This window comes from Phycisphaerales bacterium AB-hyl4, from assembly GCA_041821185.1.
GTDB lineage: Bacteria > Planctomycetota > Phycisphaerae > Phycisphaerales > Phycisphaeraceae > Natronomicrosphaera > Natronomicrosphaera hydrolytica.
The window spans coordinates 460,329-515,402 of record JBGUBD010000001.1; the positions used below are offsets into that span (position 1 = coordinate 460,329).

A 55,074-nucleotide genomic window follows, 5' to 3' on the forward strand; every position below is an offset into this window, starting at 1 on the left:
CGACATCATACACCGTTACGCGTAGGACGACGCTTGCACTTCGCCGCGGGCACGGCGGGCGGCGGCGCGCTCCTTGCCGAGCTTTTTCACAATGCCGCTGCTGCGCAGTTCCTCCAGCGGATCGACCGGCAGGCCGTTCGCCTTCCGCCACTTCGCCAGCGCGGGCGTCACGTCCGCCTCGTACGCCTGCTTCAAACATCGCTCGGCCGCGACAATGTCACCCGCGGCCTGCGCCTTGGCCAGCGCCTTGCGATCCACAATCTGCGCCTTGGCGAACAGCGACTGCGCCTCCATCACCGTTTGCACCATCGCTTCGAGCTTCGGCTTGAGGTTGTGCGACTGATCCACCATATACGCCACATCGGGCAGCTTCTTCAGATCACGTTCAAACGCGTATTGCGCGATCTGGTCGAAGATGCGGAACATCGCGTACGGGTCGATGCTGCCGAGCGTCAGGTCGTCGTCCGCGTACTTGCGGTCGTTGAAGTGGAAGCCGCCGAGCATCCCTTCGTCCAGCAGGAACGCGACGATGTGCTCGATGTTCGCGCCGGGCAGGTGGTGGCCGGTGTCGACGAGCACCTTGGCCTTCGTGCCCGCATGCCGGGCGAACGCCGCGGCCATGCCCCAGTCGGCGATGTCCGTGTGATAAAACGCCGGCTCGAACGGCTTGTACTCAATCAGCAGCGTGCTGCCTCGCCACTGCTTGGCCATGCGGTCGTGAATTTTCTTCAGCGCCCCTTGCAGATCGCGCTTGCGGCGGTAGATCGAGTCCTGCCCCGGGTAGTTCGTGCCGTCGGCGAGCCACATCGTCATCAGCTTCGAGCCCACTGCCTTGCCGATGTCGATCGAGTCGTAGCTGTGCTTGATCGCCGCATCGCGGGCGGCCTTGTCCGGCGAGCAGAACGAGCCGAGTTTGTACGCCTGGTCCTGGAAAACGTTGGGGTTGATCGAGCCAACCTTGACGCCGTGCTTCTTCGCGAGCCTGGCGACCTTTTTCGGATCTTCACCGGGCTCGAAGTCCCAGAGCACATGCACCGCCACCGTCGGGCACGCCCCGGTAAGCTGATGTACCAGCCCGGCGTCGTGAAACTTCTCTTCCACGGTCGACGCGGCGGCGTCCTGGAAGAATTTGCCAAAGCGCGTGCCTGTGTCGGCGAAGCCCCACGAGGGGAGTTCGATGGCGAACTGGTCCAGGGCCGAGCGGATCTGTCGGATGTCTTTGTTGTTCATGCCTAGAGTGTACAACAGATTTTCCGTATGTTGTGGGCACGATACGGACACACGATGCACTCAAAGGAGACTGACCATGAGCGACCTCAACGGCAAGCGCATTCTCATTTTCGTCGGAGACGATTACGAAGACCTCGAACTGCAATATCCCAAATATCGCCTGCTCGAAGCGGGCGCGGAAGTCGTCGTCGCGGGCGTGGAGGCAGGCAAAGTCCACCAGGGCAAACACGGCTACCCGCAGAAGGCCACCGCGGCTGTCCGCGATCTCAGCGCCAGCGATTTTCACGGCCTGGTCATCCCCGGCGGCTGGATGCCCGACAAGCTCCGCCGATACGACGAGGTGAAGGACATCACACGCGAGATACACGAAGCCGGCAAGTGCGTCGCATCGATCTGCCACGGTCCGTGGATCGACATCTCGTCGGGCATTGTTGAAGGAGCGACCTACACGAGCACACCCGCGTTGACGGATGATCTGCGCAACGCCGGCGCGAAGTGGGTAGACCAGGAAGTGTGCGTGGATGGCAACCACGTGACCAGCCGTCGGCCGGACGACCTGCCGGCGTTCTGCCGAGCGATGCTTGAGGTGATGGGGGCGTGAGATTTAATTGCTGATTTCTAATTGCTGATTGCAGATTGCTGATTGCTGACGGGTGGGGACCCCCGGAATTCGCTGCGCTATATCCGTGGGCTTTAATGGGGGCTCTGTATTCCAATCAGCAATCAGCGATTAGAAATCAGCGATAAAAAAACCCCCGGGCGGACCGCTCGTCACCCAAGAACCGAGCGGTCGCCACGGGGGTTGCTCTCTCTCCACCTCCTGCGATCTCCACCTCCTTTGATCGCTTTGCCTGCCGCAGTGCGCTTAAGCGGCGCGGGCCTGCGGGTTGATCTCGTCCTCAGCAAGGCTGGTGAGCTTCTTGTCGGTTTCGCCTTCTTCATCGAGCGTCTGCTGAAGCAACTGGGCGCAATCCTGTCGGCCGAGGTGCTTCGCGAGCGTGCGCAGCGTGCCGTAGCTGGCAATCTCGTAGTGCTCGACGCGCTGAGCGGCGGCGATCATCGCGGCGTCTCGCACCTTCTCGTCACCCTTGGCGGAGATCATCTCGTCGCCCTCGGCGATCAGGCCCTTCATGGCCTGGCAGGTTTCGCGCTTCGGCTCAAGCTCACACTGGCGGAAGACCTGCTCAAGTCGGCTGATGTGGCCTTCGGTTTGCCGCTGATGTTCCTCAAACGCCTGCTTCAGGCCGGGCGACGTCGATGCCTCGGCCATCTTGTGCAACGCGGGCACGAGCCGGGTCTCGGCGTCGTAAATGTCCTGAAGCTGCTGCACAAACAAGTCATCCATCGATCGAAATTCACTGCTGAGTAATCCCATGGCGAGGCTCCTTTTGACGGCGGGTCTGTAAAGGCTGCAACGGGCAGGCTGCGGGTTGCAATTTCGGTCACGCGATCCGGAGGGCAGCCCTGGCGAGGCCTGAAAAAACAAGCGGACCGGGTCGGCCCCGGAACACGACCCGGTCCGCATGAGGATTGGTTACAAAGCGCGTGCCAGGCTAAAGCGGGCCGTGTGAAATCGGTTTGCCAGCCCAAGGCTAGATGATGGCGGCGGATGAACGTGTCGTTGGGGGGCGGTTCATGGTAAAACGTGCAGCTTGAGGTAACGAATTCCCACACCGACCAGGACATGATCACATGATCACGCCAACGGACGCCGGCATGGAACAACTTCATTCGCTGATTCGCGATGTGGCTGATTGGCCCAAGCCGGGCATCGTGTTCAAGGACATCACCCCCCTGCTGGCCGACCCGCGCGGGCTGGCGCTGGCGGTGGAGATGATGGCCAACCCGTTTCGCGGGCAGGGCATCGAGCTGGTGGTCGGCGCGGAGTCGCGGGGGTTCATCTTCGGCACGGCGATCGCGCAGGCGCTCTCGGCCGGCTTCGTGCCAATCCGCAAGCCCAACAAGCTGCCGCGCGAAACGCACCAGCTCACCTACGACCTTGAGTACGGGCAGGACACACTCGAGATCCACGCCGACGCCATCGCCAAGGGCCAACGCGTCCTCATGGTCGACGACCTGCTGGCCACCGGTGGTACGATGAAGGCCTGCTGCGACCTGATCGACCGGCTCGGCGGCGAGATCGCCGGCGTGACCGTGCTGATCGAGCTGGACTTTCTTAAGGGTCGGCAGAAGCTCAAGCCTTACGACTCGGTGCATGCGGTGTTGACGTATTGAATTTCGGATTTGGAATTTCGGATTTCGAATTTGTTGGCTTCGGTAACAGCGTGAATACGTAGAGACGCCATGACGCGGTCGAATCGAAATCCGAAATCCGAAATCCGAAATTCCGATTTCTCAACCTACTGGGAGCGGACGCACTGGCCGTTGCAGTCGCTCTATTTTCTGCTGCCGTTGATCATCGTGTATGAACTGGGCGTGGTGCTGCTGGCGGGGGAATATGACATCACGGCCAGGCGGCTGCTGCGCACGGGCTTTGAGTGGTTCGGTGTGACGGGCTACTACCTGCCGGGCCTGCTGGTGGTGGTGTTTCTCCTAAGTGCGCATTTCGTTCGGCGGGACCCGTGGGAACCCGAGCCGAAGCTGTGGGGCATGATGTGGGTTGAGTCGCTGGCGCTGGCGGTGCCGCTGTTCGTGTTCACGCTGGTACTGTTTCGCGAACCGGTGGCGCAGTGGATGCTCTCGGCGGTCGAGCCGGGGGCGCTTACAGCCAAAGACGGCGTGCTGGTTATTCCCGACTGGTCAACGGGCGTGGTGTTTTCGATCGGCGCGGGAATTTATGAAGAGTTGCTGTTTCGCCTGATCGCCATTGCGCTGCTGCACCTGCTGCTGGTGGACCTGCTCGGGCTGCCGGAGCATATCGGCGCGGTAGCGGCGGTGGTGATCTCGGCGGTGGCGTTTGCGCTGTACCACTTCCCCGAGCCGAACCCATGGCATTGGGAAGCGTTCGTGGCAGGCTTCGATACGGGGCGGTTCATCTTCTACACGGTAGCGGGCGTTTATCTTGCAGCGGTGTACGTGCTGCGCGGGTTCGGCATTGTCGCAGCCACGCATGCGATGTACGACGTGTTCGTCGTGACGGCACTGTTCATGGTGCACGAAACGGTGTGAGATCGACCAACATTTCCCTTGAAACGAGCGGACAACGCGGGCATGCTGGAGGGTGAAATAAGCGGGGGAGTCCCCCCGGAGTCCCCCGGCCCCCCACGGATTCGCTGCGCTACATCCGTGGGCTTTGTGGTTGGATGTTGAAAGGCGTGGGTATGTCGTTGCGTGAAGAAGAAGAGGTTGTGGCGGGCCCGTCGGCGGTGGAGGAATTTGACGCGTCGACGCAGGCGTCGTCGTTCGGGCCGACACATCCGCTGTACCAGGTGGGGTCGACGGTGGCGTCGACATCGGTGTGTTCTATCGCGGTGGTGCAGTTGCTGCTGGCGATGCTGGCGGTGGTGCTGCTGGGGCCGTTGGTGGTGGGGATTTACAACCGGCTGGAGGAGCCGTTGCCCCGGCTGACGACGTGGGTGCTGGCCATGCCGCCGACGGTGGTGTTCGTGCTGCTGGTGTTGCTGATGGTGGGGCTGGTGGCGAAAGAGTGCCTGATGCGGAACAAGGTGTTGACGCTGGCGATCAACGCTGGGTTCGTGCTGGTGTCGCTGATCTGGATGCCGCTGCTGGTGCGGGCGTTGTATACGCCGTTAGTGGACCTGGCACAGATGATTGAGTGAATGAGGCGTTCGCGTTCCTAATCCTACTCCAAGTTCCTATTCCTGATCGCAAAGCGGAGAGGGGAATTGGATTAGGATTAAGAGTAGGAGAGGGGCACGCTCCGCGGTGCTTCGCGGCTAACTTGGGGCGGATGGGGGCGGGGAACAGCGAATCACGCGGCGGTCGGTGACGATGGTGTTGACGCGGCGGTCGGTGGGTTCGGTGGGGATGTGGGGGACGATCTGCATTTCGAAGGCCAACGCGATGATGACACCGGTGTGGTGCTGGGCGAGGTAGCGGTCGTAGTAGCCGCCGCCCATGCCCATGCGTTCGCCGTGCTCGGTGAGCGCCACCGCCGGGGTGAGGCAGACGTCGGGTGTGTCGGTGAAGGGGCTCGGGTGAGCGGGCGCGGGAATGCCGTAGCGGCCGGGGGTGAGGTGGTCGAGGCTGGTGATGTGGTGGGCTTCGAGTCGGCCCGGGCCGGCGATGAAGGGGACGGCGACAGTGATATCGCGCTCCAGCAGCGCTGCGAGCAGCGGGCGGGTGTCGACCTCGCGTTCGATGGAAACGTAGACGAATGCGGAGCGTGCCTCTTCAAGTTCGGGCAGGTCGAGGGCGCGGGCGGTGATGGCCTGCGACCATGTCGCGACATCGTCGGCGGACAGTACGGCCCGCTTCGCGAGCATCGTTCGCCGGAGCACGGCCTTGGCTTGGGTGGTGGCGTCGGCGGTCATGGGGCGAATTGTATCGCGATGGTGATGATCGCACGCCACCATAACGCCCAGGCATGGCCATGCCTGGGCGTTATGGTGGCGTGCACTTAATACATTCGGCGAAGCTCGGCGTCGGGGTAGTAGTGGCGGACGATGTCGCGGCCGGTGTAGCCGCGGCTGGCCATGCCTTGAGCGCCCCATTGACACATGCCCGCCCCGTGGCCGAAGCCGCGACCGTCGGTGAAGGTGATCTGGCTGCCCTGCATGCGAACTTCGACGTGGCTGGAGAGCAGTTGCTGCTCGCGCGGCACGGGGCCGCGGTCGGGGTGAGCGAAGTTGCAGGCAAAGCGAAAGTGCTCGGCCGCGAGGGGGTACGTTCGGCCGATGCGGTCGGTCACCTCGAAACGTGCCGGTCGGCCGGCGATGCTGCGATGGCTTAGCCGAACGCTGCGCAGGCCGTCGAGCGAAGCGACGGCGTTGCGATTGGCTCGGCCCCAGGCGGCGATGCGGTCGGCCAGTTCGTCGGCGTTGCGATGTACCGGTCCCCAGCGGTGGTTCGGGCTTGGGCGACAGTGGTCGCACGTTACGCCGCCGCGCAGCGGGGTGATGCCCACCGCTTGCTGGAAGTGGGGAAAGGCGCTGGTGGCGGTTTGTGTGAGGCCGCCGCAGGCGCTGGAGTAGAAGCCGGGGACGACAGCGCCCTGATGGGTGAGGACCATGCCGCGGGTCATGCGTGTGGCGTCGATGGCGCGGGGGTTGGTGCCCGTGCCGCCATAGACCTGACTGGCGGTGGTGGCTTGGATATCGTAATGCCGGTCGGCGTTGACGCGCCGCTCGAACAGGGCGTACGACCGGGCGGCGATGGCCTGGGCGACAAACGCTTCGAGTTGCCAGTTGGGGAACAGCTCGCGTTCGAGCACGCCGGGCAGGTAGGCTTCCATGGGCACATGGTTGACGACATCGAACATGCCGGTCGGCTGCCCGTCGCTGCCCGCGAGCGCGACGAGGGCGAACGTGCCGGGGTAGCGATGCTCGCCGAGGCGGATATCCGTGCCGTAGCCGGTGCTCAGGTGAAACGCGCCGGCACGCCAGGCGAGGCTGCGGCCGCTGCCATCTTGAAAACGAAAGCGCTGGCCATCGTGGGCCACGGTGACCGGCGAGGTGAAACGGCGTGCCGCGGCGGGGTCGGGCTCGCCGGTGCTCATCAGCGGGGCGATCGTGATCGTCCGCACGCTGTCGAACTCAGCTCGCTCGGCCTGCACCTTCACGCGCACGCGCATGGTCGGCTCGGCCTGAACGTCGCCGGTCCGCGGCAAGCGCGACACCACAGGCTCCGACGGCAACACCAGCCCCCCCACGCCCGGCCGCGCGGTGGACGACGTCCGCGACCGCTCGCCGGCCGACTCCTGCGCCGGCGGCTGACAGCCCACCAGCACCAACAACCCCAGCACCGCCAGCATCCCCATGTACGACAATCGCATCCGGCAACCTCCCTGTTACGGATCAGAGCCGCAGTATAACCGGGGCGACGCGGTTCCGGGGTCGGGCAACGGGGTTCGGAAATGGGGGATCACCCACAGATTCGCCGTGCAACATCGGTGAGCCCTCTCGTTTTACGCGAGAGCTCGCGCAGCGGACGGTTGACACACGAATCGCATTCACTCAATGCGGACCTCAAGGTCGCCATCGCCTGGTCCGGCGTTTTGCACGACGGGGTCACCCAACTCGGCACGGATCACCAGGTCCGCGCCGCCGCCGTTGCCCGAATGAGGCAGGGGAATGTCTTCCAGTTCGAAGGGGATGCGCAGCGTTCGATTTTCCGATCGGAACGTCAGCATGATCTTGCCATCCTCGGGTAGTTCGAGTTGGTAGAACTGCTGATGCCGATCGCCGTGTCGGCCCGTGCCGCGCGATTGGGCGTGAACCTCCTGATCATCCGTTCGGAAGAAGCGAACGTCCGTCAGCAGCGAAGCCAGTTCGGCGTTCATCTGGAGGCGAGAGCGGTTGTTGTTCTGCTCAAAGCTGAACTGCAACTCGCTGCCGGGGAAGTTGGCGATGTGTACGCGCTTGCCGAGCACCTCTTTGATGGGGCTAAGCACAGCGTGACGCGGCTCGCCCATGGGGATGCTCACTTCAATCGAGCCGACGACTCGGCGGATACGGTTGGCGGGCTGTTTGGGCGGCGTGACTTGGATGTTGACACTGAAGCGAGGCGACTGATGGCCGTGCTGATGGTGATGGATGATCTGTTCACCGGTCATGCGATGCTGGTGGTTCAGCTCTTCGCCGGTGTCGGTGACCATGCTGTCGATGGTGAGGTTGCGATACGAACGCGGGATGAACGCCGGGTCATAAAAGACGTTGAGGTTCAGCCCCATGTTATTTTGTTCATTGCGGACGTTGCCGTCGTCGTCGAAGTGCACGTGGCTGTTGATGTTGAAAGAGTTGGGCGACACGCGGAAGTAGTCGAGCAACTCGTCATCAGACATTTCGTTTTCGTTCTCGGCTTTGCCCGCGTCGGCGTCCTGCGGCGCGTCGTCTGGCGATGTGGACGCCGCCGCGGGTGGCAGTTCGGTTTCAACGTCGTCCGCGAGGGCGGGCGTGATGAAGGATGTGGGAATCGCGAATGCGATCGCCATGCCCCAGCCGACCAGCCGTGCGGTGTGGTGGTGTTGACGCCGTGCGTTCATGTGCTCGCCCCTTCTGAAAAGCAGATTGTGATGTCGAATGGTGTTGGAATTGCCCCGTTCATGCGCCCGCGGGGGCGCTTGGCTCATACAGTAGCGTGACGGGTGGACAAGGGCCACTCGTTTCCCTTTTTGTCCATCGTGGGAATGCGTTCATGGCCGCCCTCGGCGGCCGCGGCGGCATCAGCCTGCCGTCGGCGAATCAAGCAAAGCGTTGACCTTCGCGGCGCAGATAAAGTCGTTTTCACTCAGGCCGCCGATGGCGTGCGTGGTGTATCGCAAGCGGATCTGACGATAGTTGAGCTCGATGATCGGGTGGTGATCCTCCCGGTGAGCGATCCACGCCACCGCGTTGACGAACGCCAAGGCTTCGTGAAAGTCGGAAAGTTTGAAGGTGCGTTCGATGGCCGTGTCATGATCCATCGGCTTCCACCCCGGCGTGTGGGGGAGATAGTCAGCGATCTGACGATCATCCATCGGCGGCGTACCACCCTCGCAGGGGGCACACCGGCGATCTTTCATCGCAAACGTTTCGGGGTTGCCTGGCTTCATGGTTTCACCTTGCACGATTTTTGCCGACCAGCGGTCTTACTTCAAGGTTTTTCCCGGCAGATTGGCGGAGCATGTGCGCAGCGCGTAAAAACAGGGTTTAAGGCCCCCTCCGAGCCTCAAACCCTGCCGTTACTTCGCCAGGATGGTACCGGCGGCATGTTTACGAACGGTTAGCGTGCGAATCAGACGCTCGCCCGCCGACGCCGGAGCAGCATGGCCGCACCGCCAAGTCCGACCAGCGCGAGGCTGGCGGGCTCGGGGATGACGGCCAAGGCAAGGTTTTCCGCCAGTTCGTACTGCTCATGGTCGAGCCCCTTGTGGAAGAGGATGCCCTGGAGGTTGGAGGCTTCATACCCGTCGGCGTCCATTCGGATGCCGATGAGATAGGCGCCGTCAGCCGGTTCGCCGTCATCGCCGATCAGTTGCCAGAGGCGGTGGGAATGAATATTCCCGTTGCTGTCGGTACTGACAAGGTTGGAGAAGGTCTGAGAGCCGGACTGGCCAGTGATGTCAAGGTTGTTGCCACCGTGGCTGAGTCGGATGGCGGTATCGCCGGTCATCGGGGTGAATCCTGAGCTTGCGCCGTCCCAATAGTAGAGGGGCGTTTCAGCGATCAGGTCGAAGTTCACGTTCGCATGCGCCGAGCCGAGGTGTGCATCGAAACCGGGCCATGTGTTTCCGTCATGGTTGGTTTCCCATGAACCGCCGGCGTTGATGAATCCGAAGTGTTCATGGTCGTGGAGAATGGCCGGGCCGTGCAGTTCGAGCACGTTGCCATCTTCGACTTCAATCTCAATTTCCGTGCCTTCGTGACTGTAGGCGGGGCTGGCGAATGCAAGGGCAGCCATGGTGAGGCCGGGCACGAACCAAAACTTGTTCTGCGAAACCGTCTTCATGGTTGAGATCCTTTAATCTGTTGGTAATGATTGTGAAACATTGGTTCACGCCGTCGCCACGCTATCGGGCGAGGGCGGGATTGAAGTTATTGCGTCCGGCGCTTGGATAGACCTGATCAATTTGCCGGACTTCAACGTGGCCGTCGAGGAAGCCATAGGGGCTTCGCGCGTCGGGTTGCTCCTCACCGCCACCGTAGGCATTGGTCTGCATCTGCTGGGCAGCGCGCCACGCGATCGTTTGGGCTGTGGGGTTGCCCTGTCCCCAGTCGTACGCGTGAACGTGGTCCGATGTTGCGAACGACATTGTGTATGCCATGATCAGAAACTGCACGGTCGCCGAAGGCTGAGGCACGCCTTCAAGTTGGCGGACGGTATGGCCCTGCTCGCCTTCAGACGTCAGGAAATCGTTGACGCCATAGCTGCTGCGACGCCAGCGATTGTTGAGTTGCTCCCCGCCTGGCCAGTGCGGACTGTCATCCACGGGTGAACGGACGATCAGATCCGTCCCGTAGTAGTACTCCAGGGTGTTGACCCAGGCGATCTGCTCATCATACGCCGCACCGCCATGTGGCAGCCCGACATCGATGAACTGGCCCTTATTGTCTGTCATGTACATCCAGTGTGCCGTGGTGAGGTTTCGAACCTGTGTCAGACATTGCGTTTGTCGGGCCGCCTGCCGCGCCGCGCCCAGCGCCGGCAGCAGGATGCCGATGAGAATGGCGATGATGCTGATCACCACCAGAAGCTCAATCAACGTAAAACCAGTACGGCGAGCAGACATAACAAACCTCAATGCCTTAGGGCATGACAACATCTGGCGTGACGGGGAAAGACGCGCCAGCGACCCGGGGCTTTGCCAAATTGGCTCAGCCCTCGGCTTGCGGTGCAAGCGCACTATCTTCATGGAAAATCAGACCACGGCGCGGCGAAGAGTCAGCCGACGTGGGGCGGAGGACGGGCGGACCAGGCGGTGAGGTCGGCCTGGCGGAGGGGGTGGGTCTGCGGTGTCGCAATCGTGGGGCCGACCAACTCGGTGAGGCGGTGGTCGGCCGAGGTGTGGCGGGTAAGGTTGAGCGTCTGCGAGCCGGCAATCAGGTCGCAAGTCGGGCAGTCGTGGTCGGTGTCGGTCGGTGCGTCGTCGGACGTTGGACTGTGATGCGCGTCGCCGTCGTGGCAAGCCGAGTCGGGCGGGTGATGGTGATCGATGGCAGCGTGGGTGACGGACCAGAGGCCGCTGGCCGTGCCGACGATAGCGAACAAGGCCAGCACCGCAGCAAGGGCGAAGGCCCGTGCCGGTTGCGGTCGGCGTGTCTGGTTGTTCGCTTTGCCCTGCCTCACGTTTGCTTCCGTTAATCCGTTGGCCGCTGCTTATGCGTTGGCCCTAGTCGTTGCACTGCCGACACAGGCCGTAGAGCACGACCTCGTGATTCTCCAGTTTGAAGCCGTCCGGTGTCAATGCCCCCAGGTTCCCGGGGCAGCCGTCAACTTCGAACACCCCGCCACAGGTTCGACAGGCGAAGTGGTGGTGGTGCTGCTTACCCGCCGGCTCGTATCGGGTTGGCGATCCGGGCAGATCAACCGGCTGAAGCCAGCCTTCGTCGACACCGGCTCGGACGGTGCGATAAACCGTTGCCATACCTAGGCCTGGGACGGCATGCAACGCACGCTCCAATATTTCCTGGGGCCCCAACGGCCGATCTGCTTGCTGTATTGCTTCGCGGATCGCTTCTCGCTGCGGCGTTCGTCTTTCCATGAAGTTTCCTGCGTGCCGCCGAACCGAGCCCACCATGGGCTTGAGAATCAATTATCACCGATTTCTAATTTACGCTGAGGCCGTGTTTGTGTCAATGGTTGTCCGACCGTTTTGTCTGGCTTGAACGCAAGAGCGGGCAGCGTTGTCGAGGGGAGCGGCGGGAGTGTCGCAGACGGCTTGACGGGCTTGCGTTGCTCGGTTTCCCGACTTCGCTTGTTTTCCCAGATTCATGCCTAAGATTTGTCGCACCTGCGAACGACGGTTGCGTAATGGAATGCGGGAGACATCTCGATTGCTGATCAGGAGGGAGTTTTGTGATGCACAAGCCAGTGTTTGATGTAGCTGCACGGTCGGCAGCGCTGCCGGTTCACGCCTCGACCGAGCCAACGGCGCATCCCCCGGCCGAAGCGGACGAATCGAAGCCGCTCGGCGAACGGATGCTGATGCGGTACAAGGCGGTGCGCAAATTCACCCGACGACTCTGTCGACCGCTGGCGCTGGAAGACTACGTGGTTCAGTCGATGGCGGACGTCAGCCCGACGAAGTGGCATTTGGCGCACACAAGTTGGTTTTACGAGCGGTTCATCCTTCAGGAGTTCGTGCCCGGCTACGAACCGGTGAACGAGGCGTACTACTTCCTGTTCAACAGCTATTACAACGGCGCGGGGCCGCAGCACTGTCGGCCAAGTCGGGGGTTGATCTCTCGGCCGACGGTGGAGCAGGTGTACGACTACCGCCGATCGATCAACCGTCGCATGGGTGAATTGCTGCTGAATGCGGACGACGCGACGCTCGACCAAATTGCGCCGCGACTGACGCTGGGGTTGCATCACGAGCAGCAGCATCAGGAGTTGTTGCTGACGGATATCAAACATGTGTTCTCTTCAAGCCCGCTGCTGCCGGCTTATCACGCGTTTGACGATGAGCCCGCCGGCAACGGGCCGGGCGATGTCGACGAGCCGGGCTGGGTGGGGTTCGACGCGGGGGTGTATGAGGTCGGCGTGCCTGCCGACGACGAGTCGTTTCATTTTGATAACGAAACGCCGCGACATAAGCGTTACGTTGCGGCGTTCGAACTGGCGGATCGGCCGGTGACGAACGGCGACTATCTCGCGTTCATTGAAGACGGCGGCTACCGTCGGGCGGAGCTGTGGCTGAGCCTGGGCTGGTCGACGTTGCAGGCGGATGATTGGCAGATGCCGCTGTACTGGTTTCGCGATGGGGCGCAGGGCGGAGCGTGGATGCAGTTCACGCTGGCCGGAGCGAAGCCGTTGGTGTTGGACGAGCCGGTGTGTCATGTGAGCTACTTTGAAGCGGACGCGTACGCGCGTTGGGCCGGGGCACGTCTGCCGGACGAGGCGGAGTGGGAGCTGGCCTGTCGCGACCAGCCGATGCAGGGAAACTTTGCCGACAGCGCAGCCGGTGTGGGTCGGATTCATCCGTTGCCGTTGTCCGTGGCGATTGACGGAGAGGTCGGCCGAGTGCGGCGGTGCTTTGGCGATGTGTGGGAATGGACGCGCAGCAGCTATTCGGCTTACCCCGGCTACCGGCCCTGGCCGGGCACGTTGGGCGAGTACAACGGCAAGTTCATGTGTAACCAGTACGTCTTGCGCGGTGGCTCGTGTGGAAGCTCACAAAGTCATGTGCGTGCAACCTACCGCAACTTTTTCGCCCCGGAAGCCCGGTGGCAGTTCACCGGCCTGCGGCTGGCGCGGGATGCGTGAACGCCGACACTTAAGCGCCTACGATCACCCATGCCTCAACTTCCCCTGCTTGATCTCGAACCGCAGGCCGACGACGTGGTTGGTGAATGCACCGCTGCGATGCGTGCTTCGCCGCGACAGTTGCCCTGTAAATTCTTTTACGACCGACGCGGCTCGCAACTGTTCGACCGCATCTGCGAATTGCCTGAGTACTACCCCACGCGCACCGAACTGGCGATCCTTCACGAGCACGCGCCGGCGATGGCGGCGCGGCTGGGCCCGCGCTGCCTGCTGATCGAACTGGGTAGTGGCAGCAGTGTGAAAGTTCGCAAGTTGCTCGACGAGTTGGTCGACCCGGTCGGCTACATGCCGATCGACATCTCGCGCGAGCATTTGCTCGATGCGGCGGGCCAGATTGCCGACGCGTATCCGGAGCTGGACGTCCAGCCGATCTGCGCGGACTACGCCCAGCCGATGACGTTGCCCGAGCCGACGCAGCCGCCACAGCGACGGGTGGCGTACTTTCCCGGCTCAACCATAGGGAATCTGCATCCGGATGAAGCGAGGCGATTTCTTGCACGCGTTGCAGGCATGGTGCAGCAAGGCGGCGGCTTGTTGATCGGCGTGGATCTGCGAAAAGAGCCCGCCGTGCTGGAAGCAGCGTACAACGACGCGGCGGGTGTGACGGCGGCGTTCAATCTCAACCTGCTGCATCGCATCAATCGCGAGGTAGGTGCGGGCATTGATGTGGATGCGTTCGAACATCAAGCTGTGTGGAACGGCGAAGCGAGCCGGGTGGAGATGCACCTTGTCGCGCGAAGCGATCAGCATGTCGCGTTGAACGGTGATACGTTTCACATCACGGTCGGCGAATCGATCCGCACAGAGTGTTCATACAAGCACACGCTGGCGAGCTTCGCGTCGCTTGCGAGTGAAGCGTTCGAGGTGGTCGACGTGTGGACCGATGCGCGGCAATGGTTCAGCGTGCAGTACCTCGAAGCGAAGTGAGAGATGAGGGGGAGGTTTCTCGTTTATGGTTTGTGGTTTATCGTTTGTGGTTGTCGGACTGAACCCTCGGTGAGTTCAGTCGCGGCCGCTGAGGAGGAAGTATTCCATCAATTCGTGGCCGTGGGGGATGTGCAGGTCGGCTTCGTTGGCGTGGGCCTCGGTGAAGGGGCGCTGAACGAGGCTTCGCACGCGTTTGCCTGCCATGAGAAACGGCACGGGCGTCGGATCATGCTTCCGGGTTTCGACGCGGGTGTAGTGGTCCGGCAGCAGGAGCAGGCGCCAGTCATTGTCGTAACGGCTGGCCAGCGCGTCGTGGATTGGGCCGACGACGTGTTCGTCGATGGCTTCGATGGCGGCGACCTTGGTGGCGGCATCAGCAGCGTGAGCGGCTTCATCGGGCGCTTCGACGTGAACACATAACAGGTCGTAAGCGTCAAGCGCGTCGACGGCGTGCCGGCCGGTCGCGGGGTAGTCGTTGTCGTGGTAGCTGGTCTGGCCGGGCACGTCGAGGCGGTCCCAGCCGATGAAGTGGGAGATGCCGGCGAGCAGGTCGACCGCGGTGATCATCGCGCCGCGGAGCTTGAAGCGGTCGGCGAAGCTGGGCATGACGGGGACCTGGCCCTGGCCCCAAGGCCAGAAGTGCGTCGCAGGCAGTTCGCCGATCTCCTGCCGAGTGAGGTTGATCTCATGTTCGCGGAGGAAGACGTTGCTCTCGGCGATGAACTGTTGAAGCAAGCCGGCAAACTCGCCGCCGACGGGCAGATGTTTTCGCATCGGCTCGCCGGGGATGTCGTGCGGCGGGATGGTTTCCAACTCGGCCCAGTCGCGGCCGGGGCTTTCATCGCTGGCGTTGCGGTTGGTGGTATCGACGAGGATGTTGCGGTAGCTCACGCCGGGGTACAGCAGCATGCCCGGCGGCAGGCCGACATGCGCGGCGAACTCGCGGATGAGCGTTTCGCCCTCGCGTGAGCTGATGTGGCCGGCCGAGTGATCCTGCATGTTGCCGTCAAGGACGGTGACGAGGTTGACGCGAAAGATCCAGTCGCGGGCGTCGAGTTCGATGCCCAGCGCCGCGGCTTCGAGCGGCGCCCGGCCGCGATGGTAGCGCACCGGGTCGTAGCCAAGCAGACTCATCGAGCAGACGTCGCTGCCGCAGGGCATGCCTTCGGGCGTGGTGACGACCGTGCCCTGGCGTCCAATTTCAGCGAGCTTGTCGATGTTGGGCGTGCGTGCGGCCTGCAAAGGGGTTTGGCCGTCGAGCTCATCGAGCGGATAGTCGGCTGCGCCGTCGGGGATGATGATGACGTATTTCATGGGCATCGAATATTTCAGATTGATGATTGAAAGGCGATGCCAAGGCAATCTTCAATGACTAAAACTGCACGGGCAAGCCTTCCGCTCGCCATTTTTCGATCAGCAGACGAAGCTCGTCCGAGGTGGTCTGGATGCGCTCCGCTGCGTCGTTGAGGTTTTCGTAAAGCTCGGGATCTTTTATCAGTCGGCCGACCGTGCCTTCGCCTTCGCGGGCGTCGTCGACCAGCCGATGCATTGAGCCCACCGCCCCGGCAAGGTCGTCCGCCAGCGCGACATAACGTCGACGCAGCAGCACGACATTTTCCTCGATCGACTCGCCGAGTTTCTCCACCGTCTGCTCGGCCCGTTCCGCGATCACGCGACTGCTGGTGAGCGTCTGGCGGAGATTGTCGTACATCTCGTCGTCGTTCACGTAACGATTGATGCCGCTGACCATCTCCTCCAACTCCGCCAGGCGGCGGTCCAGTCGGCTGATGACCGTGGTGACGTTGGCTTCCTGCTGCTCGGCGTCGACGTCGTCGGCGTTGCGCGGCTCGAGCAGCATGTTCACGTGCTGGCCGACGCGTTGCCATTCCGTGCTCAGCGTTTCGAAGTGTTCGAGCACGCCGTCGAACTGGTCGAGGCGTTCGTCGAACACGGCTTGCAACTCCTGGGCCAGCGCGGTGGCGATGGTGGGCACTTCGCCTCGGATACGGGCCGACCCGTCGCGCGGCAGGTAGTCCTCGGGCGGCTCGTCGCGCGGCGAGCGCATGGCGATCATCGGGCTGCCCGCCAGCAACGGCGTTTCGATATTCACCTGCGCATTGGTAGGGATCTGAATGTTGTCTCGCACCTTCACCATGACTTCCACGCCCGTGCCCGGCGGATGGCGAAAGCGGACGGTTTCGACCTGCCCGATCTCAATGCCGTGCAACTGCACTCGGCTGCCGGGGTTCACGCCGCCGGCCTCGGGCAACTCGATGGTGACCGGGTAGGTGCGGTTGAACATATTCGCCACATCGCCGAACAGCAGCATCATCACCAGCACGCCGACGAGCCCGATGGCGGCGGTGAGACCCACAGCGAGGTTGCGTTTGCGGTCATCCATTTCGGAATCCGGTTTCTGGTTTGTGGCTTCTCGTTTCTGGTTTGGCGTGACGGTCCGTTGCCGTCAACCAGAAACCAGAAACGAAAAACCAGAAACCTATGGCTTTTCGTCGATCTGCTCGAAGCCGCGGCGGATGGCGTCGAGGTCTTCTTTGTCGGCCTGGCCTTTGACGAAACGCTGAACCAGGTCGCTTTCGTGGTTGTGGAAGGTCTGCGGATCGCCGTCGCAGACGATTCGACCATCGTAAAGTAACACCAGACGATCGGCAATTTTGTTCGCGCTGACCATGTCATGCGTCACCACGATGCTCGTGATGCCCAGGCGACGATTCAACGCGATGATCAACTCGTTGATCACGTCCGAACGGATCGGATCCAGCCCCGTGGTCGGCTCATCGTAGAGGATCAGCGACGGGTTCAGCACAATCGCCCGGGCCAGCGCGACCCGCTTCCGCTGGCCGCCGGAGAGGTCGGCAGGCATTTTCTTCTGAATGTTGGGCAGGCCGACCATTTCAAGCACCTGCTCGACGCGCTCGTCTCGCTCGGCTTCGGTCTGCCTGGTGTGCTCGACGAGGGGGAAGGCGACGTTTTCGCCGACGTTCATCGAGTCGAACAGCGCGCCCATCTGGAAGAGGAAGCCGATGTGCTTGCGGATCTCCACCAGTTCAGCCGGGCTCATGCGGTCGACGCGCTGCTCGTCGAAGTAGACTTCGCCGGCGTCGGGCCGCAGCAGGCCGACGATGTGCTTCAGCAGCACGCTTTTGCCCGTTCCGGAGGGGCCGAGGATGACGGTGGTCTTGCCACGCTCGAAGCGGAGGCTCACATCGCGCAACACGTGCAGCGAGCCGAACGACTTGGAGACGTTGTCCAGTCGGACCAGCCCGTCGGGTTGTTCGCTTTGTTGTTCGTTCACAGGGGCGGGGCCGAGTGTTACTCGGCTTTGAAAAACTCACGCACAGCGGCGACGACCTCGTCCTGTTGGGCGTTGGTCATTTCAGGGTAGATCGGAAGGCTGAGCACCTCTTCGCAGGCCGCTTCCGCAGCAGGCAGGTTGCCGGGGCGGTAGTTCAGATCGGTGTAGCACGGCTGCAGGTGCACGGGCTCGGGATAGTAGACCCGCGTACCGATGCCGCAGGCGTCCAGGTGATGGCGTACCGCTTCGCGCTGGCCGCCGCGGACGCGTACGGTGTACTGGTTGTACGCGTGGAAGCGAACGTCGGGCTCGAAGGGGGTGGTCATCGCCAGGTCTTCGAACTTGCGGCCGTAGCGGTCGGCGATCTCGCGACGTCGTTCGACCCAGCCGTTGAGGTGCTTGAGCTTGATGCTGAGCACGGCGGCCTGGATCGCGTCGAGGCGGAAGTTGCCACCGATCAGGGGGAAATGGTAGCCCCGGTCTGAGCCATGCACGCGAAGCATGCGGATTTTATCCGCCAGCTTGGCGTCGTTGGTCACCACCGCGCCGCCGTCGCCGAGGGCGGGCACGCTCTTGGTGGGATAGAAGCTGAAGCAGCCGACGTCGCCGATGCTGCCGACGGGCTTGTCGTCGTAGCGTGCGCCGAGGGCTTGCGCGGCGTCTTCGATGACGGCGAGGTTGTTGGCTTTGGCGAGGTCGTTGATCGGCCCCATGTTGGCGGGCAGGCCGAACAGGTGCACGGGGATGATGGCCTTGGTCTGCCGGGTCAGGGCGCCCTCAATCTGCTCGACGTCGAGGTTGTAGGTGCGCGGCACGATGTCGACGAACACAGGCTTCGCGCCGACGCGGCTGATGCAGCCCGCGGTGGCGAAAAAGGTGAACGGCGTGGTGATCACCTCATCGCCAGGCCCGATGTCCAGCGCCATCAACGCCACCAGCAGCGCGTCCGTGCCGGAACTGACGCCGATGGCGTGCTCGACCTGGCAGTACTCCGCCAGCTCTCGCTCGAATTTCTCGACATAAGGCCCAAGGATGAACTGGCCCGAAGCTAAGACCTCCGCAAACGCCGCTTCGAGCGGTTCACGGAGCAATTCATGTTGGTCAGCAAGATCGATCAGCGGTACGGCCATGGCTTGCCCGAATCCTTTCGCGCGTGGCAGTGGAAAACGCACGTCAGCATACATGCGATCGACAAGCCTCGCCAAGGCGGGGCCACCGCCCGGCATGCCAACACCGGCAGACGCATCATGTATGGCAACGCGAGTTTCGTATTTGACACATTTAGCGGCGGTGCTTGCACCGCCTTTTCCGCCCTGGGCCCGCCGCAATGACCGAACGCGCGGGCCGAGGCCCGCGTCTAAATGTTAATCCGCCTTGTCGTATCAGGCACAGGCGTCGCCTTGCCAGATAAGGCAAGGCGATAGACAACGTTGGCTGACTCGGAGCACCGAGCCGCCAATCTGGCGTTGATGGAAAACAGAAAGCCGACCGGCTTTACAGCGTCGCGCTGGTGTAAGGCAGCAGCGACATGTAACGCGCCCGCTTGATCGCCTGGGACACCAGTCGCTGCTCGCGAGCGGTCAGGCCGGTCTTCTTACGGCTTTGAATCTTGCCGTTGGGCGTCAGGAATCGGCGAAGGTCGTCGGCCTGGCGATAGTCAACGTACACCTTGCCGGTGCTGCTGACGCGGGCCGCCTTGCCACGGGCCGCGGGAGAGAACTTCTTGAATTCAGCCATGATGCGAAACTCCGTCTCGGGTTAATAGCCCCAGTCGTCAGCCGCCGGGGCGACGGCAAATCGTGAGCCACATACTTTACCGCCCCAACCGGTCCCTGCCAAGTCAGGGGTCAGACAGCCAGACGAATCGGCGAATCACCCAAGCCGAGGGCTGAGGAGCCGCGGCGACGAAGCCCCGGATCGTGGCCGACGCAAACTTTGAATGTCATCGGCAACCTTCAGCGTCGACGATCCGGCCCTTCGTCGCTACCGCTCCCCAGGGCTCGGCTTGCCCAATCAGAAACGAGAAACCACAAACCAGTACCCCCCACCCCCCTACCGCAATGCCGTCGGCGGCCCGTCCACCTCGCTCACCTGCCATTGCACCCCGGCCGCCCCCGCCGCGATGATCCGCTCCCGGTACACCGGCAGGTACGGCCGTTCCGTCTGCGTATGCCCCGCCAGCACCACCGACACCCCCGATGCGACTGCCGACAGCACATCGTGATGCCGCATCTCACCGGTGAAAAACACGTCCACGTCCCCCGCCTCCGCCAGCAGCGAGCCGCCCGCGCCAGCACACAGCCCCACCCGCTGCACCTCGTCCGCCCCGTCCGCCGTCGCCACCTCCAGATGCTTCACGCCCAGGTGCTTCTTCAGCCGACTCACCAGCGTCGCCAGCTTCACCGGCCGACGCAGCGTCACCACCCGCCCCTGCCCGGCGGTGGCGGCGCTCACCTGCTCCGGTGCGTGCAACGGGAAGATGTAAAACGCAGGCTCTTCATAAGGATGTTCCGTCCGCACGACATGCACCGCGTCGGCCAATCGGTCGGCGGGCACGATCATCTCCAGCCGAACCTCCGGCACGCGCTCCAGACGATTGGCGAGCCCCACCGTCGGGTGCGTGGTTTCGTCGCCGAGGAACGTGCCCTCGCCCATCAGGTTGAACGAGCACTGGCTGTAGTGGCCGATTACCCCCGCGCCGGCGTCGGACAGCTTGGCTCGGAACCGGTCGACGTCTTCCTTAGGCGTGAAAACCACAAGCTCGAAAATACGATTGTCCGCACCACTCGCTGGCACCTCGGCTACACGGATCGGCCGAGCGTCGCCTTCGCCCACCCCGCTCGCCAGCCAGTCGTTCACGCCGCCCTCGGCCGCATCCAGCGCCGTGTGCGGACTGTAAATCGCCATCCCCGTGCGAGCCGCCCGCAGCACAATCCGCTGCTTCACCTCCGCCTCCGTCAGCGCTGCCAGCGGCTTGAAGATCGGCGGGTGGTACGCCACCACCAGATCCGCCTTCCGCCTGATCGCCTCCGCGAGCACCGGCTCGGTCAGGTCAATGCACAGCAGCCCCCGCTTTACCCGCTGGTCGGCCTCGCCCAGTTGCAGCCCCACCGCGTCCCAAGGCTCGGCCAATCGCTCCGGCGCCAACGTTCGCAATACGTCCAGAACCTGTGTCAATTTCATAGGTTCGAAGCATATCGGACCTTGCCGGATTATGCAGCCTTCCCGACCGCTCAGCCGATACGGATCGATGAAACACATCGCGCTGCCGCGCGAGCCCCAGCCAGGGAGGTTTAAAGAACGATGACTCGACCCACACTTGCCCTCACGCACGACGATCTGCCCACCCCGCGCACCCTCACGCCCCGCCAGCAGCTCGAAGCCGTTCGGCGGGCACAGTCTCGCGTTGAACAGCGCGTCAAGCTCGGCGTCCAACTGTTCCGCTCCGCCGAGGCACATCTTACCGAGCAGCATGACCTGCTCGCCCAGGCCAAGCAGGAGCAGGCCAATCTCCGCGAACAGCTCGAAATCGACGTCGCTCGCAGCCTTCGCGCCTACGGCCAAAGGACGCAACACATGGACGACCGCCTCACCGACGCCATCGACAAACTCGAAGAACGCCTCGACGTCCTCCAGAATCGCTGGCAGGAAACCGAGCAGCGCCTCGAACAGATGGTCCGCCGATCCGAAACGCTGCTCCACCAAAGCCGATCCATGCTCGAAACCGGCCAGGCCCGCCGCCCCAGCGTACGAACGTAATCGCAAATTTCGTCGCCATCTTGTTTCAACAAACTCCCCCTTGCCCCCACCACCTGTGCCGCGCTAACCTGCCAGACCAGGGCTGACAGTGGGCGATATCAATCGCTAATGGTGGGAAAACAAGCATATGGCCAGACCGCTACGTATCTGCGTGCTGGGGAATTTCTCCGGCCGAAACGCTGGTGATATCGCCATCCTCAAGGGACTGATTCACGACATCGAAGCGCGGTTCGACAACCCGTACTTCCTTGTCCCCACCATCAATCCCCGTTTCATCCGCGAACACATCAACCGCCACGGCAATGTCCAGCCTGTCTCCCTCCTGCCATGGGCGATGAGCGCGAAAATCTTCGGCTTGCCACTGCTCCACGCCACACTGACCAGCGATGTGATCCTCATCACCGACAACATTCTCTTCGACCGCCGCCTCTGGAATCCGCTTTACAACTACCTCGGCACCCTCTCGCTCATCCTGCCGATCGCCGCCCGACGCGGCACGCCCGTCGTGCTCTACAACGCCAGCCTCGGCCCCGTGACCACCACCATGGGCCGACGTTGCCTCCATCGATTGATGCAGGCCTGCTCGCTCGTCATCCTCCGCGACCAGCCCTCCCAGCAACTGCTCGAACGCCTCGACATCCCCCACCCCGCGCCGCACTTCGCCGCCGACTGCGCACTGGGCACGATGGCTGTAGACGAGTCGGCCGTCGACCGCATTGCCGAGCGTGAGAACCTCTTCCAAAACCCCAACGGCACGGTCGGCTTCAACGTCAACACCTACCTCGACGTCTTCCTCAACAAAGTCGGCCGACACCGTAACACCCACGGCCTGCTCGACGAACTCGCCCGCGCGATTGATCGGCTCATCGAGCAGCTCGACGTCGACATCCTTTTCGTCATCACCCAGGTCATGGACCTCAAAGTCGCCCAGCCGCTTAAACGCCGCATCAAACAGCAGCATCGCGTCAAGCTCATCTCAAATCAACGCTACCACGACCAGCAGATCGCCGGCGTGCTCCGCCGCTGTGAGCTGCTCGTGGGCATGCGGACCCACGCGCTCATTCTCGCCGCCAGCGTCGGCACGCCCGTCGTCGGCATCGTCAGCTATCCCAAAACCACCGGCTTCATGCTCTCCATCGAGCAGGGCCACCACCTCATCCACTTCGATACGCTCGATGAAGACAACCTCGTCCGCCACGTCGCCGACGCGTACGCCACCCGCCACGAAACCCGCCTTCAACTGAAACCCATCATCGAACGCGAAAAGGCCCGCGCCGCCCAAGGCGCCGATCTGCTGCACGATTTTCTCTTTCGCCGACCCGACACCCCGCCCGAACACCCGCCCAGCATGAGCACGCCCCCCCATGAGCGACACCCCCTCCCCAAACCCGACTGACGCGAACCGCGCCCCCGACGCGCCATCTTCACCCGAAGCCCACGGCGTCACGCCGTGGGCGTCCCCCGAACCTGAAACCGACCGACCGTTCACCCGCTCCCACGCCGCCGCCACCGACGCACGCCAATCCGCCGCCACCCGATACCGCCAGCTCGTCACTGGCGGCGGTTGGCCCACGTTCATCAAATACGAACTGCTCACCACCTGCCTCGGCGACCTGCCCGGCGCGGCCGGCCTCGCCCTCCGCGCCAAAGCCTACCGACACCTGCTCGCCGATCTCGGTCCCGGCAGCGTCATCGGCCGCGACGTCACCCTCCGACGACCCGATCGCATCCGCATCGGCCGAAACTGCATCATCGAAGACCACGTCGTCCTCGACGCAAAAGGCGATCAAGGCGACGGCATCATCATCCGAGACAACGTCTTCCTCGGCCGCGGCACGATCCTCTCCCTCCGCGGCGGCACGATCGACATCGGCCCCGGCACGTGTATCTCCAGCAACTGCCGCATGGGCACGCTGGGCACGATCCGCATCGGCGAAAAAGCACTCGTCGCCGCCTACACCTACCTCGCCGGCGCAGGCCACCGGACCGACAACCCCGACATCACCATCGCCGACGCACCCATCGACGACCGCGGCGGCATCACCGTCGGCGACGGCGCCTGGCTCGGCGCATACACCATGCTCATGGATGGCATCACCGTCGGCGAGCACGCCGTCGTCGGCGCACACAGCGTCGTCCGCGACAACATCCCCCCCTACGCCGTCGCCGCCGGCGCTCCCGCCCAGTTCAAAAAAGATCGTCGCGCCCAACCACCATCCCAGTAACCCCCGACGCCCACGACGCCCACGGATTCAATCCGTGGGCGTCTGCTAAACACCCCCGCGCGCCCGCTCCACCGCACCCCTTGCATCATCAATTAACTCCCGCATCGTCGCCGGCATCGCATGCCCTTCCCACCGCTGCTCCAGCGCTTCGCCATGCCGTTGCACCAGCACGCCAGCGCGGTCCACCCCCAGCGCCCGCTCATCAGCCGGGAGCTCATCCACGTTCTGCAACGCGAACCATACCGCCTGCAGCATGATCACATCCCCGACCGACGCACGCATCAGCCGACCTTCGCCCGCATCAGGCAACCCCACCGCCTGCCGCGCGAACGCCACCCAATGCCCCAACAACGTCGTCCACGTCAACCGATCCGGATACAACGGCTCCACCGATTGTTCATCACGTTCACTCATCCCCCTCACTCTACACCAATCCCCCCCACCATCCATAAAGCCCATGCCATCAATAAAGCCCACGGATGGCCATCCGTGGGCTCCCCCCGCTAAACTCCTCATATGTCCATCCTCACCCACGGCTCAGACCTCACCCTCAGCCCCGCGATCGGCCCGCTTGTACGCCCGCGCAACATCACGGTCCGCGCCACACTCGATCAGCTCGCCCGCCTCAACTGCCACAGCATCCAGCTCGACGCCACCCTCCCCGGCCTGCGCCCGCGCGAGCTGAGCGTCCGCGCCCGGCGTGACCTGCTCGCCATGCTCAACCGCCGCAACGTCCGACCCGCGGGCCTCGACCTGTTCATCCCGCGCAAGCACTACACCGACCCCGACCACGTCGATCGCGCCATGGCCGCCACCACCGCCGCCATCGAGCTCGCCCACCACCTCGGCCGACTGCCTGTCAGCCTTGCACTGCCCGTCAAACGCCTGCCCGACGAGCTGCGCAGCGCCCTCGTCGAAGCCGCCGACGGCCACGGCGTCCGCCTCGCCATCCACGCCGAAGACCAACTCGACCACCTCGAAACCTGGCTCAACGACGTCGACCTGCCCGCGCTCGGCGCTGCCATCGACCCCGCCGCCCTGCTCGCTCGCGGCCATGACCCCGCCGCTATCGCTCAACGTCTTGGCAAGTACCTCGCCGTCGCCCGCCTGAGCGACATCGACCGCAGCGCCGCCGACGATGATGACGACGCCGGCGAAGCCGTCCGCTGTCCCGTCGGCTCGGGCGAACTCGACCTCATCCCCTACCGTGTCAGCCTCGACCTCGCCGTCAACCGCGTGGGCCCCGTCGTGCTCGACCCGCGCGGCTTGCCCAATCCTTACGCCGCCTTCGCCGCCGCCCGCCATGCATGGGAGAACGCCGCCTTCACCGCATAATCCCCCCGCCCCAACCGGCCCGTTTTAGCCGCGAAGCGCAGCGGAGCGCCCCATGCCCCGACGTCACACCTTCATCCCCCTCACCCGCAAGCGCCGCGTCGCCGAGCACATGGCCATGGTCGTGCTCGCCCTTCAGGCCACACTGCTGCTCACATTCCAGGTCACCCCCAGCCGACTCCCGCCGAGGCTGACGTTGCTCGAACTGCTCTGGGCATTGCCGCAGCGCCCCACCTTCTACCCGTTCATCGCCGTCTTCCTCGCCGGCCCGCCGCTCACCGTCCTCGCCTGCCGCGTCCCCGGCAAGCATCGCACATGGCTCATCGTCGGCTGGATCATCTTCCTCTCGCTCCTGCTCACCTTCTTCGGCGACCGCGTCTCCCTCATGCTCCGCATCCTCGAATGGCAGTTCCACCAATCCCGCTAACCCCCCAAACGTCTCTCCCCCCGAAGCCCACGGAGTCTCACCCTGGGCCCGCCTCAAAAACAAAAAAAATCGCCCCCACCAGGAACCGCCCTCCTTCCCAAACGTCTGACCCCATGACGACGACGACCGTCGCTCACGGAGAACCCACCATGCCCCACGCCCGCCCGCTCTATCAAGCCACGCTCGCCCTGCTCGCGCTCGCCTTCTTGGCCGCGCCCATGGTCGAGGCCCGCATCCGCCTGATCACTCTCCCCCCGCGCGAACGTGTCGAGATTCAGCTCGACCACGACAACGCCACCCTCGTCGAAGAAGAGCGCATCGTGCCGCTGATCGAAGGCGTCAACCAGATCGACTTCGCATGGGCTGGCACGCGCATCGACCCCGGCACGATTGTCTTCCGCGTGCTCGGCCCAGCCGATGGCGATGACCTTGATGCCACCGTCCTCTCCGTCAGCTACCCGCCGGGCGAAAACGCGCTTGTCTGGCATGTCGCCGCCACCGCCGCCGGCTCCGTCCGCGTCCGCATCAGCTATCTGCTCGGCCGACTCGATCGCAGCTTCAACTACCGCGCCGTCGCCGAGCACGACGAGCAATCGCTCACCCTGGCCCAATACGTCCGCGTGCAGAACCTCGCCGGCGAAACGTTCGGCGACAGCGAAATCCACGTCGGCGTCGGCGACACGTTCACCCGACCCATCGGCCTCAACGAAACACGCGAGATGCTCATCGAACGCTACGTCAACGTCCCCGTCCGCAAAACCTACACCGCCGACCTCGCAACCTTCGGCTACCTCCACGAACAACGCCAGCAACTCCGCGTCCCCATGCACTACATCCTCACCAACAACGCCGACCACAACCTCGGCCGCGAACCACTCCCGCCCGGCAAGGTCCGCATCTTCCAGAAAGACCGACCCGACGCCGACGCCACCACCGCATTCCTCGGCGAAGACTGGGGCGAGTTCACACCCATCGACGATGAGATGGCCCTCTACCTCGGCGTCGCGCAAGACGTCGCTGTCCGACGCAACATCATCAAGCGCGAACGCGAACAGGTCACCGGCAACCTCAGCCACTTCCAGGTCGTCGTGCGATACGAAATCGAAAACTTCAAAGACGAGCCCGTCACCCTTCGCGTCGCGGAAGACATCGAAAAGCTCGCACAGGAAGTCGGCCTGAACAGCAGTCAGCCGCGCGAATGGGTTATCGACGCCGCCACAACCTTCGATGACGAACCCCTCGCCGACGAATCATCACACGAGCGCGTGATGTTCGAAGCCGAGTTGTCCGCCCGCGCGGGCGACCAGGCGGAAAAGGTCGTGCACGAACTGCACCTGACCTTCCGCAATGAATGGGAACTGCCCGTCCGCCCCCTGCCTCGCCGTTAACCCGACCAACCGTTTCGCGGCCGCCCCAACGGGGCGCCAAAGAAAGGCTCCGCCATGCGATACCTCATGCTTGCCATCATGCTCACCGCCGCCGTCGCCGGGCCCGCCCAGCCGACCGCCGCGCAGAACATCGACCTCTCCACCGTGCCCGGCCGCGACACGGTGCAACTGACCATCTACAACGCGGAAGACCTCACGCTTGTGCGCGAGACCCGCCACCTCACGTTCAAGCCCGGCGCGAACGTATTGCAGTTTTCGTGGGCGAACACGTTGATTGATCCGACGTCGGTGGAGATTCGTTTTCTCGATCGGCCGGACGAGCTCACCGTACTCGACACGCGCTTCCCGCACGATCGACCGGAAGTGCTCTACTGGAACGTGCAAAGTGAGTTCGCCGGCGAAGCACGCGTCGAAATCACCTACTTCACCAGCGGCATCACTTGGCAGGCCGACTACACCGCCATCGCCAGCGAAGACGACGCCGCCGCTCACCTTGAAGGCTACGTCACCGTCACCAACAACTCCGGCGAAGACTACGAAAACGCGCAGATCCGCCTCGTCGTCGGCGAAATCAACCTCGTCGAACAGATCGACGAACTGGCCCGACGCGGCGTGATCCGTAAAGAAGACCGTGACACGCCCGACGTCCGCCGACGTGTTGTCACCGATATGGTCGGCCGCGCCGAAGCCATGATGGAATCCGCCCCCGCCCCGCGGCAGATCGTCAAGGAAGGCCTCAGCGAATACTTCATCTTCACCATTGAAGGCCGTGAAACCGTGCCCCATCAATGGTCCAAACGCCTCCGCAGCTTCGACGCGACCGACGTCTCTCTGCGCACCGTCTACCGCTACCGTCCGCAAGAGTATGGCGACAAGCTCGTCCGCCTCTACCTGTTCCGTAATGACGCCGACGCCGGCCTCGGCAACGCGCCGCTGCCCGACGGCACGGTCCGCCTCTTCCGACGAAAGGCCGAGTCGAGCCTCAGCTACCTCACCCAACAGGACATTCGCTACATCCCCATCGGCGACGAAATCGAACTCGTGCTCGGCGAAGATCCCGAAGTCGTCTTCGAGCTCGTCAAGCAGCGCGTCTTCCGCAGCAACATCTGGCTTCAGGTGCACGGCCTCGACGTGCTCCGCCGTGCCGACGAGCCGGGCCTGGAGATCGACCCACGCAGCCACGTCGTCGGCTGGGACACGCACGCCCTCTACGAGCAACGCATCCGCAATTACACCGACCGCCCGATCGAAGTCGAAGTCCGCCGATCGTTCCCCGGCGATGTCGTGTTCCGCAGCGAACTCAACGCCAGCCGACACGACGTTCGCACCGTGCAGTACACCACCACGGTCGAGCCGGGCGAGACCGCGAGCCTGCCTTACGAGGTTGTGACAAAAGAAGGCCGAAACGCAGAGCAGCAGCGCGTCGCAATCGAAGAAATCGAACCGGCACAAGCCCCATAAAGCCCACGGCCTATTAAAGCCCACGGATGGCCATCCGTGGGCTTTGCTACCACCCCCAAACCACCCCTCACCCTCGCCTCACAATGCCGCAAGCCGCTTCGCCCGGTCCGTGGCGACCAGGGCATTGATCAGCCCGTCCAGTTCGCCCGCCATGATCGAGCCGAGGTTGAACGACTCGCCCAGCCGATGGTCGACAACCATATTGTCCTTGTAGCGATAGGTCCGCACGCGCTCGCTTCGCCCGCCCGAGCCGATCATGCTCGACCGCTGCTCGGCCCGCTCGCTGTCAGCCTGCCTTTGAAAATGGTCGTACACCCGGGCACGCAGAATCTGCCACGCACGCTCGCGGTTCTGCCGCTGGCTCTTCGTCTCCTGCATGCGGACCTCAATGCCCGTCGGCTTGTGAATCATGTGCACCGCGGTCGCGACCTTGTTCACGTTCTGCCCGCCGGGGCCTTGCGCCGTCGTGACATGTGTTTCGATATCGCTGTCAGGGATGTCGATCGCCAGCTTCTCCGGCTCAGGCAGCACCGCCACCGTCGCGGTCGAGGTGTGAATCCGCCCCTGCGTTTCCGTCGCCGGCACGCGCTTGACGCAGTGGACCCCGCCTTCATAGCCGAGCCCCTGCCACACGCCCAGCCCGCGCACGTTCGCCACCGCATGACGGACCCCGCCCTGATCGCCTGCCGACGCGCTGATCACCTCAAACGTCCACCCCTTCGTCCCGGCGAACGTCTGGTACATCTGCAACAGGTCGCCCGCCCACAGCGCCGCCTCGGCCCCGCCCGTACCGGCCCGCAGTTCCAGTATCACCGCGCCCACTGCCCGGTCGTCCGCCGTGACCAACTCGTTCGCCACCGCTTCCAGCAACGACTCTGTCTGCTCGCGCAACCCCGGCAGTTCGCTCGCCGCCAGTTCCGCAAGCTCCGCGTCCTCACGCTCGGCGACGATCTGCTCGTGCTCGGCGATCTGTTCGCGCAATGCTTTCCACTGTCGATACCGATCGACCAGTTCCGCGATCGCCGACCGCCGAACGCTCAACTCGCGCAGCTTGTCAGCGTCGCTCACGACCGCCGGGTCGACAAGCTTCGCCTCAAGCTCATCAAACTGCGCATCGAGCGCGTCGAGCTTGCTCACCAGGTTGGCATGCGGTTCGGTCATCACGATTTCCAACTTCCCTCAGGGTTTCCAACTCTCCAAAGGCTTCCCACTCCCCAAAGGCAGAGCAGCTTAAGCTGCTCTGCCCGACACAACGAAAGTTTTCCCCTGGCCCCCACACGCCCGGCCCTGCGCACGCCCGGCCCCGCGCACGAAAAAGCCGCAGCGCTCAATGCACTGCGGCTCGTGTGGTTTTCTCGAAGCTACTTGCGCTTGGCGAAGTAGTTGCCAGCGAACTTGCGCTGGAACTTCTCGACCCGGCCGGCGGTGTCGAGGAACTTCTGCTTGCCCGTGTAGTACGGATGCGACTCGCTGGAAATATCCACCTTCACCAGCGGATATTCGTTACCGTCCTCCCACTTGATCGTCTCCTTCGAGTCGACCGTCGAGCGGGTGAGGAACTTGTAATCAGCCGAGACGTCCTGAAAAACGACCGGGCGATATTTCGGGTGAATATCTTTCTTCATCACAGCCACCTTGCGTGCGGGGCGGTTAAGGGGGTTCTTGGCCTCAAAAGCGAGTCGCGTATCATACGATCTTTTCAACTTGCGAGCAACACCACCATGGACGTCTTTCTCAACGGCAAATTTCTCCCTCCCGACCAGGCCCGTCTGCCGGTCGATGATGCGGGCTTCCAGCACGCGGTCGGCCTGTTCGAGACCATGGCGGTCTACCACGGCAACGTCTTCCGCCTCGACAGCCACCTCGCCCGCCTCGCGGACTCCGCCAAACAGCTGGGCCTGACGCCAAAGCTTAACACCGACCCGCTGGCCGAGGCAGTGCGTAACACCATTAAACACAACAAGATCGACCGCGCCCGCCTCCGCCTCACCCTCACCGCCGGCTCGCTCTCGTTGCTCAAGCCCACCGACCAGGCGCCCACGCCTACGCTGCTGATCGTCCCCAGCGAGCCGACCGTCTACGCCCCGGAGTATTTCGATAAGGGGGTGATGGCTCTGGTCGCCCCGCCCGCCGCGAACCCCTTCGACCAGCTCGCCGGCCACAAGACGCTCTCCTACTGGGCACGCCTGCGCACCCTCCGCCAGGCCGCGAGCGCCGGCGCGGGTGAAGCCATCTGGCTCAGCGTCTCCAACCATCTGGCCAGCGGAGCGGTGTCCAACATCTTCCTGGTCAAGAACGACGCCCTGCTGACCCCCTTCGCCCGCGGCGAGGAGGCCAAGGGCGCCCTGCCCGCCCCCGTGCTGCCCGGCATCACCCGGGCCGCTGTGCTGGAACTGGCGGAGGAGATGAACATTCCCGCTCACAAGCAGATGCTTTCGGTCAACGACCTGCTCGAAGCCGACGAGGTGTTCCTCACGAATTCAAGTTGGCATGTGCTGCCCGTGACACAGGTAGAAAAGAAAACCGTCAGCGACGGCAAGGTCGGCCCCGTCACCCAAAAACTCCGCGAAGCGCTGCTGGCCAAGATCGAAGAAGAAACCATCGACTGACGTTTAGCCCTCGCGCCCACGCGAGGACGCGCTCCGGCGTAGGCGCCGGGACTAAACGCGCTGCCTTGCGAACGCGCCACGGCATGAAACCCGATACCATGCCCGCACCATGATCGACCTTAAAGACCTACGCACGAACCCGGACAAGTATCGACGAGGCGCGGCGAACAAGCAGGTGAACGTCGGCATCGACGCGCTGCTCTCGCTCGACGCCGACCTGCGCCAGGCCATGACCCGGCAGCAGGAGCTGACCGCCGAGAAGAACCAGATCGGCAAGCAGATCGGCCAGATTGCGGGCAAGCTCAAAAAGGCTGGCGACAATGAACGAGCCGATTTGCAGCAGCAGATGAAGCAGCTTCAGCAACGGCCCGCCGCGATCAAGGAAGAAGAAGCGAAGCTCGCCGAGCAGGTGCATCAGCTTGAACAGCAGCGCGATGCGCTCTGGCTGCAAGTGCCCCAGCCCGCCGACGAAGACGTGCCCGTCGGTACGTCGGCCGACGACAACGTCGAGTTGCGTACGTGGAAGTCCGACTGGTTCGACCCCGCGAAGTCGTTCGCCGACAACAAGGGTTTCGAGCCGAAGTCGCACACCGAGTTAGGCGAAGCGCTCGGCCTGTTCGACTTTGAGCGGGGCGTGAAGATGGCGGGCAGCCGAAGCTACGTGCTCACCGGCGACGGCATGCGCCTGCACAACGCGGTGCTCCAGTTCGCCTTCAACTTCATGGTGCAGGACCACGGCTTCACACCCATGAGCGTGCCCGTGCTCGTCCGCGACCAGGTCATGGTCGGCACGGGCTTTTTCCCCGGCGGAAAAGATCAAGCCTACGAAGTGAAAGAGACTGAAAGAGGCGGCGGCTATGACCTCTACCTCACCGGCACGGGCGAAGTCGGCTTGATGGGCTATCACGCTGACGAAATACTCGACGCCGACTCGCTGCCGCGCTGCTACACGACGGTGAGCACCTGCTTCCGCCGCGAAGCCGGGGCCGCGGGCAAAGACACTGCCGGGCTGTATCGCATCCACCAGTTCGACAAGGTTGAGCAGGTTGTCATCTGCCAGGCCGACGAGCAGACGTCTCGCGACTGGCACAAGAAAATGATCGGCTACGTCGAAGCCTTGCTGCAAGCCCTCGAACTGCCCTACCGCCTGCTCCAATGCTGCACGGGCGACCTGGGCCCGAAAAACGCCGACATGATCGACCTCGAAACGTGGATGCCCTCGCGCGAAAGCTATGGCGAAACACACTCGGCCTCCCGCCTCTACGACTACCAATGCCGCCGACTGAACATGCGCTACAAAGACCCCGAGTCGGGCAAAAACGTGTTCTGCCACAGCCTGAACAACACGGTCGCCGCGAGCCCGCGCATTTTGATTCCAATCCTCGAGCTTTATCAGAACGAGGACGGCAGCATCACCGTGCCAACGGCGCTACGCCCGTACATGGGCGGCGCGGAACGCATCGGCGGTTGACTGGATTAGACAATACAAGCCACGAAGACACGAAGGACACGAAGAAAACACGAAGAGAAACAAGAAGAGGAAGTATTTTCTCTTTTCTTCCTGCCTTCCTTCGTGTCCTTCGTGTCTTCGTGGCTAATTCCACTCCTGAAAATCTCGCGACGCTCTACGACTTCGGCGGATCGGAACTATCCTCGTCGCGGACGTCAATCAGGCTTGCTTCGGGGAAGATTTCTAGCGCCTGGCGGACCAATGGCAAGCCCATCGCTTCGCGACGATCGGACGCAGCGCCCGAGGTTGGTGATGGGGACGCGGCCGTATCCTCACCGCCGCTGGCGGGCGTTTCGCGGTCGAGCGTGACGCGGACGCGTCGGCCGGTGACGTCCTGCAACACCTTGCCGATCTGGGCGAGGCGTGGTTCGGTGGCGAATCCATACACTTCACGATGGCCGGGCACGATGCGGAGCGTGGCACGCTCGGCGTCGAGGCGGTCGAGTTGAACGAATCGCAGCCAGGCCCATGACGGCTTCTGCAGCGCGCGGTCGAGCACTGCCGACCAGACGGCGGCCGGATCGTCGGGGTTGTCGATGGGCGAGGGTAATGAAGCCGAGCCTTGAGTCGCAACGCGACGAAGGGCCGGATCGTCGGCTGAAGGAGGCGGCGAAGTCGCTGGTGGAGCATCCGGCCCTTCGTCGCGTTGCGACTCAGCCCTCGGCTTGGGGGGTGATACCTGACTGTTGACACTGCCCCCCGGGCCAGTCAGCGCCGCGCGGGTGTCAACGGCTTTTTTTTTTCCGCGCCATCCCCGCCGGCCAGCAGCGCCGCCACGTCCGCCATCTTCTCCGCCAGCGCGAGGCGGACGATCACGGCGTCCAGCAGCGCTCGCGGGTTCGGGCTCGACTTGGCCTGCCGCTGCACGTTGTCGCACACAGCGATCATGTACGTCAGCCCGGCCGGGTCGAACTGCTTCGCCTGCACGCCGGCCTGCTGCTTCGCATCTTCGGAAAGCTCGACGAGGTCGCTGGCCTCGCCACACGCGGCGATGAGCATGAGCTGCCGTAGCCGTTCGATGAGCACGTCGATGAGTTGGTCCTGGCTGATGCCGTGGGCGAGCAGTGAGGCGGCCTTTTCGAGCGCCACCTTCACATCGCCGGCGGCGAAGGCGTCGACCAGCTCGATCACCATCTGCTGCGGCGGCAGGCCGAGCATCTGCTCAAGCGTCTGCGGCGTCAACGGCGACTCGCCCGTGGCGATCAGGCGGTCCAGCAGCGAGAGGGCGTCGCGCATCGAGCCGTTGCCCAGCCGAGCGATCTGCCAGACGACCTGTTCGTCGGCCTCGATGCTTTCATTTTTCAGCACGGCGGCGAGATGGTCGGCGATCCGCTGCGTCGGAATGTTGCGAAAATCGAACCGCTGACAGCGCGACTGAATCGTCGCGGGCACCTTGTGCGACTCGGTGGTACAGAGGATGAACTTCACATGCGACGGCGGCTCTTCCATGGTCTTGAGCAGGGCGTTGAACGCCGCGCCCGAGAGCATGTGCACCTCGTCGATGATGTAGACCTTGTAGCGTGCGTTGTCGGTCGGCGAGAGGCCGGCGTTGGCGATGAGCTGGCGGGCCTGGTCGACGCTGTTGTTCGAGGCACCGTCGATTTCGATGACGTTCAGGTCGTCGCCGCGCATGATGGCGTCGGCCATGCGCTGCTGAACGTCGCCGGCGGGCAGGTCGTTGGCTGCACCTGACCCGCCGGGCTCCTCGGCGGGGCGCGTCGGCGGGTCGAACGTATCCGGGGCGTTCAGGGCGCGGGCAAAGAGGCGGGCCATCGAGGTCTTACCCACGCCGCGCGTGCCGGTGAAGAGGTAGGCGTGAGCCACGCGGCCGGTGGTGATGGCATTGCGAAGCGTGCGCGCGACAGGCTCTTGTCCGACGACATCGTCGAACGACTGCGAGCGGTAGCGGCGGGCGAGGACGGTGTAGGACATTGGCTTGAGGCTTAAGGCTTGAAGGGCTTGAGGTTTTGGGAAACTTGCCTGAGGTGACAGTCTCAAGCCTCAGGCCCCAAGCCTCAAGCCCACGGCGAAGCCGTTCGCTGCGTGGATCGACGGCCAGGACACCGACGGCACCGGGCCGGACGCCACTTAGGGCTGCTCCGATCAAGGCCTGACCCGATTCGCGGGCCGACCCGTGCACCGGGCCCGGCCGTCGATCCACGCAGCGCGGCGAAGCCGCGGTTTCGCGTTCCTGGTTCCTCGCTTCGGTTCTTCCATGCGATGCCGCACGCCAAACCGGAAACCGGGAATGAGAAACCAGAAACCTAGAGCTGAGACGATAGCCCGCGCCCGATGCCTTGGCAAATCGCTTGGCGTAAGCGTCGCGAGCGCGTATCCTCATGGAGACATATATTGCTGATTGCCATTATTGATTCATTCATTCCGCAATCCGAAAGTGCAAGGCCCAGCTATGGTTCTGTCTATTCTCCGCGGCGCGTTCATCCTGCTGGTGGCATCCGTCGCCGCGTTGTATGTCGTGTCCTGGCAACGTGAAATGGCGGCTCAGGACGAACAGATCAGCCTCTTTACCGTGGTCCTGATGCTCGGCATCACCCTCGGGATCGCGGGGGTGATCATCGCCATCGACGCCGGCACGCGGCGAAAGCGCCTCTCCGCAGTCTCCGGCATCTTCCTCGGCCTGATCGCCGGCCTGCTGGCTGCATATGCCCTGAGCTTTCCCGTCGGGCTCGTGGCGGTGCTATTCGCGCCGGCGCCAGGCGAGGCCGGGTTTGAAGAGTTCATGAACCTCCTTCAGGGCGTGCAGGTCATCATCGGCCTGATCACCTGCTACATCGGCATTTCCCTCGTCATCCAGACCAAGGACGACTTCCGCTTCGTCATCCCCTACGTCGAGTTCGCCAAGCAGATCCGCGGCAACCGCCCGACCATCCTCGACACATCAGTCATCGTCGACGGCCGGGTGCTGGACATCATCGAAACACACGTGCTCCAAGGGTTGGTCGTCGTACCCAAGTTCGTGCTCAACGAGTTGCAGACCATCGCCGACTCGTCCGACAAACTCCGCCGTGCTCGTGGGCGCCGGGGTCTGGAAGTGCTTCAAAAGCTTCAGGACAGCCCCGCTGTCGAGATCAGCATCGAAGAGGCCACAGACGTCGATGGCGTGAACGTCGACCAGAAGCTGATCGGCCTCGCCCAGCACATGCAGGGCCGCGTCATGACCAACGACTACAACCTCAACAAGGTCGCCACCCTCCGCGGTGTCGAGGTGATCAACCTCAACGATCTGGCCAAAGCGATGCGTCCCGTCGTCCTGCCCGGCGAGCACATGGACATCCGCGTGGTCAAGCCCGGCGAAGGCCCGACGCAGGGCGTCGGCTACCTCGACGACGGCACGATGGTCGTCGTCGAAGGCGCTCGCAACCACATCGGCGAAGCGGTCAGCCTTATTGTCACAAGCACGTTGCAGACCTCCGCCGGCCGTATGATCTTCGGCCGATACGAAACCTCGCAAGACTCCGGCACCGCGACGCCACCCGCCGAGGCTGATGCTGCCGAGCCGGGCGACGCCCCCCCGGCCGAGCCAGCCGGGGCTGGTGCTGGCAGCAGCCGACCGCGAGCCGCCCGCCCCCGCACCGGCCGCAACCCCCGCCGCGGGGGGTGAACCGCAGCCGATCGATCCCGCGATCGACTGCGTCCCACGGCTAACGGCCGACATGTTCATGGGTTGTCCGCAGACGGTACAATGGAGGCCATGGCTCACGGAGGCGATCGCAACTCAGCGCAGTCAACCGTCGGACAGGGCCGACGTTGCATCATCTGTGTGCCCCCGGAGAGCGCCCCGCCCAGCCGACTGCTGACCGGCCTGTCGCAACGGCACGTGCCCGTCACGGTGATGAGCGACGCACCCTCGGTCATGTACGACCTGAGCCTGCCCGGCGGCGTGCTCGCATTGATCGTGGTCGAGCCGGACCGCCAGCCGCATTTGGCCGACCTGCTCGCGGCGGTGCGTGCGTATTATGCTCGGTTGCCGTTGTGGCAATACCGCGCTGAGGTCGACGGCCTGACCCGGCTGAGCACCGACGAGCCAATGCCGGCTAACGAATCAACCGATAAGGCACAGACAGGCGAGCCGGCCGCGGACGACGCCAAGCCGACGACGCCAGCCCATGTTGTGACGGCGGCGGACGATGAGGACGACGACGAGGAGGCCGACGATCGGCGGGCCCTGCGCCTGATCGCCGACGAGCCGCGCGGCCCGCTGCTGACCGCTGAGGAACTGGAGATGCTGCTGGGGCCGCTCCACGAGGAGAAACCACCACGCTCATGAGCACCGGCCATGACAACACCGCCGACGCATCCACGTCGCACTCGGCCACGGACCGCTCAGCGCCGCGCGTGATCGTGGTCGACCCCGCGCTGGCCGAGCAGTTGAACGACGAACTGGTGAGTCAGTGTCTGCCCGGATCGCAGGTGTGTGCCGTGCCCACGTTTCTCAACGCGCTGGGCGAGTTGGCACGCGGGCCGGCGGCAGCGGTGCTCGTGCCGGCACGCGCGATGGCGGGCATGGTCGCTGCGGGGGCGAAGACGATGCGCCGCATGGCCCCCGATGCAAAGCTGCTCGTCGTCGCCGACGACACCGGCCGCGCCGAGGCCGAGCGCGCCATCGAGCACGGCTTCGACGCCCTCGTCCCCGAACCCATCACCCACCCCACGTTGCATACCGCCTGGCATGGCACGCCACCTGCATCGCCATCGCCCCAAGCCGAAGCAGCGTCCGGTGCCGCCGCGACCGCAACCGCCGATCAAACATCGAAAAGCCAAGCGCCTTCCGCCGACGCTGCGCTCGAAGACGCAGAGCTCGGCGATGTCGATCTTGTCGAAGCGATCCTCAACGGCCAGGACCTGCTGCGGCGGACGGCCCTGCGTCTGGTCGCCGCGCGATCGGGCATCACCAACCTCGGCTGGGCCGACCCTGGCGAAGATGTACCCGCCGAGCATGTCAGTTCCGCTGTGACCTGCCGCGACCACCGCTTCGGCCTGCTGCACGCGCCGGCCCCAACGCCACAGGACCACCTCGACGGGTGGGCCGCCTGGCTGGGCCGCTGGCTCACGCTCGAACGGCAGGTGCGTCAGCTTGAAGAGCTGTCGATGAAAGATGAGCTCACCGGCATCTGGAACCGTCGATACTTCAACCGCTTTCTCAAGCACGTGGTCGACCGCAGCGCCCGCGACCGCTCGCAGGTCACGTTGCTCGTGTTCGACATCGACGATTTCAAAATCTACAACGACCGCTACGGCCACGCCGCCGGCGACGAAATCCTCCGCGAGACCGCCCGCCTCATGCAAAGCTCCGTTCGCGAGCACGACGTGGTCGCCCGCATCGGCGGCGACGAGTTCGCCGTCATCTTCTGGGACGCCGACGAGAAGCGCCGCCCCGACAGTCATCATCCCGAATCCGTCCGCGCCGCCGCGACCCGTTTCCAGCAAGCCATCCTTCAGCACCGCTTCCCCAAGCTGCTGAACGAAGCACCGGGCTCGCTCACCATCTCCGGCGGTCTGGCGAGCTTCCCATGGGACGGCCGCACACCCGAAGAGCTCACCGACAAGGCCGACCAGATCGCCATGCAAGCCAAACGCCAGGGCAAAAACGCCATCACGTTCGGCCCCGGCGCGCTTCGCTCTGGCGAAGCGTAGTTTCGAGTTCCGAGTTTCTGGTTTCGAGTTGACGCTCGGCGCACCCACTTCAGTAGGCGGAAATCGGAGGCACGCCCAACCGTTTCTCCGCCCTGTAAATTGACCTCGCTGGTGTTCCCCAACTCGAAACTCGAAACTCAAAACGCGAAACTCTCTCCCCCCACGTTGCCATGCGACGCATTTACCCCGATAATCCCCTTTCTGAACCCAGCCAGACAAACGTTCTTTCATACAAGAGGATTTCACGCAATGTCATTCGATTCGACCATTCACGCCAAGGCCGTCGATCTCTCCAAGCTCAGCTATGAGATGACCGCCGCGGCCGGTTCCGGGCACCCCACCACCGCCGCCAGCCTCGCGCACCTCGTCAGCGTGCTCATGTACCAGCACATGCGCTACGAGCCGAGCAACCCGCTGCACCCGTCCGCTGACCGCCTCGTGCTTTCCGAAGGCCACGCCGTGCCCATCGTCTACGCCGCGTGTGCCGACATCGGCATCGCCATCGGCACGGACCGCGACCACTGGCGGCCCATGACCCGCGAAGACGCCATGACCCTTCGCGCCATCGACTCCGTCGTCGACGGCCACCCCAACCCCGTCGAAGGCTTCCCCTTCTTCGACACCGCCACCGGCTCGCTCGGCCAGGGCCTCTCCCACGCCGCCGGCATCGCCGCCGCAGCCAAGGTCGACGGCCTCGACCGCCGCATCTTCTGCATCATCGGCGACGGCGAATCACGCGAAGGTCAGATCTGGGAAGCCATCGACTTCATCAAGGACCATCAACTCGCCAGCGTCCTGCCGATCTTCAACTGCAACGTCTACGCACAGTCGGACAAGGTCAGCCCGCAGCAGACTGCCGAAACCACCGCCAAGAAACTCGAAGCCGCCGGCTATGAAGCCCTCGTCATCGACGGGCACAACCCCACCGCCATTCAAGAAGCCCTCTCGCAACACGCCCAATCGCAGCACGACCCCAACGCCGCGCCGATCGCCATCGTCGCCAAAACGCAAAAGGGTTGGGGTAGCCCCAGCCAGCAGGGCGCTGGCCACCACGGCAAGCCGGCCGACGGCGACGACATGACCAAGGCTCTCGAAGAGCTCGACGCCACCGGCAGGCAGCTCGGCGCCTCGGCGGACACCACGCTGAAGATCGGCCTGATCTCGCCTAAAAAGCCCGACCAGCCCACCGTCAACGATCCACTGAGCTTCCCACAAGCCTGCGAGAAGTTCGGCCAGTCGCTGGACAAGGGCAAGCTCGCCACGCGTCGCGCGTATGGCATCGCCCTCCGCGCGCTCGGCCATCAGCGTTCCAACGTGATCGCCCTCGATGCCGACGTGAGCAACTCCACCTTCGCCGAGATGTTCTTCAAAGACGAAGCCCTGGCCGACCGCTACTTCGAATGCCGCATCGCTGAGCAGAACATGTTCTCCGTCGCCGCCGGCCTCAGCGCCGCGGGCAAGATTCCCTACTGCTCCACCTTCGCCAAGTTCGTCAACCGCGGCTACGACCAGATCGAGATGGCCTTCAACAGCGGCGCGAACTTCAAGATCGTCGGCTCGCACGCGGGCATCTCCCTCGCCGCCGACGGCCCAAGCCAGATGTCGCTGCCCGACATCGCCTGGTTCCGCAGCTTCGCCACCATGAACGCGAAGAACGGCGCGCCCGGTTTCTTCGTGCTCCAGCCTTCCGATGCGTACCAGGCCTACGCCCTCACGCTCGCCATGGCCGAGCACGCCGGCCCCTGCTACATGCGAACGCTGCGTCCGGACACGGAGTTCCTCTACTCCGAAAACGACACGTTCCAACTCGGCGGCCACGAAGTGCTCGAACAGGGCCGTGACCTGCTCATCGTCGCCTCCGGCTACATGGTGCACGAAGCCAACAAGGCGCTCGAGCAACTCGACAAGCAGGGCATCGACGCCGCGCTCGTCGACCTCTACTCCATCCCCTTCGACGAGGAAGCCATCCTCGATCTCGCCAACGAAAACAACGGCATGATCCTCACCGTCGAAGACAACTACGGCGCAGGCTTCGGCTCGGCCGTGGCAGACGCGGTCGCGGCCGACGGCGGCGGCTTCACCGTGCGACAGATGCACGTCCGCAACCTGCCCAAGTCCGGCCGAACGCCCGACGAAGTGCTCAACTACTGCGGCCTCAGCGCCGGCCACATCGTCAAGGAAGCCATGTCCATGCTCCAACTCTCCGGCGCATGAACGTGAGCCTCACCCTATGAAAAACACGAAGCCCACGGCGTCACGCCGTGGGCTTCTTTTATTTACATCTCAAATTGACTCGTTACACATACCACATCACTTGACTTCAATCTTCCGCGGCTTGACCTCTTCGCGCTTGGGCAGGTGGATCGTCAACACGCCCTCGTTCAGCTTGCACTCGATCTTGCTTTCATCCACCGGCGTGGGCAGACGGAAGCTTCGGCTGACGCGGGTGTACCGACGCTCATGCAGGTAGCGCTCTGTCTTCTCCTGATCCTGCTTCATCTCGCGGTGCGCGTTGATCGTCAGCACGCCCTGCTCCATCGTCACGTCGATGTTCTGCTTCGTAAAGCCGGGCAGTTCCGCTTCCACGATCACGTTGTTCGCATCTTCGTGAATGTCCACCGGATAGCTGGCGACGCCTCCATAGCCGGCGTCCGGCGCATTGCCCCAAGCACGATCAAAAGCTCGGTCGATCTCACGCTGCAACAGGTCAAACGGCGTATCCATTCGTCGAGTCGGAAGCATGGCGAACCTCCTTTCATCATGTTGCCAGTGCTTTGCCACACCCTCGTGGCGACTGCGTCTGATGCCAACCCGGCCAGGCCCACGGCCCGGCCACCGTCGACCCCTGCCGACGGCACCTAAATGAACCGCAAGTCTCATGCCAACCCATGAAATGCAAAACCCATTGACATTAAAATGATTATAAACATTAAAAAGAAGCCGTTATTGTCACAGTGACAGTCTCGGCCGTGAGCATTGCAAGCTTGGCAACCGTCGAGCGGCCCTGGCGCCCGACCGACGTCACGCCCCGCTTCGGCGCGATGATCGACCGACTGCAAATGCCGCCTGACCGCCGAACCGCCGCTTCGCCTGCGTGCCGCTGGCCGTCAACTTGACGAAACATGCCCAACGCACGACACTTGTGCTCCACAGGGGCACCTTGTTTTCCGTCACGGCCCCAAGGCCCGCGGCAACGCAGGCGTACAACGAGGTGCCAATTCTCTACCCCGGTCATCTGTCGGAGTCTTAACGCATGGCACGAGCACGCAGCAGCGGCGGCGGAGCGGCAACCGCCTGGTTGGTCGTGATTCTGGGCATCGGATTCGTCGTCTGCCTTGTGCTGGCGATTGTCTTCTACACCCAGGTGACCGGCCTTCAGGAACAGGCGGATCAGGCCGAGAACGACCTGCGCGTCTATGTCACACGCGAACTCGAGTCGGCCCCCGAAGTGGTCCGCCTCGCCGAGCAGCGGTCGCAGGAAGGCGCCGTCGTCGACCAGCTCATGCGACAGAACAGCGCCCTGCGAAGCCTCATCGGCGGCGACACGCAGGCCTCGTTCAATGACCTCGCCGCCGAGCTGAACGAGCGCATGGAACGCGACACCGTGCTCCGCGAGATCGCTCGGCTGAACGATGAACTCAGCGCCGCCAACGACCAGCTTCAGCAGGCCGAGCAACAGGTCGCCGCCGCTCAGGAACAGGTCGCCCAGGCTCGCGCCCGCTCTGAGGAGCGGACCCAGACCTACGACGATCAGGTCGACGAACTCCAGCAGCAGCTCAGCCAAGTCACCGGTCAGTTCGAGGCCTACCAGCAGCGTGTCGCCGAGATGGAAGGCCAACTCCGCCAGCAGATCGACGCCGCACGACGCGACCGCCAGGAGCGCGTCACCGAGCTTGAAGGCAGCTATGACGAGCTCACCGCCGAGCGTGAAGACCTGATGTCCCGCATCCGTGAGCTGACACGCGGCGGCGACACGCTCGACCCGCCCGACGTCATCCAGGCCGACGGCCAGCTTGTCTCCGTTCAGGAACAGACCAACACCGCCTATATCAACCTCGGTCGAGCCGACGGCCTCGTCCTCGGACTGACCTTCGAAGTCTTTGATGCCGACGAAATGGTCCGCATCGGCGACCTCACCGAAACCGACGTCCGCGGCAAGGCGACCGTCGAAGTGATCAATGTCGGCGATACCTCGTCGCGCGTTCGCGTCGTCCGCATGTCGCGCGGCGCCACGCTCGGCTCCGGCGACCAGATCATCAACCTGATCTACGATTCGCGCACCCGCTTCCGCTTCTATGTCTACGGCGATTTCGACATCGAACGCACCGGCGAGCCGACCGAAAGCGACCGACATCGCGTCGAGAGCATGGTCACCCGGTGGGGCGGCCGACTCGCCGAGGACCTCAACTACGAAGTCGACTACCTGGTGCTCGGCGAAGAGCCCCGCGTGCCCGACCAACTCCCGCCGGGCGAAATCGACCCGGTCCGCATCCGTGAGCACGTCGAAGCGACGCGTGTCTACGAACGCTATCAGGAGCTGATCGCCCAGGCCGAGGAGCTGGCGATCCCCGTGCTCAACCAGAACCGCTTCCTCTCGCTGATCGGCTACTACGAGCGTTGAGCGCAGCGATTGACAGGCAATTGCACTAATAACCCGAATAAAGCCCACGGACGGCCATCCGTGGGCTTTATACGTTCTAAGCTGATAATCTCTCATGGCACGTAACCAAGGTCCCCTGACAAGCTGGCCGCAGTACCTCGCCGTCCGCGCCGTGACGATGGGGCTGACATCGTTCGACATTGATCGCAACCTGCGCACCGCTGGCTGGATCGGCCGAACGCTCTACCACCTCGATGCCCGCCACCGCAAACGCGCCCGCGCCAGCATCGCGATGGCCTACCCGCATGCCGACGACGCGACGCTGGACCTCATCGCCCGCGGTTCGTTCGAACACTTCGTGCAACTGGCCATCGAAGTGCTGCACACCCCCCGCCTGATCCACCGCGACGGCTGGGCCGCTCACACCCAGTTCCACAACCTCGGCCCCGCGCTGAAGCTGCTCAATGCCCGCCAACCGATGATCCTGCTCACGGGACATCTGGGCAACTGGGAACTGCTGGGCTACCTGCTCGCCACGCTCGGCTATGACCTTGACGCTATCGCACGTCCCATCGACAACCCGCTGATCAATCGCTGGCTGCTGGGCATCCGCGAGCGCCAGGGCATGCGCATCATCACCAAGTGGGATGCCGCCGAGCGCATGACCCGCGTGCTGAGCAACCGCGGCGCCCTGGGCTTCATCGCCGACCAGAACGCCGGCGACAAAGGGCTGTTCGTCCCCTTCTTCGGCCGACTCGCCAGCACGTACAAATCCATCGGCCTGCTGGCGATGCGAAAGCAGGTGCCCGTCGTCTGCGGCTTTGCTCACCGCATCGGCCCCGCCTTCCGGTTCGAGGTCGGCGTCGTCGACGTCATCCACCCCCAGGACTGGGCCGACCGCGATGACGCCCTCTACTACATCACTGCCCGCTACACCCGCGCGATCGAAACCATGGTCCGCCGTCGGCCGGAGCAGTACCTCTGGATGCACCGCCGGTGGAAGTCGCGCCCCCGCCACGAGCTGCAAGGCAAGCCGATGCCCGGCCACCTGCGCAAGCATCTCGAACAGCTGCCTTGGATGACTGACGCCGAGCTCGCCGAGCTCGAACGGCCGATCGACCCGGGAACCTATGCAAAATGACGGCGGCCGGAGCAAGCCGAGGTGCCCCCCCGCACCTGTCGGCCGGCAACACGATGGCTGACAAAAAAGTTCGCCTGGAAAATGAGAACAGGTTATCATTGTTGCCGGAGGCCATTGTGATGCCTGAGGCATCCATTCTGGAGCAAGTCATGGGTAACAGGCGAGAGGCGGGGAAATCCGGTGCCGGAGCATGGGTGGGCTGGCCGGTGTGGGCGGTCGGCGGGCTGATGCTTGCGCTGCTGCTCGGCTGCGGCGAGCGGGACGAACCCATCGCGGACAACAGCGGCGAGCCTGCCGAGCAGACCTACATCATCGTCGCCAGCATTCACCCACTGGCGGACCTGGCCTCGCAGGTGACCGGGCCGGGGTTTGAGGTGCACACCCTGCTGCCCGCCGGCGCGACGCCGCACGGCTTCGAGCCGACGGCTGACAAGATCCGCCTGCTCGGCCGAGCCGACCTCATCCTCACCGTCGGCCTGACGCTCGACCCCTGGGCCGACCGCGCCGCCGCCACCGCCGGCCGCGACACTCCCCTGCTCTCCATGGCCGAGATGCTCGACCGCGAAGCCGTCGACGCCGTTGCGGGCGAGTTGCGCGAAGTCCAGATCAACGGCGAGTTCGGCTACGACGAACACGAACACCACGATCACGATCATGATCATGATCATGGCCACGACCACGATCACCACGATCACTACCACGACCACGATGGCCCGGACAGCCACCTGTGGATCGACCCGGTGCTCGTCAAGCAGTGGGTTCGCCAACTGCGAAGCGAGCTCGTCACTCGATTCCCCGCCCGCTCGGACGAGATCGAGCGAAACGCCGCGGCGGTGCTCGCCTCACTCGAACAGCTCGACGCGGAGTTCCGCGAGCAATTGGCAGCCGTGCCCAAGCGCGAGCTTGTCACGTTTCACAACGCTTTCGACCGCCTGGCCAACCGCTACGGCCTGGAGGTGGTGGCGCACCTGACCGACGCGGACCTCGAGCACGGCGCGGAGATCCGCCCCGGCCGCTGGCGGCAGGCCGTCGCCGCCGTTCGGCAGTATGACTTGAAGGTGCTCTACAGCGAACCGCAGTTCCCTGTCCGCGAGCTTGCCTCTATTCGCCGGGAGACCGGTGTCGAAGTGCTCACGCTCGACCCGCTCGGCCACCCGCGCCGCGAGGGCTACCGCACATACCAGGAAACCATGCGAACCAACCTCGAAACCCTCGTCGACGGCCAGAGCCGAACGCGATACTACTGAAAAGTCTCCAGGAGATTCGAGTGAGCCGGACTCACGAAATTCTGCCGGATCGCCCATCGGCTTGATGGCTGTCTGGTTCCGACGGCTGAATGATTTCACCACGAAGAGCACGAAGGACACAAAGGACACGAAGGTCACGAAGAAAACCAGATTTTTTTCTTTTGCTCTTCCTGATCTCTTCGCTTTCTTTTCTTCTTCGTGTCCTTCGTGTCCTTTGTGCTCTTCGTGATCAAAATCGAATCACCTCAGCGCCCATGCACCAGCACGCCGACTGCCATCACGACGATTCGCTCGCCCGGCATGATCCGGCGCATGATGCGATCTGTCTCGACCATGTGAGCTACCACTACCCGCCGCGCCTGTTCGACCGCGATCAGCAGGCCGCGCAGCTCGCGCTCGACGATGTCACGCTCCACATCGAGCGCGGCGTCAATCTCGGCATCATCGGCCCCAACGGCGCGGGCAAGTCCACGCTCCTGCGCATCATGCTCGGCCTGCTCGAAGGCTACACCGGCAGCGTGCACATCGCAGGCCTCACCCCGCGCGATGCCTGTCGCCAGGGCAATATCGTCGGCTACGTGCCCCAACGCGCCGACGTCGAATGGCGCTTCCCGCTCACTGCCACGCAGGTCGTCCGCATGGGGCTCGTCGGGAAGACAGGCCTGTTCCGCTGGTACAGCAAGTCCGACAAGCAATACGTCGAGCACATCATGGAGCAAGTCGGCGTCACCGACCTGCGCAACCGCACCATCGGCGCGCTCAGCGGCGGCCAGCAGCAACGCCTCTTCATCGCCCGCGCCCTCGTCGCCAAACCCAGCATCCTCATCCTTGACGAGCCGCTGGTCGGCATCGACGAAACCGGCCAACGCCAATTCGCCGAGTTGATCCATGCGCTGCACGAAAGCCTCGAGTTGACCATGGTCATCGTCAGCCATGACATTCAAGCCATCGCCGCGGGCTGCAATCGCGTCGCCTGCCTCAAACGACGGATTCACTATCATGACGCCCCCGAAGGCCTCACGCCCGAGGTGCTCGCGGAAGTGTTCGAGCACGAAATCGCGCCGGTGATCCGACGGACGGACCTTAACGCCAAGTCGCCAAGGCACCAAGACGCCAAGCAGAGAACTCCGGAGAACTGAGCATGTCTGAGAGCGAGAATCAGCCGGTCACACGGCGGGAGTTCAATGAGTTGGCGATTGTTATGTTCGTCATGATTATTCTCGCCTTCATAGCGACGGGGGAAGTGCAATTGTGGCAGAGAGTGGTGCTGTTGTTGGTCGCCGTCGGACTCATGGCCCTTTGGCTTTTGCGCAGCAAAATGCGGCGGACCTAGTGGCAAGGCTTTGTTTAACGCTAATGAAAGAGTGTGGCATGAACGAAGACCGCCAACGGCCGGTGACGCGGAAGGAGTTTTATGAGCTCGGGTCCGCAACTTTCACCTTTATGCTGCTTATGTTTGTGGCCATGAGCGTGGACACGGAATGGTTTAACGTGTTGCTGATCCTTTTGATTGCGGCCGTGGCGTCAATGTATGGGTGGCTGCTGATCAAGGAAATGAAGCGAAGCGCGTAACGATTGCGTGCCCTGCCCCCTGCCCCCCGACTTTTGACCCCTGACCCCTGCCTTTATGCAGTTCATCGACGACCTGATCAACTTCGCCGTCTTTCGCCACGCCCTGCTCACCGGGCTGATGGTTGGCGTTGTGTGTTCCGTGCTGTCGGTCATCGTCGTGCTCAAACGGATGGCGTTCATCGGACAGGGCATCAGCCATGCAGGGTTCGGCGGCGTGGGCACGGCCGTACTCATCGGACCCGCGGTTGGCAGCCTGTTTGCCCTGCCGATGCTCGACCGACTGCCATGGTGGCTGCGCGACGCTGTGCCGGCGTTTGACGACTTCGTCGTGCTCGCGTTCTGCATTGCCACTGCCGTGCTCATCGGCGTCATGACCCGCCGACGCCAACTCGAAGCCGACAGCGCCATCGGCATCCTGCTCGCGGGCACGATGGCGTGGGGCGTACTGATGACCAACATCGCCACCACGCTGCACGACACCGACTGGTGGGTCACCCGCTTCGGCGTGCGGGGCGCAGTGCCAAGCTTCGAGCAACTGCTGTTCGGCTCGTTGATGAGCGTCAGCTTTGAAGACATGTGGACCGCGCTTGTGCTCGGGCTGCTCGTGCTCACGCTGTTGGCGGTGCTCGCGAAAGAGATGCTGTTCTTCGCCTTCGACGAAACCGCCGCCCGCGTGTTCGGCGTGCGGACCACTGTGATGTACTACCTGCTGCTCGTGCTGCTGAGCCTGACCATCGTGATGTCGATGCGACTGGTCGGGTTCGTGCTCGTGTCGGCGTTGCTGGTGATCCCCGGGGCGACGGCGGTGCTGGTCAGCCAACGGCTGGGGCGGGTGCTCGTGCTGGCTGTCGCGGTTGGCGTGCTGGGCGTCGCGGGCGGGCTGGTGCTGAGTCTGGAGTTGAACCTCTCCAGCGGGGCGACGATCGTCGGTGTGCTGTGCGCGATCTTCGGCGTGACGTATGTCGGTCGGGCCGGCTTGAATCGAAGGGTGGTTCGTGCGTAGAATAGTGGTGTCAGAAGGGAAAAAAGCGCTACGGCGCTTGATCAATTTAGCCGAAGAGGTTAAATAAGGGGCATCCTCCCCTCTGCGGACGTTGGAAAACGACCGCTGTTTCGCTCTTGGTGGGATGGTCTGCCGCTGATCGATTCGGGTATCAGGCCAGGTTTTAGCCTATGCATCAGGCATAGCCGGGCTGTTTCGTTTCGCGGTGGGCACTGATTTCTGGAGAAGCTGGCATGCTTCGCGTGGGTCGCTCCGGCGGCCGACGCCTACCCGGTGATCGGGACGCGTCTGCATGCATACCTCGGCCTCCGGGAAGCATCCGGTCAGAAAGCTGAGGGTGGAGAACGCCCCGCTCGGCCACAGGCGGATCAGGTTCGCGTGAAGCGGCCTAGGTCGGTTCATACGCAGGCAAGGTGAGACAAGAGCTCAGGGGTGGTGTGGTCGGGGTGTAGCTGAGACAAGGTTCAATTGGACGTCTTATCAGACGCCTCTTAAGCCCGGCCCAGGCCGGCATGGGAGACTTGGCAACAAGATTCTGTGATGACACCGACGTGACGGGACGCTCCCGACGTCGGCTTTGATGCGGATGAACGGGCGACGCCCGTCACCACGCTTTTCTGTTGATGCTCAAGGACGAGCAAGGACCCATTCCTCCAACCCACGGCAACCGCCACGCTCGGCGGGTGCCCACGGAACTTGCCTTTCGGCAGCGACGTCATGGAGACGACAACCGGTATCCTCGAACTGTCCGGCCGATCCGACGGCCGAATCCGCACGCTCGACAGCACCTATGTCGCCAGCCCGCGCGACCCGGTCATGCCAGCCAAGCTGATCGACCGCTTCGACCTGCGGCCAGGCGTCATGGTCGAAGTCGAGCTCGGCAAGGCCATGGGCGGCGGACAGCAGAACAACGGCCACCAACAGGGCGGCCGGCGCGGTCGAAACCAGCGCGGCAACAAGAAAAAGCCGAAGCGCAACGCCATCGACCCCGCTGCCCAGCGCGTCGCCCGCGTTGTGTCCATCGAAGGTAAGGATCCGCACGAGTACGCCGACACGACGCGCTTTGAAGACCTCACCACCATCGACCCGCAGCCGCGCCTCACGCTCGAATACCCCGGCTGCCCGCCGACCTGCCGACTGATCGACCTGTTCTGCCCCATTGGATACGGGCAGCGCGGCATGATCGTCTCGCCCCCTAAGGCCGGCAAGACCACCATCCTGCAAAACCTCGCCGTCGCCATCAGCCGGAACCACCCGGACGCGAAGGTCTTCGCCCTGCTCGTTGACGAACGGCCGGAGGAAGTCACCGACTTCCGCCGCAACGTGCCCTGCACCGTCTGGGCGTCGAGCAACGACCACCCGCCGGAACGTCACGTGGGCCTGTGCGTCCTCGCCATCGAGCGATGCAAGCGCCTCGCCGAGATGGGTCAGGACGTCGTCGTCATGCTCGACTCGCTCACCCGCGTCGGCCGAGCGTTCAACACCGCGCCGGGCATGCAGGGCACGGGCCGTACGCTCTCCGGCGGCCTCGACGCGGGCGCGCTGGCGATCCCCAAGCAGCTCTTCGGCGGCGCTCGCAAGTTCGAAGAAGGCGGCTCACTCACCATCATCGCCACCGCGCTGGTCGACACCGGCTCACGCGGCGATCAGGTCATCTTCGAAGAGTTCAAAGGCACTGGCAACATGGAGCTCATCCTCGATCGCAAGATCGCCGAGCAACGTGTCTTCCCCGCCATCGACCTCGCCGCCAGCGGCACGCGTAAAGAACATCTGCTGATGAGCGAAGGCGAATTGAACACCATGGCCGCCCTTCGACGTCGGTTGCTGAACATGCAGCCGGTGATGCAGGTCGAGCAGTTGCTCAAGGCCCTCGAACGCTTCAAGACCAACGAAGAGCTCGTCGGCTCACCCCAGAGCCCCGGCAGCCGACAGGCGACCGCGCGCGTGTAACAAGCACTGTCGTGTAACAAGCACTGTTTAGCTCCGTCGCCCACGACGGAGCGCGTTTCGAAGCGTCTGCGTCCCCGCGTGAGCGCCGGGGCTAAACGTTGCGATGGATGTGTTGATATTTCGTCATTGGTGTGTCTACGCGGCCGGCATCAACACTCTTTCATACGCGATCAACCGCACGCCGTACACGTTCACCACGCCGCAGCGCGCGTAGCCGCCACGATCGTAAAACGCCCATGCGCCTGCCGGGTGGTCGTATGCGTCAAAGCGCAATGATCGACAGCCCCACGATCGCGCGAGCGCCTCGGCCTGGCTCATGCACCACCGGCCCGCGCCGTGGTGCTGCTGCCTCGGCCGTACCGCCAACGCCGTGAGGTACGCCGCCCGCGCAGTCGGCTCGTCGAAAAGATCCGGCGTCAGGTAATACGGCCCCACCTGCGACAGCGAGAACGTCGCCACCGTCTCACCACCCCACCGCACCGCATAAACATGCTTCTCCCGCACCACCCGCCGCAGCGGCGCCAACGGCGACACCTTCGCCCAATGCCCGTCGCCGAAGCGGTGATGCAGGTCGTGAGCGCACGCAGTACGAATCTGCCAGACCTCGTGCAGCAGGCGGTCGTCACCGCGCGACAGCTTAATCAACGTCAACGGTTCAATGGTTATGGTCATGGCGTTGAAGCCCTGCATTTGTCGTGCTCAACCGCGCAGCCAAGCAGCCTCCAAAACCTCCGCGCTCATCCAACGCCCACGCTCACCCCACGGCCAACTCTAGGCGCGAGCAAGCGATGTCGTCCGCGACATCGGCGGCATGACACATATTTTCAACCTCATTGTCAGCCAAGCTGCTTCAGTGGATCAGTCACAACCGCAACACCCGATGCAAAGACATGAACAACGCCGCTTCGCCGGCTTTTCACCACGATAACTTCAGGACGACACCGAAGCGTCCGCCAGCTTCGAAAGCAACCGCTCGCAAACCGCCCGAGGTGACGCATCCCCGCAAACACACGAACTCACCGCCACGCCTTCAACCCCCGCCGCAACCAACGCCGCCACATTGCTCGGCGAAACCCCGCCAATCGCCAGGTGCGGCAACCGCCCCCACCCCACATACTGCTTCAAATACCCCGGCCCGACAATGTGCTTTTTCAACTTCGTTGTTGTTTCAAACATCGGCCCCACGCCGCAGTAGTCCGCACCGTCTGCCAGTGCCTGCTCCGCCTGCGCCAGCTTCGACGTGCTCACCCCTACCAGCAATTGCCGACCCACCAGTTGACGCACGCCACGCACCGACAAATCCCCCTGCCCCACGTGTACGCCATCCGCCCCGGCCAGCAACGCAACGTCCGGCCGATCGTTCACCACCACCGACACACCACTCGGCCGAGCCAACTCCACCAACCGCGACGCCCGCTCCAGCAACGCCCCCGCCTCCAGCGATTTCTCACGCAACTGCAGACAGTCCGCCCCGCCTTCAATGCACGCCTCCGCCACCGTCAGCCAGTCGCGATCCGGGCATAGTGACTCGCTGATCAGCACGCACAGCCGCCACTGCTGCCGTCGCCCCGTGCCCATTGCTGCGGTCAGCCGCTGCTCGATGTCATACCCGCGATAGCGCAGCGATTCGACGCGCGACGCAAACGCAGGCGAGCCCACATCGTCGCCCCTCGGCAACGTCTTGCCATACTCCTCCATCGCCCGCAGCGCCTCGCTCAACCGTTTGCCCGCGGCGATCGCCACCTCCGCCACGCCAGCTCGCGACTGTTCCGCCTCGGTCGTGATCCGCGTCCCCACATCGCCCGGCGTGTCGCGCGACGCCTCCAGCCCCGCCACGCCCGACACCGCTGCCGCCAGGTCATGCCGCAGTTGCTTGATCGCCTCCGTCATCGCCGCATCATCCAGCACGAACCGCGCCGCCTCCTCCATCACCCGCAACGCTTCGCGGGCGCGGTTCGCGTTCGCATCCAGTATTCGTCCTACATCAGTCATAGCCCCCCAGTTTACCGCCCGCACCGACCATGCGTCACACACACCCCGAACCTGGCAATGATCAAGCGAGGTCGCAATATCTACCGCCTCCGTTCGTGAAAGAACGCGACCCCCGCCGCCAGCATGAACGCCGCGCCAATCAGCTCAAGCGTCTCCTCCACCAGCCAGTCCATCAGCCAGAACTCCAACGGCTGATGGTGGTCGTAACGAACGAGGTCGCCGCCGACCATTGCATGGATCCACGTTCCCGCTGCGATGTACCACTCGCCCACGTGACGCGAGGCTGAAAACGTAGACACCGTCGCATACGTCGCGAAGCCGATCAGCAGATACCAGCGCGTGTTTCGATAACCCCACATCGTCCGCCCGTATCGCAGCACTGCGTACACCGGCACGGCCGCGATCAAGAGAAAACAAACCCCTTCCGCCAACATGCTCACGAAGAATGAACCGCTGGCCGTGTGCGCCCACTGGCGAACCTGGTGACGTGGGTTGCCCGCGTCTTCAATGAGCATCACCGTCAGCGCGACGCTCATGATCAGCCAGAACCGCGCCGCCGCCCGCTCACTCGGGTCCGCTGCATGCCAGCACCGCCCCGCCAGCATCGCTGCCAGCACGCCAGCGATGCCCAGCGTCATCCACTGCAGCATCTCCGTCACGCCGCCTTCCATGAACAGGCGATGCCAGATCGTCGGGTCCTGCAACCCTGTCGCGATCAGTCGATCGCGCAACCCCGCGACGTTGCCCACATCCACCACGAAAAAAACGCCCCACGCCGCAGCGAGATACCCGCCCGCGAACAACAGCACATGCCAAGGCGACAGCCCCCGTTGTTCAACCTCAACGCTCATCATGCCACCTCGCCCAGAAACCCACGCTCGCCGCGACCCCGATTGTTGCCAATCGATCGTATCCGACGTGATAAACAAGTCGAGCCGGAGAAGAATGATCGCCCGGCCGAAAAATTGTTGTGGCAAAACCGCGCCGGATCGGATTCAATAAACTGGGCACATCGTGGGGAGGCAAGTCATGAACCAGTCGCACTCATCCCAGCCTGTCGGCGACGCATCCGCCGACAGCACGACAAGCCGGCCGATCGACCTGCCCGGCCGACGCGCCATCGTCGTCGGCTTCGGCGTCGTCGGCCGCATGACCGCCGAGCGACTTCGAAACGTCGGCGTCAACGTCACACTCATCGAACTCAACAGCACCACCACCCAACGTCAGGCCGACCTCGACCGCCAGGTGGTGCTCGGCGACGCCACCGATCCGAAAGTCCTCCAGCAGGCGGGCCTCAACGACGCCGACGCGCTCATCCTCACCCTCCCCGATGCCGACGACACCCTGCGCGCCTGCCGCGTCGCACGCCAGTTGAACCCCGACATCTTCATCGCTGTCCGCGTCAACTTCGTCAGCCAAGCCATGCTCGCAACCCAGGCCGGCGCCGATCAAACCATCATCGAAGAAGTCGTCACCGCCCAGGCCATGCAGCAAGCCGTCGTCAACCAGTTGACTCAGTGACATTGTGAACAAGTATCGATCGCCTGCGGACGCGCAGACGCTTAGAGCACGAACTTGCTCAAGCTACAACTGCACCCCACACCATCGCCTAGAAACGCAGAAAACCCCATAAAATACGGGGTTTGGCGCTCATCGCCGCAATGGGCGATATGCTCATAAATAACCGTTTTTTTTCTTTTGGGTTGTCGCGACAACCGCCGCCCCATCCCTACTGAATGTGCTTTGTCAAATCGTGATACTTCCGCGTAACTTCAAGCAGTTTTGTCGTGGGTAGATGGCCCCGCTTGTACAGACAGTCGCTCGGGTGCAAGCGCACAAACCAGTCGCACACAGCCGCGCACCGTTTGTTCAATCCCGTATACGGGTGCCGCCGCGAAAGCCATGGTACAGCCACGCACTGCGGGGGTAACGGGTTCGGCACCTTGCTGCTAATGACGATGCCGACAAACTCGCCATCAAGAATTAATTCGTCGTCAGATGTGAGGATGATGACCGGGTGGGGCGCGACGTTCCCTCGTGGGTCAGCAACAGGGGCTTCCACGATTGCGCCTTGGCGGAGATCTTCCTGTGACAGCCCCACCGGTTAGTCGTGGCCCTCGGTGTCATCTTCCGCCGGCCACCAACTAAAATCCGGCTTGGATTGGTCCGCAATCCTGAGCAGCCGGTCGTTTCGTGGCGTCAATTCACGAATCTCTGCCTCTACGTCCTCAAGACTCAGTTGGCGTACGGTCACCGCCGCATCCCACCGCTTGCCGGTTGAATGTGTTTCCGACGGGCTTTCATGTTCGAGCAGGTCAAGCATTCCCTTTATCCTCTTTCTTCACCTTGGGTTCTACTAGTTTCAGTAGAATCGGGCGATGGGCCAAGAGTTCGCCATTGGCGCTCACGGCAATCCAGTATTTCCCTGGCTTGGGGAACACCACACCACGCAATTCTATGTCGAAATCCGCAATTTGCAAAGGGTTGTCTAAAACGATCGGCCCCCGAATCTCTACAATCTGGACGCCCGACTCTTCGTGCTCCACCGTCAAGGCCACTTCGTTCTTTCCCCGGCCATTCGTGACGGTGAACACTACGCACATCTTAGGGTGACACGCCGGAAACGCGGTGGCACGTATTTCATTGAAGGCCCCCGCCATCACTAGGTTGTTCGTTCGAGCATCGCGATAAATCGCGTCGCAAACGACAATTGAGATACAAAGCGGGGTTTCTTGGGGCTTCTCCATACGCCCTCATTCTATCGGTGTTTTGGGGGTCGCCAAGCCAGCCGTGCGCGCACAAATCTTGATTTAGCCGCACCGCCCCTACTTTGACCAATCAAAGTAAACCGCCCCCTGCACCATCAGGCACAAGGGGCGGGTAGGGGGTCGGGTTGTCGGGGGGCGTCACGCTGCCGGCCTCGGTCGTGCGGTGTACGGCTCTTGACTGTGTTCCATCATCCACGCCGCTGCATCGTCCAGCGTCGCCCGCACGCCCGGCATGAACACCACGCCACGCCGACGCAGGCGAACGTACACGGCGAGCAGCGGGGCCACGTCCTGATCCGTGAGGCTCACGTCGCCGTCGTCTACGGCGTCCAACATGCTCACCCACTCGCACCACTCGGCAGACGCCAGTGCCTCGGCTGGGGCATCCTGCACGCCGTACAGCCACGGCTCAACCTGTTGTGGGGTCGTGGTCATGCTGCACCCCCGATTCGCTGCGCGTTCACCACGTCACGGTAGGATTCTTCCCAAAGCCCGACCTCGGGGTCACTGTCGCCGCCAGCCATCTCAATGATTTGATGCTCGCCCAATCGCTCCACGGCGTCTATCACCTGCTCTACGGTGATGCCAAGGTCTACGGCAATGTGTGACGCCTTGGCCGTGATGGGCAGGCAGGGCAGCAGGTGGAGCACGTTAAGGTCGACGCCGAGTTTCGCGGTGTCGTGGGCTTCCGGCTCGGGGATCGGCTCGTGGATCGGCTCGGGCTTCGCCTCCACCACGGGCGCGTACTTCACCACCGGCAACGGCTCTCCCCGATCAATGACGTAAACCTTACCCTGCCTCACCACGGGCACGCCGGCGGCGCGGATCGTCGCAAGGTCGCGGAAGAACTGGCGCTGGCT

57 protein-coding genes and 1 other RNA gene (1 of these 58 cut by a window edge) are annotated in these 55,074 nt (G+C 63.4%); 28 read left to right on the forward strand and 30 right to left on the reverse strand.

From position 1 onward, the window contains the following. Positions 1 to 15: 15 nt before the first annotated feature. Entirely contained in the window at positions 16 to 1,230 is a 1,215-nt protein-coding gene (locus ACERK3_01925; GenBank protein MFA9477043.1) for an L-rhamnose isomerase, read from the reverse strand. A 76-nt stretch (positions 1,231 to 1,306) separates the two neighbouring features. On the opposite strand from ACERK3_01925, the gene ACERK3_01930 reads away from it, so the two are divergent. After that, positions 1,307 to 1,831 (forward strand): type 1 glutamine amidotransferase domain-containing protein, encoded by a 525-nt coding sequence (locus ACERK3_01930; protein MFA9477044.1) that lies wholly within the window; start codon positions 1,307 to 1,309, stop codon positions 1,829 to 1,831. 264 nt (positions 1,832 to 2,095) lie between these two features. On the opposite strand, the gene ACERK3_01935 is transcribed toward ACERK3_01930, so the two are convergent. Continuing rightward, on the reverse strand, positions 2,096 to 2,605 hold the full coding sequence (locus ACERK3_01935; protein MFA9477045.1) for a ferritin-like domain-containing protein: 510 nt from the start codon (positions 2,603 to 2,605) through the stop codon (positions 2,096 to 2,098). 317 nt (positions 2,606 to 2,922) lie between these two features. Here ACERK3_01935 and ACERK3_01940 point away from each other — a divergent pair, with 317 nt between their 5' ends. The 3 genes from ACERK3_01940 (at position 2,923) to ACERK3_01950 (ending at position 4,970) form a co-directional block, all read left to right on the forward strand. Then, the gene (locus ACERK3_01940; protein MFA9477046.1) at positions 2,923 to 3,465 is read left to right on the forward strand and encodes an adenine phosphoribosyltransferase; all 543 of its coding nucleotides are present in this window, start codon (positions 2,923 to 2,925) and stop codon (positions 3,463 to 3,465) included. A 69-nt stretch (positions 3,466 to 3,534) separates the two neighbouring features. Then, positions 3,535 to 4,359 (forward strand): type II CAAX prenyl endopeptidase Rce1 family protein, encoded by an 825-nt coding sequence (locus ACERK3_01945; GenBank protein ID MFA9477047.1) that lies wholly within the window; start codon positions 3,535 to 3,537, stop codon positions 4,357 to 4,359. Between the two features lie 152 nt (positions 4,360 to 4,511). Beyond that, positions 4,512 to 4,970: a hypothetical protein gene (locus ACERK3_01950; GenBank protein ID MFA9477048.1), complete on the forward strand. Its 459-nt coding sequence runs from the start codon at positions 4,512 to 4,514 to the stop codon at positions 4,968 to 4,970. 117 nt (positions 4,971 to 5,087) lie between these two features. Here the strand turns inward: ACERK3_01950 and ACERK3_01955 are convergent, their stop codons facing one another. From ACERK3_01955 to ACERK3_01990, 8 genes are all read right to left on the reverse strand, one after another. Continuing rightward, complete coding sequence (locus tag ACERK3_01955; GenBank protein MFA9477049.1) at positions 5,088 to 5,684, reverse strand: 5-formyltetrahydrofolate cyclo-ligase; 597 nt, start codon at positions 5,682 to 5,684, stop codon at positions 5,088 to 5,090. Between the two features lie 86 nt (positions 5,685 to 5,770). Beyond that, positions 5,771 to 7,144 carry a SpoIID/LytB domain-containing protein gene (locus tag ACERK3_01960; GenBank protein MFA9477050.1) on the reverse strand — a complete coding sequence of 458 codons (1,374 nt, stop codon included), beginning with the start codon at positions 7,142 to 7,144 and terminating at the stop codon, positions 5,771 to 5,773. A 177-nt stretch (positions 7,145 to 7,321) separates the two neighbouring features. Next, positions 7,322 to 8,353, reverse strand: a complete 1,032-nt coding sequence (locus tag ACERK3_01965) for a hypothetical protein (GenBank protein MFA9477051.1) — start codon at positions 8,351 to 8,353, stop codon at positions 7,322 to 7,324. Between the two features lie 180 nt (positions 8,354 to 8,533). Continuing rightward, on the reverse strand, positions 8,534 to 8,902 hold the full coding sequence (locus ACERK3_01970; protein MFA9477052.1) for a 4a-hydroxytetrahydrobiopterin dehydratase: 369 nt from the start codon (positions 8,900 to 8,902) through the stop codon (positions 8,534 to 8,536). Between the two features lie 182 nt (positions 8,903 to 9,084). Further along, on the reverse strand, positions 9,085 to 9,798 hold the full coding sequence (locus ACERK3_01975; GenBank protein ID MFA9477053.1) for a PEP-CTERM sorting domain-containing protein: 714 nt from the start codon (positions 9,796 to 9,798) through the stop codon (positions 9,085 to 9,087). Positions 9,799 to 9,859: 61 nt separating this feature from the next. Next, a complete protein-coding gene (locus ACERK3_01980; GenBank protein MFA9477054.1) occupies positions 9,860 to 10,579 on the reverse strand; it encodes a type II secretion system protein in 720 nt (239 codons plus the stop codon). Between the two features lie 152 nt (positions 10,580 to 10,731). Beyond that, complete coding sequence (locus ACERK3_01985) at positions 10,732 to 11,136, reverse strand: hypothetical protein (GenBank protein MFA9477055.1); 405 nt, start codon at positions 11,134 to 11,136, stop codon at positions 10,732 to 10,734. 43 nt (positions 11,137 to 11,179) lie between these two features. After that, a complete protein-coding gene (locus ACERK3_01990) occupies positions 11,180 to 11,551 on the reverse strand; it encodes a Fur family transcriptional regulator (protein MFA9477056.1) in 372 nt (123 codons plus the stop codon). Positions 11,552 to 11,988: 437 nt separating this feature from the next. On the opposite strand from ACERK3_01990, the gene egtB reads away from it, so the two are divergent. Continuing rightward, a complete protein-coding gene (gene egtB / locus ACERK3_01995) occupies positions 11,989 to 13,275 on the forward strand; it encodes an ergothioneine biosynthesis protein EgtB (protein MFA9477057.1) in 1,287 nt (428 codons plus the stop codon). Positions 13,276 to 13,305: 30 nt separating this feature from the next. Further along, entirely contained in the window at positions 13,306 to 14,262 is a 957-nt protein-coding gene (gene egtD, locus ACERK3_02000) for an L-histidine N(alpha)-methyltransferase (protein MFA9477058.1), read from the forward strand. Positions 14,263 to 14,337: 75 nt separating this feature from the next. On the opposite strand, the gene ACERK3_02005 is transcribed toward egtD, so the two are convergent. The 6 genes from ACERK3_02005 to ACERK3_02030 form a co-directional block, all read right to left on the reverse strand. Further along, positions 14,338 to 15,582, reverse strand: a complete 1,245-nt coding sequence (locus tag ACERK3_02005; GenBank protein ID MFA9477059.1) for a cofactor-independent phosphoglycerate mutase — start codon at positions 15,580 to 15,582, stop codon at positions 14,338 to 14,340. Positions 15,583 to 15,634: 52 nt separating this feature from the next. Further along, positions 15,635 to 16,663, reverse strand: coding sequence for an MlaD family protein (locus tag ACERK3_02010; GenBank protein MFA9477060.1), 1,029 nt, complete (start codon positions 16,661 to 16,663; stop codon positions 15,635 to 15,637). A gap of 96 nt (positions 16,664 to 16,759) precedes the next feature. Further along, positions 16,760 to 17,575: an ABC transporter ATP-binding protein gene (locus ACERK3_02015; GenBank protein MFA9477061.1), complete on the reverse strand. Its 816-nt coding sequence runs from the start codon at positions 17,573 to 17,575 to the stop codon at positions 16,760 to 16,762. Positions 17,576 to 17,592: 17 nt separating this feature from the next. Beyond that, positions 17,593 to 18,705 carry a DegT/DnrJ/EryC1/StrS family aminotransferase gene (locus tag ACERK3_02020; GenBank protein ID MFA9477062.1) on the reverse strand — a complete coding sequence of 371 codons (1,113 nt, stop codon included), beginning with the start codon at positions 18,703 to 18,705 and terminating at the stop codon, positions 17,593 to 17,595. A 364-nt stretch (positions 18,706 to 19,069) separates the two neighbouring features. Beyond that, positions 19,070 to 19,312, reverse strand: coding sequence for a 30S ribosomal protein S18 (gene rpsR, locus ACERK3_02025; protein ID MFA9477063.1), 243 nt, complete (start codon positions 19,310 to 19,312; stop codon positions 19,070 to 19,072). 315 nt (positions 19,313 to 19,627) lie between these two features. Continuing rightward, the gene (locus ACERK3_02030; GenBank protein ID MFA9477064.1) at positions 19,628 to 20,758 is read right to left on the reverse strand and encodes a Nif3-like dinuclear metal center hexameric protein; all 1,131 of its coding nucleotides are present in this window, start codon (positions 20,756 to 20,758) and stop codon (positions 19,628 to 19,630) included. Positions 20,759 to 20,878: 120 nt separating this feature from the next. Here ACERK3_02030 and ACERK3_02035 point away from each other — a divergent pair, with 120 nt between their 5' ends. The 3 genes from ACERK3_02035 to ACERK3_02045 all read left to right on the forward strand — a co-directional run bounded on the left by ACERK3_02035 (position 20,879) and on the right by ACERK3_02045 (position 23,559). Next, positions 20,879 to 21,334 (forward strand): hypothetical protein, encoded by a 456-nt coding sequence (locus ACERK3_02035; protein ID MFA9477065.1) that lies wholly within the window; start codon positions 20,879 to 20,881, stop codon positions 21,332 to 21,334. Positions 21,335 to 21,461: 127 nt separating this feature from the next. Next, positions 21,462 to 22,730 (forward strand): polysaccharide pyruvyl transferase family protein, encoded by a 1,269-nt coding sequence (locus ACERK3_02040; protein MFA9477066.1) that lies wholly within the window; start codon positions 21,462 to 21,464, stop codon positions 22,728 to 22,730. Next, positions 22,699 to 23,559: a hypothetical protein gene (locus ACERK3_02045; GenBank protein ID MFA9477067.1), complete on the forward strand. Its 861-nt coding sequence runs from the start codon at positions 22,699 to 22,701 to the stop codon at positions 23,557 to 23,559. The genes ACERK3_02040 and ACERK3_02045 overlap by 32 nt, the downstream gene beginning before the upstream one ends. A 45-nt stretch (positions 23,560 to 23,604) precedes the next feature. On the opposite strand, the gene ACERK3_02050 is transcribed toward ACERK3_02045, so the two are convergent. Then, positions 23,605 to 23,973: a hypothetical protein gene (locus ACERK3_02050; protein MFA9477068.1), complete on the reverse strand. Its 369-nt coding sequence runs from the start codon at positions 23,971 to 23,973 to the stop codon at positions 23,605 to 23,607. 102 nt (positions 23,974 to 24,075) lie between these two features. On the opposite strand from ACERK3_02050, the gene ACERK3_02055 reads away from it, so the two are divergent. The 4 genes from ACERK3_02055 (at position 24,076) to ACERK3_02070 (ending at position 28,167) form a co-directional block, all read left to right on the forward strand. Continuing rightward, positions 24,076 to 24,894, forward strand: a complete 819-nt coding sequence (locus ACERK3_02055) for a sugar phosphate isomerase/epimerase family protein (GenBank protein ID MFA9477069.1) — start codon at positions 24,076 to 24,078, stop codon at positions 24,892 to 24,894. A 52-nt stretch (positions 24,895 to 24,946) separates the two neighbouring features. Next, positions 24,947 to 25,318, forward strand: coding sequence for a hypothetical protein (locus ACERK3_02060; GenBank protein ID MFA9477070.1), 372 nt, complete (start codon positions 24,947 to 24,949; stop codon positions 25,316 to 25,318). A gap of 149 nt (positions 25,319 to 25,467) precedes the next feature. Beyond that, entirely contained in the window at positions 25,468 to 26,706 is a 1,239-nt protein-coding gene (locus ACERK3_02065) for a hypothetical protein (GenBank protein ID MFA9477071.1), read from the forward strand. 54 nt (positions 26,707 to 26,760) lie between these two features. Then, positions 26,761 to 28,167, forward strand: coding sequence for a DUF4139 domain-containing protein (locus ACERK3_02070; GenBank protein ID MFA9477072.1), 1,407 nt, complete (start codon positions 26,761 to 26,763; stop codon positions 28,165 to 28,167). A 78-nt stretch (positions 28,168 to 28,245) separates the two neighbouring features. On the opposite strand, the gene ACERK3_02075 is transcribed toward ACERK3_02070, so the two are convergent. Further along, a complete protein-coding gene (locus ACERK3_02075; protein MFA9477073.1) occupies positions 28,246 to 29,328 on the reverse strand; it encodes a peptide chain release factor 1 in 1,083 nt (360 codons plus the stop codon). 200 nt (positions 29,329 to 29,528) lie between these two features. Beyond that, a complete protein-coding gene (locus tag ACERK3_02080) occupies positions 29,529 to 29,792 on the reverse strand; it encodes a type B 50S ribosomal protein L31 (GenBank protein MFA9477074.1) in 264 nt (87 codons plus the stop codon). A gap of 96 nt (positions 29,793 to 29,888) precedes the next feature. Between ACERK3_02080 and ACERK3_02085 the strand changes: the two genes are divergently transcribed. Both ACERK3_02085 and serS read left to right on the forward strand, forming a co-directional pair. Next, the gene (locus tag ACERK3_02085) at positions 29,889 to 30,776 is read left to right on the forward strand and encodes an aminotransferase class IV (GenBank protein MFA9477075.1); all 888 of its coding nucleotides are present in this window, start codon (positions 29,889 to 29,891) and stop codon (positions 30,774 to 30,776) included. Between the two features lie 109 nt (positions 30,777 to 30,885). Continuing rightward, positions 30,886 to 32,247 carry a serine--tRNA ligase gene (gene serS, locus ACERK3_02090; GenBank protein ID MFA9477076.1) on the forward strand — a complete coding sequence of 454 codons (1,362 nt, stop codon included), beginning with the start codon at positions 30,886 to 30,888 and terminating at the stop codon, positions 32,245 to 32,247. Between the two features lie 154 nt (positions 32,248 to 32,401). On the opposite strand, the gene ACERK3_02095 is transcribed toward serS, so the two are convergent. The 3 genes from ACERK3_02095 to ffs form a co-directional block, all read right to left on the reverse strand. Then, a complete protein-coding gene (locus ACERK3_02095; GenBank protein MFA9477077.1) occupies positions 32,402 to 32,785 on the reverse strand; it encodes a hypothetical protein in 384 nt (127 codons plus the stop codon). A gap of 209 nt (positions 32,786 to 32,994) precedes the next feature. After that, positions 32,995 to 34,218, reverse strand: a complete 1,224-nt coding sequence (dnaX, locus tag ACERK3_02100; GenBank protein ID MFA9477078.1) for a DNA polymerase III subunit gamma/tau — start codon at positions 34,216 to 34,218, stop codon at positions 32,995 to 32,997. Positions 34,219 to 34,336: 118 nt separating this feature from the next. Further along, an RNA gene (ffs, locus tag ACERK3_02105) (signal recognition particle sRNA small type) lies at positions 34,337 to 34,437 on the reverse strand. 259 nt (positions 34,438 to 34,696) lie between these two features. On the opposite strand from ffs, the gene ACERK3_02110 reads away from it, so the two are divergent. From ACERK3_02110 to ACERK3_02125, 4 genes are all read left to right on the forward strand, one after another. Further along, a complete protein-coding gene (locus tag ACERK3_02110; protein ID MFA9477079.1) occupies positions 34,697 to 35,908 on the forward strand; it encodes a PIN/TRAM domain-containing protein in 1,212 nt (403 codons plus the stop codon). A 90-nt stretch (positions 35,909 to 35,998) separates the two neighbouring features. Beyond that, on the forward strand, positions 35,999 to 36,574 hold the full coding sequence (locus ACERK3_02115) for a hypothetical protein (protein MFA9477080.1): 576 nt from the start codon (positions 35,999 to 36,001) through the stop codon (positions 36,572 to 36,574). Further along, complete coding sequence (locus ACERK3_02120; GenBank protein ID MFA9477081.1) at positions 36,571 to 37,941, forward strand: GGDEF domain-containing protein; 1,371 nt, start codon at positions 36,571 to 36,573, stop codon at positions 37,939 to 37,941. The genes ACERK3_02115 and ACERK3_02120 overlap by 4 nt, the downstream gene beginning before the upstream one ends. Positions 37,942 to 38,190: 249 nt before the next feature. After that, on the forward strand, positions 38,191 to 40,155 hold the full coding sequence (locus ACERK3_02125; protein MFA9477082.1) for a transketolase: 1,965 nt from the start codon (positions 38,191 to 38,193) through the stop codon (positions 40,153 to 40,155). A 96-nt stretch (positions 40,156 to 40,251) separates the two neighbouring features. Here the strand turns inward: ACERK3_02125 and ACERK3_02130 are convergent, their stop codons facing one another. Continuing rightward, positions 40,252 to 40,683, reverse strand: a complete 432-nt coding sequence (locus ACERK3_02130; protein ID MFA9477083.1) for an Hsp20/alpha crystallin family protein — start codon at positions 40,681 to 40,683, stop codon at positions 40,252 to 40,254. A gap of 511 nt (positions 40,684 to 41,194) precedes the next feature. Between ACERK3_02130 and ACERK3_02135 the strand changes: the two genes are divergently transcribed. From ACERK3_02135 to rho, 8 genes are all read left to right on the forward strand, one after another. Continuing rightward, on the forward strand, positions 41,195 to 42,562 hold the full coding sequence (locus ACERK3_02135) for a hypothetical protein (protein MFA9477084.1): 1,368 nt from the start codon (positions 41,195 to 41,197) through the stop codon (positions 42,560 to 42,562). Positions 42,563 to 42,656: 94 nt separating this feature from the next. After that, entirely contained in the window at positions 42,657 to 43,682 is a 1,026-nt protein-coding gene (locus tag ACERK3_02140; GenBank protein MFA9477085.1) for a lysophospholipid acyltransferase family protein, read from the forward strand. 119 nt (positions 43,683 to 43,801) lie between these two features. After that, positions 43,802 to 44,929, forward strand: coding sequence for a metal ABC transporter substrate-binding protein (locus tag ACERK3_02145; GenBank protein ID MFA9477086.1), 1,128 nt, complete (start codon positions 43,802 to 43,804; stop codon positions 44,927 to 44,929). 254 nt (positions 44,930 to 45,183) lie between these two features. After that, positions 45,184 to 46,068 (forward strand): metal ABC transporter ATP-binding protein, encoded by an 885-nt coding sequence (locus ACERK3_02150; GenBank protein ID MFA9477087.1) that lies wholly within the window; start codon positions 45,184 to 45,186, stop codon positions 46,066 to 46,068. A 2-nt stretch (positions 46,069 to 46,070) separates the two neighbouring features. Continuing rightward, positions 46,071 to 46,262 (forward strand): hypothetical protein, encoded by a 192-nt coding sequence (locus tag ACERK3_02155; protein MFA9477088.1) that lies wholly within the window; start codon positions 46,071 to 46,073, stop codon positions 46,260 to 46,262. A 38-nt stretch (positions 46,263 to 46,300) separates the two neighbouring features. Next, positions 46,301 to 46,501 (forward strand): hypothetical protein, encoded by a 201-nt coding sequence (locus tag ACERK3_02160; protein ID MFA9477089.1) that lies wholly within the window; start codon positions 46,301 to 46,303, stop codon positions 46,499 to 46,501. A gap of 55 nt (positions 46,502 to 46,556) precedes the next feature. Next, positions 46,557 to 47,504, forward strand: coding sequence for a metal ABC transporter permease (locus tag ACERK3_02165; GenBank protein ID MFA9477090.1), 948 nt, complete (start codon positions 46,557 to 46,559; stop codon positions 47,502 to 47,504). Positions 47,505 to 48,221: 717 nt separating this feature from the next. Next, entirely contained in the window at positions 48,222 to 49,454 is a 1,233-nt protein-coding gene (rho, locus tag ACERK3_02170) for a transcription termination factor Rho (GenBank protein MFA9477091.1), read from the forward strand. A 135-nt stretch (positions 49,455 to 49,589) separates the two neighbouring features. On the opposite strand, the gene ACERK3_02175 is transcribed toward rho, so the two are convergent. The 3 genes from ACERK3_02175 to ACERK3_02185 all read right to left on the reverse strand — a co-directional run bounded on the left by ACERK3_02175 (position 49,590) and on the right by ACERK3_02185 (position 52,300). After that, positions 49,590 to 50,126, reverse strand: a complete 537-nt coding sequence (locus ACERK3_02175) for a GNAT family N-acetyltransferase (GenBank protein ID MFA9477092.1) — start codon at positions 50,124 to 50,126, stop codon at positions 49,590 to 49,592. A gap of 258 nt (positions 50,127 to 50,384) precedes the next feature. After that, on the reverse strand, positions 50,385 to 51,446 hold the full coding sequence (gene thiE, locus ACERK3_02180; GenBank protein ID MFA9477093.1) for a thiamine phosphate synthase: 1,062 nt from the start codon (positions 51,444 to 51,446) through the stop codon (positions 50,385 to 50,387). Between the two features lie 80 nt (positions 51,447 to 51,526). Beyond that, the gene (locus tag ACERK3_02185; protein MFA9477094.1) at positions 51,527 to 52,300 is read right to left on the reverse strand and encodes a hypothetical protein; all 774 of its coding nucleotides are present in this window, start codon (positions 52,298 to 52,300) and stop codon (positions 51,527 to 51,529) included. Between the two features lie 175 nt (positions 52,301 to 52,475). Between ACERK3_02185 and ACERK3_02190 the strand changes: the two genes are divergently transcribed. Next, positions 52,476 to 52,967 (forward strand): NAD-binding protein, encoded by a 492-nt coding sequence (locus ACERK3_02190; GenBank protein MFA9477095.1) that lies wholly within the window; start codon positions 52,476 to 52,478, stop codon positions 52,965 to 52,967. Positions 52,968 to 53,550: 583 nt separating this feature from the next. Here the strand turns inward: ACERK3_02190 and ACERK3_02195 are convergent. From ACERK3_02195 to ACERK3_02210, 4 genes are all read right to left on the reverse strand, one after another. After that, on the reverse strand, positions 53,551 to 53,769 hold the full coding sequence (locus tag ACERK3_02195; protein ID MFA9477096.1) for a hypothetical protein: 219 nt from the start codon (positions 53,767 to 53,769) through the stop codon (positions 53,551 to 53,553). Further along, the gene (locus ACERK3_02200; protein MFA9477097.1) at positions 53,762 to 54,193 is read right to left on the reverse strand and encodes a hypothetical protein; all 432 of its coding nucleotides are present in this window, start codon (positions 54,191 to 54,193) and stop codon (positions 53,762 to 53,764) included. Before ACERK3_02200 ends, ACERK3_02195 begins: the two co-directional genes overlap by 8 nt. Before the next feature lie 159 nt (positions 54,194 to 54,352). Then, positions 54,353 to 54,649, reverse strand: coding sequence for a hypothetical protein (locus tag ACERK3_02205; protein MFA9477098.1), 297 nt, complete (start codon positions 54,647 to 54,649; stop codon positions 54,353 to 54,355). Next, on the reverse strand, positions 54,646 to 55,074 hold the 3' portion of the coding sequence (locus tag ACERK3_02210; protein ID MFA9477099.1) for a hypothetical protein. It continues 321 nt past the right edge of the window; 429 of the gene's 750 nt are visible here — the last part of the coding sequence; its start codon lies off the right edge, out of view; its stop codon occupies positions 54,646 to 54,648. Before ACERK3_02210 ends, ACERK3_02205 begins: the two co-directional genes overlap by 4 nt.

Excerpts from the sequence above, each read along its gene's own strand:
- ACERK3_02145 (MFA9477086.1), top strand. The coding sequence starts at position 43,802 with ATGCCTGAGGCATCCATTCTGGAGCAAGTCATGGGTAACAGGCGAGAG.
- ACERK3_02135 (MFA9477084.1), top strand. The coding sequence starts at position 41,195 with ATGGCACGAGCACGCAGCAGCGGCGGCGGAGCGGCAACCGCCTGGTTG.
- ACERK3_01960 (MFA9477050.1), bottom strand. The coding sequence starts at position 7,144 with ATGCGATTGTCGTACATGGGGATGCTGGCGGTGCTGGGGTTGTTGGTG.
- ACERK3_02080 (MFA9477074.1), bottom strand. The coding sequence starts at position 29,792 with ATGAAGAAAGATATTCACCCGAAATATCGCCCGGTCGTTTTTCAGGAC.
- ACERK3_02185 (MFA9477094.1), bottom strand. The coding sequence starts at position 52,300 with ATGATGAGCGTTGAGGTTGAACAACGGGGGCTGTCGCCTTGGCATGTG.
- ACERK3_02110 (MFA9477079.1), top strand. The coding sequence starts at position 34,697 with ATGGTTCTGTCTATTCTCCGCGGCGCGTTCATCCTGCTGGTGGCATCC.
- ACERK3_01955 (MFA9477049.1), bottom strand. The coding sequence starts at position 5,684 with ATGACCGCCGACGCCACCACCCAAGCCAAGGCCGTGCTCCGGCGAACG.
- ACERK3_02125 (MFA9477082.1), top strand. The coding sequence starts at position 38,191 with ATGTCATTCGATTCGACCATTCACGCCAAGGCCGTCGATCTCTCCAAG.
- ACERK3_02160 (MFA9477089.1), top strand. The coding sequence starts at position 46,301 with ATGAACGAAGACCGCCAACGGCCGGTGACGCGGAAGGAGTTTTATGAG.
- ACERK3_01965 (MFA9477051.1), bottom strand. The coding sequence starts at position 8,353 with ATGAACGCACGGCGTCAACACCACCACACCGCACGGCTGGTCGGCTGG.
- ACERK3_02020 (MFA9477062.1), bottom strand. The coding sequence starts at position 18,705 with ATGGCCGTACCGCTGATCGATCTTGCTGACCAACATGAATTGCTCCGT.
- serS (MFA9477076.1), top strand. The coding sequence starts at position 30,886 with ATGATCGACCTTAAAGACCTACGCACGAACCCGGACAAGTATCGACGA.
- ACERK3_01930 (MFA9477044.1), top strand. The coding sequence starts at position 1,307 with ATGAGCGACCTCAACGGCAAGCGCATTCTCATTTTCGTCGGAGACGAT.
- ACERK3_02085 (MFA9477075.1), top strand. The coding sequence starts at position 29,889 with ATGGACGTCTTTCTCAACGGCAAATTTCTCCCTCCCGACCAGGCCCGT.
- ACERK3_02050 (MFA9477068.1), bottom strand. The coding sequence starts at position 23,973 with ATGAGTGAACGTGATGAACAATCGGTGGAGCCGTTGTATCCGGATCGG.
- ACERK3_02070 (MFA9477072.1), top strand. The coding sequence starts at position 26,761 with ATGCGATACCTCATGCTTGCCATCATGCTCACCGCCGCCGTCGCCGGG.
- ACERK3_02060 (MFA9477070.1), top strand. The coding sequence starts at position 24,947 with ATGCCCCGACGTCACACCTTCATCCCCCTCACCCGCAAGCGCCGCGTC.
- egtB (MFA9477057.1), top strand. The coding sequence starts at position 11,989 with ATGCTGATGCGGTACAAGGCGGTGCGCAAATTCACCCGACGACTCTGT.
- ACERK3_01990 (MFA9477056.1), bottom strand. The coding sequence starts at position 11,551 with ATGGAAAGACGAACGCCGCAGCGAGAAGCGATCCGCGAAGCAATACAG.
- ACERK3_02140 (MFA9477085.1), top strand. The coding sequence starts at position 42,657 with ATGGCACGTAACCAAGGTCCCCTGACAAGCTGGCCGCAGTACCTCGCC.
- ACERK3_02005 (MFA9477059.1), bottom strand. The coding sequence starts at position 15,582 with ATGCCCATGAAATACGTCATCATCATCCCCGACGGCGCAGCCGACTAT.
- ACERK3_02195 (MFA9477096.1), bottom strand. The coding sequence starts at position 53,769 with ATGCTTGACCTGCTCGAACATGAAAGCCCGTCGGAAACACATTCAACC.
- rho (MFA9477091.1), top strand. The coding sequence starts at position 48,222 with ATGGAGACGACAACCGGTATCCTCGAACTGTCCGGCCGATCCGACGGC.
- ACERK3_02040 (MFA9477066.1), top strand. The coding sequence starts at position 21,462 with ATGGCCAGACCGCTACGTATCTGCGTGCTGGGGAATTTCTCCGGCCGA.
- ACERK3_01970 (MFA9477052.1), bottom strand. The coding sequence starts at position 8,902 with ATGAAGCCAGGCAACCCCGAAACGTTTGCGATGAAAGATCGCCGGTGT.
- ACERK3_02045 (MFA9477067.1), top strand. The coding sequence starts at position 22,699 with ATGAGCGACACCCCCTCCCCAAACCCGACTGACGCGAACCGCGCCCCC.
- ACERK3_01945 (MFA9477047.1), top strand. The coding sequence starts at position 3,535 with ATGACGCGGTCGAATCGAAATCCGAAATCCGAAATCCGAAATTCCGAT.
- ACERK3_02205 (MFA9477098.1), bottom strand. The coding sequence starts at position 54,649 with ATGACCACGACCCCACAACAGGTTGAGCCGTGGCTGTACGGCGTGCAG.
- ACERK3_02075 (MFA9477073.1), bottom strand. The coding sequence starts at position 29,328 with ATGACCGAACCGCATGCCAACCTGGTGAGCAAGCTCGACGCGCTCGAT.
- ACERK3_01935 (MFA9477045.1), bottom strand. The coding sequence starts at position 2,605 with ATGGGATTACTCAGCAGTGAATTTCGATCGATGGATGACTTGTTTGTG.
- ACERK3_02150 (MFA9477087.1), top strand. The coding sequence starts at position 45,184 with ATGCACCAGCACGCCGACTGCCATCACGACGATTCGCTCGCCCGGCAT.
- ACERK3_02175 (MFA9477092.1), bottom strand. The coding sequence starts at position 50,126 with ATGACCATAACCATTGAACCGTTGACGTTGATTAAGCTGTCGCGCGGT.
- dnaX (MFA9477078.1), bottom strand. The coding sequence starts at position 34,218 with ATGTCCTACACCGTCCTCGCCCGCCGCTACCGCTCGCAGTCGTTCGAC.
- ACERK3_01940 (MFA9477046.1), top strand. The coding sequence starts at position 2,923 with ATGATCACGCCAACGGACGCCGGCATGGAACAACTTCATTCGCTGATT.
- ACERK3_02200 (MFA9477097.1), bottom strand. The coding sequence starts at position 54,193 with ATGGAGAAGCCCCAAGAAACCCCGCTTTGTATCTCAATTGTCGTTTGC.
- ACERK3_02035 (MFA9477065.1), top strand. The coding sequence starts at position 20,879 with ATGACTCGACCCACACTTGCCCTCACGCACGACGATCTGCCCACCCCG.
- ACERK3_01980 (MFA9477054.1), bottom strand. The coding sequence starts at position 10,579 with ATGTCTGCTCGCCGTACTGGTTTTACGTTGATTGAGCTTCTGGTGGTG.
- ACERK3_01975 (MFA9477053.1), bottom strand. The coding sequence starts at position 9,798 with ATGAAGACGGTTTCGCAGAACAAGTTTTGGTTCGTGCCCGGCCTCACC.
- ACERK3_02130 (MFA9477083.1), bottom strand. The coding sequence starts at position 40,683 with ATGCTTCCGACTCGACGAATGGATACGCCGTTTGACCTGTTGCAGCGT.
- ACERK3_02155 (MFA9477088.1), top strand. The coding sequence starts at position 46,071 with ATGTCTGAGAGCGAGAATCAGCCGGTCACACGGCGGGAGTTCAATGAG.
- ACERK3_01950 (MFA9477048.1), top strand. The coding sequence starts at position 4,512 with ATGTCGTTGCGTGAAGAAGAAGAGGTTGTGGCGGGCCCGTCGGCGGTG.
- ACERK3_02055 (MFA9477069.1), top strand. The coding sequence starts at position 24,076 with ATGTCCATCCTCACCCACGGCTCAGACCTCACCCTCAGCCCCGCGATC.
- egtD (MFA9477058.1), top strand. The coding sequence starts at position 13,306 with ATGCCTCAACTTCCCCTGCTTGATCTCGAACCGCAGGCCGACGACGTG.
- rpsR (MFA9477063.1), bottom strand. The coding sequence starts at position 19,312 with ATGGCTGAATTCAAGAAGTTCTCTCCCGCGGCCCGTGGCAAGGCGGCC.
- ACERK3_02030 (MFA9477064.1), bottom strand. The coding sequence starts at position 20,758 with ATGAAATTGACACAGGTTCTGGACGTATTGCGAACGTTGGCGCCGGAG.
- ACERK3_02190 (MFA9477095.1), top strand. The coding sequence starts at position 52,476 with ATGAACCAGTCGCACTCATCCCAGCCTGTCGGCGACGCATCCGCCGAC.
- ACERK3_01925 (MFA9477043.1), bottom strand. The coding sequence starts at position 1,230 with ATGAACAACAAAGACATCCGACAGATCCGCTCGGCCCTGGACCAGTTC.
- ACERK3_02115 (MFA9477080.1), top strand. The coding sequence starts at position 35,999 with ATGGCTCACGGAGGCGATCGCAACTCAGCGCAGTCAACCGTCGGACAG.
- ACERK3_02010 (MFA9477060.1), bottom strand. The coding sequence starts at position 16,663 with ATGGATGACCGCAAACGCAACCTCGCTGTGGGTCTCACCGCCGCCATC.
- ACERK3_02165 (MFA9477090.1), top strand. The coding sequence starts at position 46,557 with ATGCAGTTCATCGACGACCTGATCAACTTCGCCGTCTTTCGCCACGCC.
- ACERK3_02065 (MFA9477071.1), top strand. The coding sequence starts at position 25,468 with ATGCCCCACGCCCGCCCGCTCTATCAAGCCACGCTCGCCCTGCTCGCG.
- thiE (MFA9477093.1), bottom strand. The coding sequence starts at position 51,446 with ATGACTGATGTAGGACGAATACTGGATGCGAACGCGAACCGCGCCCGC.
- ACERK3_02120 (MFA9477081.1), top strand. The coding sequence starts at position 36,571 with ATGAGCACCGGCCATGACAACACCGCCGACGCATCCACGTCGCACTCG.